Here is a 54,396-nt window from a genome sequence, read left to right on the forward strand (position 1 = left end):
AATGCTCATGTCATGTTCGATGACGATGACCAGACCACCGGTCTGCGCCTGATAGTCTCGTACCAGGTCGGTCATCAGCGCGGTTTCATCCGGCGACAGGCCCGCGCAGGGCTCATCAAGCAGCAGGACAGGCGGTTCGGCCGCGATGGTCATCGCGTATTCCAGGAACTGGCGATGGCCCTGCGGCAGTTGGCTGACCGGCTTGCCGGTTTCGGTGCCAAGCGGCACCGAGGGGGTCGCAAGCAGTCTGGACAGGGCGTCCGAACGCCATCGAAAGGTGGCGGGGTGCAACAGGTCTCGCAGGCGCGCGCGATTGGCCATCATCGCGATCGACAGGTTTTCGGCGACGCTCATGGAAAAGAACACCGACGGCACCTGCAACTTGCGCCCGATGCCGCTGCGCAGCGCCTTGTACGGCGGGCGCGAGGCGATGTCATGCGCCCCCAGCAGGATGCGCCCGCCGGTGATCGGCAGATTGCCGGTGAGCGTGTTGAGCGTGCTGGTCTTGCCCGCTCCATTCGGCCCGATCACGCTGACGATGCCCTTGCGCGGCAGTTCGAAGGTGACGCCGTTCAGGATACGGACGACGCCGATCCGCAGGTGCACATCGTCAAAGCGCAGCGGCCCCGCCAGATCGGCCACCCGCGCGGGCGGCGCGGCAAGCGGCGCTGGTGGGGTACCTGCCTGCCTGGGCCCGATGCGCCGCAGGGCGCTGTCCAGCAATTCGGCTATGCCACCCGGCGCCCGCAACACCACGAGGATGAAGACAACGGCCATCAACAATTCCCAATAAGGTAAGCTGTCGCGCAGCTCGGCCGAGGCCCAGCCCACGCAGACCGCCCCGATCAGGGGGCCGAACACATGGAACCGCCCGCCGACGGCGGTCAGGATCACCAGCTCGGCCGACAGGCCAAACCCGGTCGCGGTGGGTGTCACGATACCCTGATGCGAGGCGAAGAGCCCCCCGGCCAGCGCCGCGATCACGGCGGAAACGGCAAAGGCCGCCCCCTTGAGCGCATGTGTCGGAAAGCCCAGCAACTGCAATCGCGGCTCGTTATCGGCCACCGCCCGCATGATCAGGTTGACGGGCAGCCGGTTCAGCAGCAACAACAGCAGGCTGACCGAAACCGCGACCGCAACGATGACGTAATAGAACCCGCCGAACGGGTCCAGATTGCCAAGGCTCTGGTACCCGCTCATCCCGTTGAACCCGCCCGTCAGCCCGGTCGCGGTCCCCGCAATCTGTTCGGCGATCATCACCAGCGCCAGCGTGATCAGCGAGAAATAGGGGCCGCTCTCGTTCCGGCCGCGAAAGATCAGCGCGGCAAGGACAAAGGCGCACAGGGCGATGGCCAGCAACACGCCAAGCGCCAGAGACAGCTCCGCGATCAGCCCCGGATCGGCGCGCAGGGTGATGGCGGTGGCATAGGCGGCGATACCAAAGAACAGCGCCTGTCCCAGCGGCAGCACCCCGGTCTTGCCCCAGAGAAAGCCGATCCCCTGCGCGGCGATGCCATAGATCAGGTATAGCCCGATCTGATAGGCCGCGAAATCGCCGAACAGCTCCGGGATCAGCAGCAGGGCCGCCAAGAGCAGGCTAGCGGGAAGAAGAACGGAGACCATCGGGTTTCAGCCACAGAAAGAGAATGGAAAGGACGAGGACGGCCAGATAGCCATGGGTCTGACTGGCCACCGCCCCAAGCACGGATTGGGTTCCGGCGATGACGCCTGCGCCGATGGCCAGCCCCTCCAGGCTGCCAAGCCCGCCAACGACAAGGGCAAAGAAGGAGCGGATCAGGTAGTCGAGGCCCATCATCGGCTCGATCCGGATGGTCGGGGCCAGGATCAGCCCGGCCAGCCCGGCGGTGGTGCAGCCAAAGACGAAGGCGCCCGCCGACAGGCGCGCGGTGTCGATGCCGATGGCCTGGGCCAGGTCAGGATTGCCGACCATCGCCTTGATCCGGGTCGCCACGCGCGACCGCGCGTTCCACCAGTACAGCACCGCGAACCCCGCCAGGATACCGGTGATGACCGCGATCCGGTAAGCGGGATACTCGGCGCCGAACAGGCTGAGCGTGCCGGCGATGGGCGGGTTGACCGATTGATATCCGCGGCCAAAGATCAGCTCCACCGCTTCGCGCAGCAGGATGGCAATGCCCCATGTGGCCAGCAGGCTGTCGAACATCCGACCATAGAGATGGCGGATGATGGTGCGTTCCAGCACAAGGGCAACCGCTGCCACCGTCAGCAGGCAGACCGGCAGTTGCAGCCAGCCCGGCAGCCCCAACGAGGCGGTGATGACCGGGGCATAGGCCCCGATCATCACGAATTCGCCATGCGCCATGTTCATGATCCCGAGCTTGCCGAACACGATGGCAAGTCCCAGGGCAACCAGCGCCAGCGTGCTGATCTGCCAGGCGAGGTTGAGCAGCAGGACAGAAGACATCGGCCCGGTCAGTCCGCGCAGGCTTCGGACGAGGCGACATTCTCGAACGCAGCGACGATCTCGAAGGCACCGCCGCTGCCATCGGCCAGATAGACCGTCTGCGCCATGTGCCGCCCGGTCAGGGTGTTGGTGCCCCGTGGCGTGGTCCATGTGGTGCCCTCGGCGGCGGCATCCATCGCGGCCACGTCGAGACTGCCGGCCTTGTCTGCCAGCGCGGCCAGCAGCATCAGACCCTCATAGGCCGATTGCCCCAGACCGTTGAGCGCCGGCGCCCCGTCCCCAAAGGCCGCCGCATATTCCGCCGCAAAGGTGGCGGCGGCCTCGGTCTCGATCGCGGCGAAATAGCCCGCGCTGGAATAGAGCCGGTCGGCATTTGCGGCGCCGATCCCGGCCAGCGTGTTTTCTTCGATCAGCGTCCCCAGCCGGATCGCCTGATCGTCCAGACCGAACCCCGCAAAGCTGACATTGAACCCGACCGAGCCGCCGCCGACCAGCGTGATCAGCACCGCGTCGGCGCCGCTCTCGCGGATGCGTTGCAGCGACGAGTCGAATTCGCTGACGGTGAAGGGCACGTATTCCTCGCCGACGACCTCGCCGCCCGCCTCGGCGATGTAACCCTTTGCAAGCGCGTTGGTATCGCGGGGCCAGTTATAGTCGTGGCCGATCAGATACCATTTCGACACCCCCTCGCGCTCGGCCAGATAGGGGATCACCGGTGCCAGCTGCTGGCTGGGCGTCTCGCCGGTGACATAGAGCCCGTCGGCGCAGGAATTGCCCTCGTAGACCGGCGTATAGACATAGGGGACCTGTCCGTTGAACCGCCCGATCAGTGCCTCGCGCACAGCCGAATCGTGCATGCCGACAAAGGCCTGCGCGCCCTGCCCCTTCCACAGGCGCAGCGCCGCCTGTGCCGCCTCTGCCGGGGGCACACCGACATCGGCAAAGAGCAGTTCGATCCGCTCGCCATTGATGCCGCCACCGGCATTGATTGCCTCGGCCGCCAGCATGGCCGAATTGCGGGTCGACGGGCCGAACAGGCCCGCCGGGCCGCTGTCGGGCACCAGCATGCCGACCTTGATATCGGCGGCGGCGACCCCAGCCCCAAGAGCCAGCGCCATGGCCGCGCCCGAACAGAGCTTTGTCATAGTTTTCAACATGGTGGATCTCCCTTTGGTAAGTTCGGCGTCTATTGCGCCAGTACGTGTTCCGCCGCCCGTGCCAGCGCGAGCAGCGACAGGTCCCCACCCGGCAGGGCATCGAGCTCGATGCCGACGGGCAGCCCCGAAGACACCGGACAAGGGAGCGAGATCCCGGGCGCGCCGATATTCGGCGCCAGATCGGTGTTTCGGATATAGGTCGCGAAGGTCGGCACCCGCGCGCCGTTCAGCTCGACGGTTTCGTCCTCGCCGATCGGGCGGGCGGTCAGGGGCGTGGTGGGAAAGACGATGGCGTCCAGCGCATTGTCCGCGAACACCCGGTTGTAGATGCGCAGCATCGCCGGGCGATGCACCATCATCGCCTCGTCATAGGCCTGAAACGGGATCGCGCCCCCACCCAGCTGACTGGCGATGAATCCCTTGACGTCGGGTGATCCGATCCCCTCGACCAGCGCGTCAAAGCTGATGCCCGGCGCGTGTTCGGCAAGGTATCCGGGCAGGTCGCGCACGACCTCGAACAGCCCGACCGGAATGCTGAACGCCTCGGCATGGGCCCAGATATCCTGCAAGGAAATATCGACAAGCGTGGCGCCCGCGGCCTCCAGTCGAGCCAGCGCCGCCTGGGTGGCGGTTTCGACGGCCGGATCGAGGTTGTCGTAGAACCGGGATTTCGGCAGTCCCAGCCGAACGCCGCTCAGGCTGTGCCGCGGCTCCGCCGCCTGACCGGTCACGACCCGGTCCAACAGGGCGATATCGGCCACGCTTCGTGCAAAGGATCCCACCGTGTCCAGCGTGTGCGAGATCGGCACCACCCCGTCGCCCGGATAACGTCCGGTGCTGGGCCTGAACCCGACCGTGCCGCATAACGCGGCCGGGATGCGACAGGACCCGCCTGTATCGGTGCCCAGGCCCAGCGGAAAGATGCCCGCGGCAATGGCGGCAGCGGTACCGCCCGAGGAGCCGCCGGGGATCAGGGCCGGGTCATGCGGATTGCGCACCGGTCCGGTGACCGCATTGTTCGAGGTGATCCCGAAGGCCAGTTCGTGCATCCCGGACTTGGCGCCGACAAACCCGCCCGCCGCGCGGATGCGCCGGACGATGCCGGCCTCGGTGGCGGGCCTGTGCCCCAACAGCGCGCCGGTTCCGCCCGAGGTCGGATAGGTCGTGGTGTTGATGTTGTCCTTGACCACGATCGGCAGCCCGGCCAGCGCCCCGTCCGGCGTGGCGGCAACGGCCTCTTCGGCCTCGCGGATGCATTGGGCCGCGTCAAAGCCTTGCAGCGCGTTCAGCCCGGCGTGCCGTGCGGCCCGTTCCGCCAGCGCCGCCGCATAGTCGCCCGCCGAGACCACCCCTTCGCGGATCGCGGCAACCGCCCCCACCGCATCCAGACGTTCCAAATCCAGCGCCATTCCTGCCTCCCTGATGACTGGAGGACAGGATAGAAAGCGGCGCGGTCAGCTGCCTATCATCACAAATGATGATTTTTCTCGGCCAGAAACTGGGCCAGCTGGGTGCGCCGGTTCAGCCCCGATTTGCGAAAGATCGCGGCGATATGCGACCGCAGCGTCGGCTTGGAAAACCCCAGCTTGCCGCAAATCTCGTCATCGGTCAGACCGGTCACCAGAAGATCGGCCACCTCGGCCTCGCGCACAGTGAACCCCAGATCGCCCGCGATCTGGGCAAAGCGCAGCGACGGCATCTGCACCTGGGCGGTTCGCGCCCGGATCAGGGCATTGACCAGGCTCGGCCCCACCGCATCGACAATCTGGGCATCGCGCGGGGTGAAATCCTCGCGATTTGAGCCGCGCCAGATCCTGAGGTCACCGATATTGTCGCCCCGGTCATAGGCAAAGAAATTCAGCCCATAGCACAGACCGTCCTGTTTGAGAAAATCGTTGAAGAACTCGGTCCTGACCAGACGGTCATGCCGCATCACCTCGCTGACCGGCGTCGCCTTCTTGCGCTTTTGCAAGGTGGGCGTGATCGGGTCGTGAAACTGGAAATAGCCTTCGTAACGGCGCAGGTTGTCATCGGTCATGTTGATCTGGACACATGAGACGAATTGCTGCCGGTCGTCGTCCCAGACATAAGAGGCAAAATAGTCGGCCTTGAGCAGGTCGAGCATCTTTTGTCCCACGCGGCGGCGCACCTCGGAATGGTCGAATTCGCCACTCAGATCTCGCATGATCGAAAAGATCAGGTCCGCTTCTTCATCGGTGAGTTTCACGGTTTCCGGCCCCTCGGGATAGCCGCTACATTGTTTCAACACCCCCTGCTCTGGGCAAGTGGGTTCGCACAGCTGGCGGATGTCCCGGACCGGCGGACTATTCGTCCGGGGTGGCGTGTACCGCCAGCAGGTCCAGTTCCGCCTCTTGCGGCTGGATGGTGCGATAGGCCTCGCGCACGCCCGCCTCGGTCAGCTCGCGCGCCACGGTCAACAGGGTGTTGGGGTCATGACCGTCACACAGATCGGCCATCTGCGCGATCTCGCCCCGCGCCACCTCCAGCGCCGCCTCGACCGACGGCGCGCCGTAATGGCTTACGAAATGGCGGGCCAGGTTCTCGGCCAGCGCCGCCACCTCGCCCTCCTCGATCCGGGTCACCGCCACGAAGGTGACCCGCCCGAAGGTCTCCAGCCCCAACCAGCCATTGGCAAAGGCCTGCCGCGCCTTGCCTTCCAGATCGGCCTCGGACCAGTTCGAAAACTCGAACCCGCCCGAGACGCACCACTCGCCGGTGCGCGCCGGGCTGTGAAAGACCCTCAGGTCGCTTTCGTCGAAATGAATGGCCCGGGCCAGGTTCATGAGCGGTCCTCCAACAGATCGGTCAGCGGGATCAGCCGGGTTTCGGCGCCGATACGGATCAGCATGCCGAACCGTTCGTCGACACCCAGAAAGGTTCCGGTGCAGTCCGCGCGCGTGATCTCTTCGCCGACGCCGCGCGCCAGGCCCAGCCATTCGGCATGCAGCGGCGCGTTGCCCTCGTCCTCCCACCGGTGGATCCAGGTCATCACATGGCGGGCCCAGCTTTCCAGCAGGGTGGTGGCCGCCACATCGGCGCAGCCTTCCTCGTACAGCGCGGTCTCGTCGGGATGCGCGCCGGGCATGTCCGAGGTGGGCAGCAGCGCCAGATCGAGCCCGATCACCAGCCAATCGGGCTGCGCCTGCGGGTCGCGGGTCGAGGCCGCCATGCAAAGCCGTCCGCAGCGACCGCCATTGACATGGATGTCGCCCGCCCAGCCCAGATGCACCGCCACCTCGGGCGGGGCCAGCGCCCCCAGCGCGTTCTGAAATCCCACCGCACATAGCGGCAGCATCGCCATCGCCTCGGCCAGCGCCACCTCGGGCGCCAGCACCAACGCCGCGCGCAGCCGGTCGGCCTGCACGCTGTGCACCACCGTCCCGCCGTCACAGCCAAGCGCCGCCATGGCCTGCGCCCGCTCGAAAGGGTCGTCGCCCCCCTGGGCGGCGACGCCCTGCATCAGCGGCGGAAAGGTGGGCGCAGTCATGCCTGGCCCTTGGCGATCAGGTCGCGGGCGATCCTGCGGAACGCCTCGGCCTGCGGGCTGTCGGGCTTGCTGACAACGATCGGCGCACCGCCGTCGGCGGCGACCCGGATGTCGAGGTGCAGCGGGACCTCACCCAAAAGCGGCACGCCCAGCTTCTCGGCCTCGGCCGCGACGCCGCCATGGCCGAACACATGTTCCTCATGCCCGCAATTGGAACAGATATGGGTCGACATGTTCTCGATCATGCCCAGAATCGGGGTCTTGAGCTGGCGGAACATGTCGATCCCCTTGCGGGCATCGATCAGCGCCACGTCCTGCGGGGTCGAGACCACGATGGCGCCGTCAACCGCGAATTTCTGGCTCAGCGTCAGTTGCACGTCGCCGGTGCCCGGCGGCAGATCGACGATCAGCACATCCAGCCCGCCCCATTGCACCTGGTTCATCATCTGTTGCAGCGCGCCCATCAGCATCGGACCGCGCCAGACCACCGCCTGACCCTCGTTGGTCATCAGTCCCATCGACATCATGGTCACGCCATGATTGCGGAGCGGCAGGATGGTCTTGCCATCCGGGCTGGCCGGTCGGCCCGAAACGCCCAGCATGCGCGGCTGCGAGGGGCCATAGACATCGGCGTCCAAGAGGCCCACGCGCCGCCCTTCGGCGGCCAGCGCACAGGCGAGGTTGGCCGAAACGGTGGACTTGCCCACGCCACCCTTGCCCGAGGCGACCGCCACGATGCGATCGACACCGGCGACCGGCTGCGGCCCCTGCGGTGCCGCCTTGGGGCGCGGCTTCAGATCGGGCGGCGCCTTGTCGGAATGCGCCGTCATCATGGCCGAGACCTTGGCCACACCCTCGACCATCTGGGCGGCCTTCTCGGCGGCGGCGCGCACCGGCTCCATCCGCTCGGCCAGCTTGGGGTCGATCTCGATGACAAAGCGCACGGTATCGTCCTCGACATTCAGCGCGCGCACGATGCCGGCGCTGACGATGTCCTGCCCGGACACCGGGTCGGTGATCTTCTTGAGATTGGCCAGAACGGCCTCGCGCAGGCTCATGCGTCACCATCCTTGATCAGGCCGGTGACCTCGTGGCTGACATCCAGCCCCTCGATCGTCAGCACCACACGGGCGCGAAAGGCGCCGCCCTCGGGGCTGCCCGCCTTGCGCAACCCCTCTTCGATCGCCTGCTGGCCGGTCACGCCCACCTGCTTGAGGAACTTGCGCATCGACATGTTGTAATCGCCGCTCATGGCCCGGTCTCTCCTGTATCCCACGCGTCATTTGACGCAGTGCCCGCGCCGCCGTTAGGCTGCGGGACATGCGACATGCCCTCTTGTGCCTCAGCCTGCTCGCCTTCGCCACCCCCTGCATCGCGCAGGAGGAGATTGGTCTGGCCAGCCCCGAGGCCGTGACACGGTCGGGTCTTCTGCAACATATTCTGCCGCGCTTCTCGCTCAAGACCGGAATCCGCGTTGTCGCGGATCCGGCAGGACCCATGCGGCTGGTTGTCGAGGGTGACGGCGCCCGGGTGTTCCGACAGGGCGATACGGTCTATCTGCTCCAGATCGGCGCCGAGCCACGACAGGAGCGGTTCCGCGACTGGATGCAATCGGAGATCGGTCAGCGCACGATCGAGAGTTTTACCCCCGCCGACGGACCCGCATTCGTCGCGCTGCGGGACGAAGCGGCGACGGAAGAGACCGTCGATTTCGAGGGCGACGCGGCGCTTGGGGCCAAGCTGGCCCAGGGTAAATGCGGTCGCTGCCACGTGACAGGTACCGAGAACCGGATGAAGGGGATCGGGTCGACCCCCTCTTTCGCGGTGCTGCGCAGCCTGCCCGACTGGGACGCGCGGTTTCAGCAATTCTATGTGTTGCGCCCGCATCCGGCCTTTACCCAGATTCCGGGCGTCACCGCGCCATTTGACGCCGAACGTCCGCCGCCGATCCACCCGGTGACGGTGACGATCGAGGAACTGGAGGCGATCCTGGCCTTCGTCGCGGCCACCGGCGCCGCCGATCTGGGCGCGCCGCTGATCGTGAAGTGACAGGCGACAAGCGCTGCGGTTGCGACCGGGCGCCCAGCAGATTTTTCGACGAAAAATCTGCGCCTCCGGCGGGAGTATTTTGGGGCGAAATGAAGACAAGGGCGCCTATCAGTGATCCTTGCGTTTGGTGAAATAGTCCTCGGTCGTGACGGTTCTTGGTTTGGGCTTGGATGCGAAGGGATTGTTTTCCTGCTCGAAATGAGCGCCCACCCGACAATTGTCGCACATCTGGATCATGCGGGCCTGGGCACTTTCAGCAAACATCGGATGCGTACCCGCCAGCTTCTCCATGATCCGCTCGACGGTGGAGCGGACCCCGAAGAGCGTCCCGCATTCGATACAGGCAAAGGGTTCTTCCTCGTTCAGCACCTGCTGCCCCAGCGCCGCATCCGACAGGTCGAGCCGGGGAACCAGCGTGATCGCCCGTTCCGGACAGATGGTCCGACAGATGCCGCATTGCAGGCAGGCGTCCTCCTGAAAGTTCAGCTGTGGCAGGTCGGGATTGTCGATCAGCGCCCCCGACGGGCAAAGCGACACGCAGCTGAGGCAGAGCGTGCAGGCATCTGTATCAACGGCCACCGCGCCATAGGGCGCGCCTTGCGGCAGATCCAGCACCGGCCCGCCGGGATTGAGGGCCTGCGCCGCCAGCCGGGTGATCTGGCGCCGGTTGCCAAGCGGCAGGACCGGGTCCGCAAGCGGTTCCGGCACCGGCGCGGCGTAAAGGTGATCCGAGAGCGCATCGGGATCGGCAATATCGAGCAGTTCCAGCCGGCCCGCCCCGGCAATCGCATCTGCCAGCGTGCGCTCGCGGGTCAGCGCGTCCTGCTCGGTGCGTGGACCCATCAGCACGGACAGGCTGGCAAACCCATGTGCCAGCGCCGCCAGCATCTCGGCATGGCCCAGGCCCGAGACGGTGCCCAGCTCCAGCGGGATCACATCGGCGGGCAAGCCGCGCCCGAACCGGGCCGCGAGGCGGATCATCTCGGCCCCATGGGCATCATGCACCAGCAAGCGCGGCGCCACCCCGCCTGCCCCGCGATAGGCCCGTGCCAGCCGCTGCATCCGCGCCAAGAGCGCCGCCACGGTCGGTGCCTCGTAGGTGATCGCGGTCGAGGGGCACAGCGCCGCGCAGGCGCCACAGCCGGCACAGACCATCGGGTCGATCGCCACATGGTCCCCCGCCGGGGTGATCGCACCGGTCGGGCAGATATCGAGGCAATTGGAACACCCCCGCTGTCCGGCGCGCGAATGGGCGCAGAGACTGTCATCGAGCCGCACATAGAGCGGTTTCTCGAATGTGCCGGTCAGTTGCACTGCCTCGAGCGCCAGCCGCGCCACCGCCAGCGGATCGCGCGGGTCGGCGCGCAGATAGCCTTCGCGCTTGTCGGGGGCCGGGACAAGGGGCATTCCTCCGGTCAGGTCGATCACGATATCGCAGGCCGACTGCGCGCCATCGCGCGCCGGGCCAAAGGCAAATCCGCCCCGCCCGCCCGGCATCAACTGACGGAACCCGTCGATCCGGACGCGAAAACCACCCAGCGCCCCCTCGATCCGCGTCAGCCGTCCCGCCACCACGTCATAGGCCCGGCTGAGTGGCGGTTCTTCGTCACTCAGCAGCACCGTGACCGCCAGCGTTCCGGTCAGCCGCTCTGCCAGATCGCAGGCCACATCCGCCGGTCCGGCAATCAGGCAGGTGCCCTCGCTGATCACGTCGACCGCGGGTGGGGCTGCAACGGGCATCAGCGCCTCGGCGGCCAGCGCCGCCATCTTGGGCGTGGCCTGTGCGCCCTGATCCGACCAGCCCGCGCGGTCGCGCAGATCGACAAAGCCGGGCGTTTCGACCCCAAGTTCAGCGGCCAGATCGGTGAACACCGCCTGTTCCTGGCCACAGGCGATCACCACATCGCCCGCCTGCATCAGCTCTGCCGCCTTGCCGATCTCGTCGGTGCAGAGCGCGCGAAAGACGCGCGAACAGGCAGCCCCGCAACCGCTGGCGATCCGTTCGCGGTCCAGGCTCTGGCTGCCGCCGCAATCGCACAAAATCAACGTCTCGGTCATGTCGCTCCCCTTTCGCCCGGGGCCGAGCTTGGCCCAGCCCGGCCCGCCGGTAAAGCCCCCGATCGCGCCATCCAACCGGCATCGCCTGTGCGGCACGAGCCATACTAAAGTCCTATTGCGCCTTGGCCCGATTTCACTCTGCGCATGAAACTGGTCAACTCTTCAGGCCAATCCGGGAAAAAGACTTGGCAGACCGGATATTCCGTCCCATAGTTTCCGGTACGGAAAGAAGGGGAGAGCTTTCCGGGGAGGAGCATGTGGCCCAGGCCGCCGGAATTCACATCGAGATGCCGCTGGGCGTTGTCGTCCGCAAAACACCGGGGGTGACCCGCTGGGCCCGGTGGTCGTGGCGCGCGGTTGCGGTGCTGCCCGGCGCGGGGCCCGCCGATTGGGCCGAGCTCCGGCGCGAGGGCGAGGCGGTCGAATATCACGCCGCCACCCTGACGCTGACCCTCTGGGCCGCCGATGCCGAGGCCTACCGGATCAATCTGGCCGATGGCGTGCCCTCGATCTATCTGGTCCTGCGCGAAACCGACCAGGACGACCGTCCGCTCGACGCGGTGCTGGTCACCGCCTCGCCCTATGAGGGGCAGGACTATGCCGATACGGCGGACGATATCGTGGAAAAGATCCCGATGACGCCGGGCCTGGTGGCCTGGGTGCGCGATTTCACCTTGCAGCACCATCATGCCGAACCCTTTGTCAAACGGCGGCGCGACCGCAAGCGGGTGGACCTGGTCGAGGATGGACGCGGCGACGCGCGTATCCGGCAACAGGCCGATGTCTATCGTGCGCCCAGGCGGAAGGCGGTGCAATGAGCGCAAGGAGCGATTTCTGGAGCCGTCGCCGCGCAGGTGTCGCGGCCGAGGAACGCGCCGAGGCGGCAGCACTCGAACTGCGCGCCCGGGCCGAGGCGCAGGCCGCGCTGGAACAACAGGACGATGCCGAGATCCTGGAGCGCCTCGACCTGCCCGATCCCGACCTGCTGCAACCGGGCGACGATGTCAGCCGCTTCATGAGCGAACTGGTGCCCGACCGTCTGCGCCGCCGGGCGCTGCGCCGTCTCTGGCGGCTGAACCCGGTGCTGGCCAATGTGGACGGGCTGGTGGATTACGGTGAGGATTTCACCGATGCGACCCGGGTGATCGAGGGGTTGCAGACCGCCTATCAGGTCGGCCGGGGCATGTTGCACCATGTCGAGGCGCTGGCGGCACAGGCCGAGGCCGAGACCACACCCGAAACCGATACCCCCGACCTGCCCGCAGACGAGCCGCTGGCAATGGTCGCAACCGAGGCTGCACCCGCAGCCGAGGCGGGCAACGAGGCGGTCCCCTTGCGGGACCCCGAGGCGCCCGCGCCCCCTGCCCCGGTCCTTGACGATGCCGACGACATCGCCCCACCCGCGCCCCGGCGCATGCGTTTCACCTTCGAAGGATAGGGAATGACCCGGACCGAGACAGCCCCATCACCGATCAGCGACGAGGACCGCCTGCGCGCGGATTTCTACAACTTCCTCGGCTTGCTTCTGTCGGCCCCGCCCGACCAGTTGCTGCTCGACCAGATCGCGGGCCTCTCGGGGGACGAGACCGATCTGGGCCAGGCCATCGGGGCGCTGGCCCGGGTGGCGCGGGTGACCAAACCCGCCGCTGCCGAACGCGAGTTCAACGCGCTCTTCATCGGGCTCGGACGGGGCGAGCTGCTGCCCTATGCCAGCTATTACCTGACCGGCTTTCTGAACGAAAAGCCGCTGGCCCAGCTGCGCCAGGACATGGCCGCCCGCGCCATCACCCGCGCCCCGAACGTCTTCGAACCCGAGGACAATATCGCCTCGCTGATGGAGATGATGGCGGGCATGATCGTGGGCCGGTTCTCGGCCCCCGCCCCGCTGGCCGACCAGCGCCTGTTCTGGTCGCGCCATATCGGCCCATGGGCAGGGCATTTCTATTCGGATTTGGAAGGCGCCGAAGCGTCGGTCCTCTATGCCTCGGTCGGCTCCGCCGGCCGGGTGTTCATGGAGATCGAGCGCGAAGCCTTCCGGATGTCGGCGGCCTGAGCCGCCTTTCGCCGGCATCCCCCGCCGGGGGGTGCCAGACCCGCAAATGGAACAGGAGGTTTCCATGAGCAAGACCACCAGAGAAGACGGCGCCAGCCGCCGGGACTTCCTGAAACTGGCCGGAACGGCGGCTCCTGCGGCGGTGGCCGCGGCGGCCCTGGGCCGTACGGCCGAGGCGGCCGCGCTGCCCACCGACGAAACCCGCCTTCAGGACACCGCGCATACCCGCGCCTATCTGGACAGCGCCCGTTTCTGACGAATGGACGCCGTCATCCCCCGGCAGACGGTTGCGTGAGGCCCTGACGCCGGTTCCAACAGGTACCAAGCCAGCCACATGATGTGGCCAGCACGGGAGGTAGAAAATGCTAAGGAAAAAGACCAACGGGGTTGCGCGACGCCCCCAGCGGAACTCGATCCTGTCCCAGGTCGGCGATAGCCATGTCGACCGCCGCGCATTCCTGCGCGGTTCGGGTCTGGCGATCGGCGGCCTGGCCGCGATCAGCGCCACGGGCGGAACCGTGACGCAGGCCAGCGCCCAGACAGCCGCCGGATCGGCGGTTGAGACCGTGAAATCCGTCTGCACCCATTGTTCGGTGGGCTGCACCGTCGTCGCCGAAGTCAAGAACGGCGTCTGGATCGGGCAGGAGCCCGGCTGGGACAGCCCGTTCAACCTGGGCGCCCATTGCGCCAAGGGGGCCTCGGTCCGCGAGCACGCCCATGGCGAACGCCGCCTGAAATACCCGATGAAGAAAGAGGGCGGCGAGTGGAAGCAGATCAGCTGGGAACAGGCCATCGACGAGATCGGCGACGGCATGATGAAGATCCGCGCCGAAAGCGGCCCGGACAGCGTCTATTGGCTGGGCTCGGCCAAGCATAATAACGAACAGGCCTATCTGTTCCGCAAATTCGCCGCCTATTGGGGCACGAACAACGTGGATCACCAGGCCCGTATCTGTCACTCGACGACCGTTGCAGGTGTTGCCAACACCTGGGGCTATGGCGCGATGACGAACAGCTATAACGACATCCACAATTCCAAGGCCATCTTCATCATCGGCGGCAACCCGGCCGAGGCGCATCCCGTCTCGCTATTGCATGTGCTGAAGGCCAAGGAACAGAACAACGCGCCGCTCATCGTCTGCGATCCGCGCTTTACCCGCACGGCGGCCCATGCCGATGAATATGTGCGCTTCCGTCCCGGCACGGACGTGGCCCTGATCTGGGGCATCCTGTGGCACATCTTCGAGAACGGCTGGGAGGACAAGGAGTTCATCCGCACCCGTGTCTGGGGCATGGACCAGATCAAGGCCGAAGTGGCCAACTGGACACCCGAAGAGACCGAGCGCGTGACAGGCGTGCCCGGCAGCCAGTTGAAACGCGTGGCCCGTACCATGGCCAACAACCGCCCCGGCACCGTGATCTGGTGCATGGGCGGCACCCAGCACACCAATGGCAACAACAACACCCGCGCCTATTGCGTGCTCCAGCTGGCGCTGGGCAACATGGGCACCTCGGGTGGCGGCACCAACATCTTCCGCGGCCATGACAACGTGCAGGGTGCAACCGATCTGGGCGTGCTCAGCCACACCCTGCCCGGCTATTACGGCCTGACCGCCGGCGCCTGGGCCCATTGGGCGCGTGTCTGGGGCGAGGATCTGGACTGGCTCAAGGGACAGTTCGCCTCGATCAAGGACAAGGATGGCAAGGACAAGCCGCTGATGAACGAAAGCGGCATCCCGGTCAGCCGCTGGATCGACGGCGTGCTGGAAGACCCCGCCAACATGGATCAGGACAACAATGTCCGTGCCATGGTGCTGTGGGGCCACGCGCCCAACAGCCAGACGCGCGGGCCGGAAATGAAGACGGCGATGGAAAAGCTCGACATGCTTGTCGTGATCGACCCCTATCCCACCGTCTCGGCCGTGATGCATGACCGCACCGACGGGGTCTATCTGCTGCCCGCGTGCACGCAGTTCGAAACCCGTGGCTCGGTCACCGCGTCCAACCGCTCGCTGCAATGGCGCGACAAGGTGGTCGATCCGCTGTTCGAAAGCCTGCCGGACGAGGTCATCATGGCCAAGTTCGCCAACAAGTTCGGCTGGGCCGACCGGCTGTTCCGCAATATCGAGATGGACGACCCGGAAACGCCCAATGTCGAGAGCATCACTCGCGAGTTCAACGCGGGGCTTTGGACGATCGGCTATACCGGCCAGTCGCCCGAGCGGATCAAGAGCCACATGGCCAATCAGCACACCTTCGACCGCACGACATTGCAGGCGATAGGCGGACCCAACGATGGCGAATACTATGGTCTGCCATGGCCCTGCTGGGGCACGGCAGAGATGGGCCATCCCGGTACGCCGAACCTCTATGACATGTCCAAACCGGTGGCCGAGGGCGGGCTGTGCTTCCGCGCCCGGTTCGGGGTGGAACGCGACGGCGACAACCTGCTGGCCGAGGGCGTGTCGAATCCGGGCGCCGAAATTCAGGACGGATACCCTGAATTCACCATGCAGATGCTGATGGATCTGGGATGGGACGGCGATCTGACCGCCGAGGAACGTGCCGCCATCGACGCGGTGGCCGGACCCAAGACCAACTGGAAGACCGACCTTTCGGGCGGTATCCAGCGGGTGGCGATCAAGCATGGCTGCGCGCCCTTCGGCAATGCCAAGGCCCGGGCCGTGGTCTGGACCTTCCCCGACCCGATCCCGCTGCATCGCGAGCCGCTCTATACCAACCGGCGCGACCTTGTGGCGGATTATCCCACCTATGAGGACCGGCATGCCTATCGCCTGCCGACCCTCTATGCCTCGATCCAGAAGAACGACTTTTCAAAGGATTATCCGATAATCCTCACGTCGGGACGTCTGGTCGAATACGAGGGTGGCGGGGAAGAGACCCGGTCGAACCCCTGGCTGGCCGAATTGCAGCAGGACATGTTCGTCGAGATCAACCCGCGCGATGCCAACAATCTGGGCATTCGTGACGGGCAACAGGTCTGGGTCGAGGGCCCCGAGGGCGGCAAGGTCAAGGTGATGGCGATGCTGACCGAACGGGTCGGCGCCGGCGTGGCCTTCATGCCGTTCCATTTCGGCGGTCACTTCCAGGGTGCCGATCTGCGCGAGAAATATCCAAAGGGCGCCGATCCCTATGTGTTGGGCGAGGCCTCGAACACCGCGCAGACCTATGGCTATGACTCTGTGACCCAGATGCAGGAGACCAAGGCCACTCTCTGCAAGATCTCGGCAGCGTAAGGAGGACTGAAAATGGCAAGAGCAAAGTTTCTCTGTGACGCCGAGCGCTGCATCGAGTGCAACGCCTGCGTGACCGCCTGCAAGAACGAGCACGAAGTGCCCTGGGGCATCAACCGCCGCAGGGTGGTGACGATCAATGACGGCAAACCGGGCGAACGCTCGATCTCGGTGGCCTGCATGCATTGTTCGGATGCCCCCTGTATGGCGGTCTGCCCGGTGGACTGCTTCTATCAGACCGAAGACGGTGTGGTGCTGCATTCCAAGGATCTGTGCATCGGCTGCGGCTATTGCTTCTACGCGTGCCCGTTTGGCGCGCCGCAATATCCGCAGGCGGGCAATTTCGGATCGCGCGGCAAGATGGACAAGTGCACTTTCTGCGCCGGTGGCCCGGAAGAGACCCATTCGACGGCCGAATTCGCCAAATACGGGCGCAACCGGATCGCCGAGGGCAAGCTGCCCATCTGCGCCGAGATGTGTTCCACCAAGGCGCTTCTGGCCGGTGACGGCGACGTGGTCTCGGCCATCTACCGCGAACGCGTTGTGGCGCGCGGTTTCGGCACCGGCGCCTGGGGCTGGGGCACGGCCTATGACCAGAAAGGCGGCTGACACCGTCAGACCCTGCGGCGCATGAACTTTGCGCCGCAGGACCAAGAATTTTCTGCGAAAATTCTCGCGCCGCCGCGCTGTTTCGCGGTTTTCCGGCGGCGCGGTTTACACATGAGGTTCCGATGCCGGTTCTGCGACTTCTGATCTGTCTGCTCTGTCTGGCCCTGCCCGCCGTGGCGCAGGAGGCCACGCCGGATCGCTCCGCCACCGGCGGCGCCACCACGCTTGAGGACATTCTGGCCCGGCAACGTGGCGAGGTGGTTGACGATGCCTATCGCTCCACCAATACCGGCAGCCAGACAGCACCGCTCGAGGCGCAGTTGGGCGTACGCGGCGGCGCCTCGGACAGCGAGATTTACCGCGCCCTGCGCTATGGCGCGGCGGATGTCACCGTCTCGGCGCGCGGCCCCGCCGCCGATGTGATCATCCAGGACGATGGCATGTGGTGGCTGACCCTGCGCGAGGGCGCGCTGCGCGATTATGGCACCTATGCGCTGGGGGGCATGATCGTCGTGCTGGCCCTGTTCTATCTGCTGCGTGGCCGCATCCGCATCGACGGTGCCAAGACCGGGCGCAGCGTGACCCGCTTTGCCGCCTTTGAACGGTTCGGGCACTGGCTGTTTGCCGGGTCGTTCCTGGTGTTGGCAGCGTCGGGCCTGATCACGCTTTATGGCCGCGACGTCCTGATCCCGCTCTTGGGCAAGGAGGCCTTTGCCAGCCTCGCGCTGGCCTGCAAATGGGTACACAACAACATCGCCTGGGCCTTCATGCTGGGACTGGCCATCGTGACGGTGAACTGGATCGCGCATAACATTCCCAACCGGCATGATCTGAAATGGCTGGCTGTGGGCGGTGGCCTGTTCAGCAAGGGGATGCATCCGCCCGCGAAGAAATTCAACGCGGGACAAAAGATCATCTTCTGGCTGTGTATCCTGCTCGGCCTGTCGATCTCGCTGTCCGGACTGTCGCTGCTGTTTCCCTTTGAAATGCCGATGTTTGCCAAGACCTTTGCGCTGGCCAATGCCACCGGCCTGCCACAGGCCATGGGGCTGGCCCTGCCCGAGGTGATGACCCCGCATCAGGAAATGCAGTACGCTCAGCTCTGGCACCTGATCGTGGCCTTTGCGTTCATCACCATCATCATCGCCCATATCTATCTGGGCTCGCTGGGGATGGAGGGCGCGTTCGATGCCATGGGATCGGGCGAGGTCGAGGAGCAATGGGCCCGCGAACACCATTCGCTGTGGCTGGACGAGGTGAAATCGGCCGAGGCCAGCAAGGCCAGGCCCAGCCCGGCGGAATGATGCGGGCGCTGGCGCTCGTGCTGCTGCTCTGGCCCGCCTGCGCGGCGGCAGATTTCTTTACCCTGAAGGGTCACGGTGGGCCGATCATGGGCATCGCCGTCGGCCCAGACGGGCAGATCGCCACCGCCAGTTTTGACAATTCCGTGGGGCTGTGGACCGGGCGGGCGCCGCATTGGTTCGAAGGGCACGAGGCCGCCGTCAACACGGTCGCGTTTCATGGCGGCGTGCTCTACTCGGCGGGCGACGATTTCACCCTGCGCCGCTGGCCCGAGGGCACCGTGCTGGGCCGCCACAAGGGCAAGATCACCGGTCTTGCCCTGTCGGACACCCATGCCGCCACCGCCAGCTGGGACGGCACCATCGGCCTCTGGTCGCTGGACAGCGCGGCGCCGCGCAGCCTCGATGCCGACAGCGGCGTGAATGCGGTCGCCTTCTCTCCCGATGGCGCGCAGCTTTATTCCGCTGGCATGGATGGCCTGCTGCGGCTTTGGGATGTTGCGAGCGGCAGCGAGCTGCGCCAGATCACCCGCCACGGGTTCGGCATCAACGAGATCGTTCTGAATGCGCCCGATGGCTGGCTGGCCTATGGCGCGGTCGATGGGGTGACGCGGGTCATCGACCTTGCCACCGGGGCCGAGCGCGACTTTACCCTCGACCGCCGCCCGGTTCTGGCGCTGGCACTCAGCCCCGACCGCAGCCAGCTCGCTGTGGGCGATGGCGAGGGCTATATCATGGTGATCGACACGGACAGCTGGCGCATCGCCCGCGATTTCCGCGCCACCCTGCGCGGCCCGGTCTGGGCACTGGCCTTTTCGCCCGATGGCGCGAATATCCACGCCGGTGGGATCGACGACACGATGTACAGCTGGCCGGTGGCCTCGCTTTCGGAACATGGCAAGATGGCAAGCGGCGAGCGCAGCTTTCTGAAATCCCCCGAGGACATGGACAATGGCGAGCGGCAGTTTGCCCGCAAATGCTCGATCTGCCACGCGCTGACATCGGATGGCGGACGCCGGGCCGGTCCCACTCTCTACCAGATATTCGGCCGCCGCGCGGGCACCCAGCCCGGCTATCTCTATTCCGACACTCTGGCGGGGTCGGAGATCGTCTGGACCGAAGACAGCATCAATTCGCTTTTCGATCTGGGCCCGGACCATTACATTCCGGGATCTAAGATGCCCATGCAACGGATCACCGGCGCCCAGGACCGCGCCGACCTGATCGCCTATCTGCGCCGGGCCACCCTGGCAAAGGAGCAGCCATGAAAGCCTTTCTCAGCGCCGTTGTCCTGATGGCCATCATCACCGTCGCCGCACCGCAGATTCTGAACCGTGCGGGCTTTTCCGCCGCTGAACGCGGCACCGGCGCGGATGTGCGTCTCGACTGAATGGCCGAGTTCCTGACCACCCGCGAGCTGGCCGACCTGCTCAGGATCGGCGAGCGCAAGGCCTATGACCTCGCCGCCTCGGGCGAGGTGCCGCATGTGCGCGCGATGGGCAAGCTGCTGTTTCCACGGGCCGAGGTACTGGCCTGGCTCAACGCCTCGCGCGCGGGGCCGCAGGTGGCCGAGCCGCCCCTGCCCCCGATCCTGGCGGGCAGCCATGACCCGCTGCTCGACTGGGCGCTAAGGGAAAGCGGCGCCGGGCTGGCCACCTACTATGACGGCTCCTTCGACGGGCTGATCCGGCTGAAAGAGCGCAGCGCCCAGGCCGCGGCGCTGCATATCCGCGAGGCAGACGGGTTTAACACCACATCCCTGAGGGACGCCGTCGGAGAGGCGCCGGTGGTGCTGATCGAGATCGCGCGGCGCCAGCGCGGATTGCTGCTGGCACCCGGGATCACCGGCATCAGAGGGATCGCCGATCTGCGCGGACGCAAGGTTGCAATGCGCCAGGCCAGCGCCGCCAGCCAGCACCTTTTCCTTGCCGAGCTGGAGAAACTGGGCCTCTCCCCCGCCGATCTCGCGCCAGACCCCACCTGCGCCCGCACCGAAGAGGACCTCGCCCAGCTTCTGCAATCGGGCAAGGCCGAGGCGGGATTTGGTCTGGGCGCCCTTGCGTCGCCCCACGGTCTTGGCTTCATCCCCACCCATGAAGAGCGGTTCGACCTGGCGATCTGGCGCCGCGCCGTTTTCGATCCGCCGATGACCCGGCTGATGGCCTTCCTGCAAAGCCCCGCCTTTGCCGCCCGCGCAGCCGAAATGGGGGGCTATGACCTCAGCGGCCTTGGCACCGTCCATCACAACGGCGCCAGCGGCTGACTGCATAGTCCCCCTTCATTCCGCCCAAAATACTCCCGCCGGAGGCGAGATTTTTCGTCGAAAATTCTCTCCCTGCCGCAGCCGTGCCGGACTATTTCGCGTTGGGAAAGAACAGCTGCTGACCGTCCAGCGTATAGCCCTCGATCGCCGCCTGCCCGTCCGCGCCGGTCAGCCAGTCGACGAACCGCTGCCCGGCTTCGGCCTTGACGCCGGGATGCTTCTCGGGGTTGACCAGGATCACCCCATACTGGTTGAACAGCCGCGCGTCGCCCTCGACCGCGATCACAAGGTCACCCTTGTTGGCAAAGGCGATCCAGGTGGCGCGATCGGTCAGCGCATAGGCGCCCATGCCGGCCGCCAGGTTCAGCGTCGCCCCCATGCCCGAACCGGTCTCTCGATACCAGCCGCCCGAGGCAGCAGACACGTCGATACCCGCGCTCTGCCAGTGGCGCAGCTCGGCCTTATGGGTGCCGCTGTCATCCCCGCGCGAGGCAAAGGGCGCCTCAACCTCTGCAATCGCGCTCAGCGCCGCCACGATATCGCTGCCACCGCGCACGCCCGCCGGGTCCGAGGCCGGGCCGACCAGCACGAAATCGTTGTACATCACATCGAGGCGTTCGACACCCCAGCCCTCGGCCACGAATTTCTCCTCGGCCGCCCTGGCATGCACCAGCAGCACATCGCCATCACCATTGGCGGCGTTCTTGATCGCCTGGCCGGTGCCCACCGCGACCACCCGCACCTCGATCCCGGTCTCGGCCTCGAACGCGGGCAGAATATGGTCCAGCAGGCCCGAATTCTGGGTAGAGGTGGTGGATTGCACCACGATGAACTCTCCCGCCTGCGCCAGAGTGCCTGCCATCAGGCCAAGCGCAAGCGCGCTCGCGCGGAAAACACTTCCGATCATGTCCAGTCTCCGTAAAGGTTCAGAAAATCAGCTCTCCGGCCAGGAAACGACGCACCGCTCCGCTGGCCGGGTCATCCAGCACCTGAGCGGCAGGTCCGTGTTCCACCACCTGCCCGCCCATCATCACCACCACATCCGCCGCCAGCCGCCGGGCCTGGCCGATGTCATGGGTTACCATCACGATCCGCACGCCACGGGCGCTGGCGCGCAGCACCAGCGATTCGACCGCCTGGGTCGCGCCCGGGTCCAGCGCGCTGGTGGGTTCGTCGAGGAACAGCACCTCGGGTTCGGTGGCCAGCGCACGCAGGATCGCCAACCGCTGCGCCTCGCCCACAGACAGCGAGCGGGCCCCCTGGCGTGCGCGCGACGGCAATCCGCCCTCGGCCAGCAACGCCGCGATCCGGGCCTGACGCTGCGCCCGGTTCAGACCCCGGCGGCGCAGGACGAAATCGAGATTGCCCGCCACCGAGCGGCGCAGCATCACGGGCCGCTGGAAGACCATGGCCTGGCTGGCCCGCTCCTCGGCGTCAAGCGCGCGCCCATTCTGCCGCACTGTCCCGGCATCGGCCTGGATCAACCCATGCAGGCAGCGCAACAGCAGGCTCTTGCCCGCTCCGTTCGGTCCCAGGATCACCGTAGGCCCCGGCCCGCCCAGCCTCAGATACGGCACATCCAGCAGGCTCTGGCCACGACGCGAGATGCGCAAGCCCTGCGTCTCGATCACCAGCCCGCTTTCCTCGACCAGATCACGCATGGGCCAGCGCCTCGGCACGGCTGCGCGCGCCCAGCAGGCTGACCAGCGCATTGACCGCGACGGCAATCCCGATCAGGACCGCCCCAAGCGCCAACGCCAGCGCCAGATTGCCCTTGGAGGTCTCAAGCGCGATCGCGGTGGTCATCACACGGGTCACGTGGTTGATATTGCCGCCAACGATGATCACCGCGCCCACCTCGGCAATGGCACGGCCAAAACCAGCCAGCAGCGCGGTCAGCAACGCCACCCGCCCGTCCCACAACAGCACCGGCACCGTGGCCAGCCGCGAGAGGCCCAGGCTGCGCATCTGTTCGGCATATTCGGCATCCAGCATCTCGACCACCTGACGGGTCAAGGCGGCGATGATCGGGGTAACCAGAACCACCTGCGCGATGATCATGGCTGTTGGCGTATAAAGCAGTTGCAGCACGCCAAGCGGGCCCGAGCGCGACAGCATCAGATAGACAATCAGCCCGACCACAACCGGTGGCAGCCCCATCAGCGCATTGACCAGCACCACCATCGCGCGGCGACCGGGAAACCGCCCGACGGCCAGCGCAGCCCCCAGCGGCATCCCGATCAGAGCCGCGCAGAGGACCGCAAAAAGCGACACGCGCAGCGACAGGCCCACGATCCCGAGCAACTCGGAATCACCAGCCAGGACCAGGGTAAACGCAGCCTGCATTTCTTGCGCAAAATTTTGCATTTTATTCCAACCTGGATGGACCTGCGATCATTGAGGTACATTTTGCAACTCAATGCATATCACGCCCTCGTATCCCGTCCCAACCAAAACCGACATCCGCGCACAAAAAAGCGCGGCCCCAAACGGGACCGCGCCTGCCGAGGTCGCCTCGGCGTAGCTTTCCAGACGTTACTTCAGTGCCGCGTCGGTGATCTCGTGGGTCCAGGCGCCCTCGGGCGTCTTGGTGATCACAGGGTCCGAGCCGCCTGCCAGCAGCGTGGCAACCGTGCGGTCGAAGTCGGCTGGATCCAGCGCGCCGTTCGACCCGGCGGTCAGCTTGGCGATCTCACCCATCATGCGAACCTGATGCGCCTCGGTCTGGGCACCGGTGGCGTCATTGTCCAGAACGATGCCCGCGGCCTCGTCCGGGTTGGCCTCGGCATATTTCCAGCCTTTCATCGAGGCACGCACAAAGCGGGTCATCTTGTCCTTGAACGCGTCGTCCTTGAGGTTGTCCTCGAGCACATAGATGCCGTCCTCCAGCGTGGCGACACCCATGTCCTCGTATTTGAAGGTCACCAGTTCGTCCTCGCTGACACCGGCATCCAGCACCTGACCATATTCGTTATAGGTCATGGTCGAGATGCAATCGGCCTGACGTTGCAGAAGCGGGTCGACGTTGAAGCCCTGCTTCAGCACGGTCACACCGTCGGCGCCGCCATCGGTGCTGATCCCCTCCTGGCTCATCCAGCTCAGGAACGGGTATTCATTGCCAAAGAACCAGACGCCGATGGTCTTGCCCTTGAAATCCTGCGGCCCGGTGATGCCGGTATCCTTCCAGCAGGTCAGCATCAGGCCCGAGGATTTGAAGGGCTGCGCGATATTCACCACCGGCAGGCCCTTTTCCCGCGCAGCCAGCGCCGAGGGCATCCAGTTCAGCATCGCATCGGCGCCGCCACCGGCCAGCACCTGCGGCGGGGCGATGTCGGGGCCGCCGGGCAGGATGGTGACATCCAGACCCTCTTCGTCGTAATAGCCCTTGTCCAGCGCCACGTAATAGCCGGCGAACTGCGCCTGGGTGACCCATTGCAGTTGCAGCTTGACCTCGTCCGCGGCCAGGGCCGGACCAGCCGCCAGGGCCAGGGCAAGCGCCGCGCCATTCAACAGTTTCTTCATGATTTCACTCCTTGTTGGTTGTTCAATTCTGTGCCCCGGTTCGGTCCGGGATCTTGTCGCATATCTGTCAGCCTAGCGTCTCTGCGAGGGGTGCCAAAAGGTGACATGATGTTCGATCAGCGCCACCAGCCCATAGAACAGCGTTCCCGCCAGCGCCGCCACCACGATTTCGGCCCAGACCATGTCCAGCGCCAGTTGTCCGACACTGGTCGAGATACGGAACCCCATGCCCAATGTCGGCGAGCCGAAGAACTCGGCCACGATCGCCCCGATCAGGGCCAGCGTGGTCGAGATCTTGAGCCCGTTGAAGATGAAGGGCATCGCCGCCGGCAGCCGCAGCTTGAAGAAGCTCTGCCAATAGCTGGCGGCATAGGTCTCCATCAGGTCGCGCTGCATCGCCGTGGTTTCACGCAGGCCCGCCACGGTGTTGACCAGCATCGGAAAGAACACCATCACCACGACGACAGCGGCCTTGCTCTGCCAGTCGAAGCCGAACCACATCACCAGGATCGGTGCAGTGCCAACGATGGGCAGGGCCGCCACGAAATTGCCCACCGGCAACAGGCCCAGCCGCAGGAACTCGGACCGGTCCACCGCAACCGCCATCAGGAACGCGGCACCGCAGCCGATCAGATAGCCGCTCAGCGCCCCCTTGACGAAGGTCTGCACGAAATCCGCCCAGAGGATCGGCAGGCTGCCCGCGAACCGTGCCGCGATCAGCGAAGGCGCGGGCAAGATCACCAGCGGCACCTCCAGGCCCCGTACCACCAGCTCCCACACGATCAGGATCGTCGCGCCAAAAATCAGCGGCACCGCCAGTTGCACCGAACGGGTCTCGGCCTGCGGCCCCTCGGCCAGCCGCGTGTTCAGCCACCAGGCCGCGCCCCAGACGAGCAAAGCCACCAGAACCAGCATCATCCGCGCATCCCCCCAATCTTCTTCTGTTCCAAAATACCTCGGGGGAGTCGCGCCCGCGCGACGGGGGCAGCGCCCCCCCTATGCCGTGCCATCCTCATGCCATCCCCATCCGCTTTAGAACCAGCCGCTCGATCACCCCCAGCAGCCCCACCAGACAGGCCGCCAGGATCGCTGCCCCGAACAGGGCCGACCAAATCTGTACGGTCTGGCCATAATAGCTGCCCGCCAGCAGCCGCGCACCCAGACCTGAAACCGCTCCGGTCGGCAACTCACCCACGATGGCCCCGACCAGCGAGGCCGCGATCCCGATCTTGAGCGAGGCAAAGAGATAAGGCATCGAGGCCGGCAGCCGCAGTTTCCAAAAGGTCTCGCCCTTCGAGGCATTGTACGTTCTCAGCAGGTCAAGCTGCATCGCATCGGGGCTGCGCAGCCCCTTGACCATACCGACCACGACCGGGAAAAAGCTCAGATAGGCCGAGATCACCGCCTTGGGGATGATCCCCTGAACACCCACCGAATAAAGCACCACGATGATCATCGGCGCCAGCGCGATGATCGGAATGGTCTGGCTGACGATGGCCCAGGGCATCACCGACATGTCCATGACACGGGAATGCACGATCCCCACCGCCAGCAACACACCCAGAACGGTGCCGATGCCGAACCCCAGCAATGTAGCACTCAGCGTTACCCAGCCATGATAGACAAGGCTGCGTTTCGAGGTGATCTTCTTCATCACCGTGGTGTCCCACAGTTCGATCGCCACCTGATGGGGCGCCGGCAGGCGCGGACGCTCCTGCGCCCAGGTCTCGGGCACGGCAAACCCGTTCTTCAGCGCCAGCGAGACACCGCTCATCTCGCGCCGGGCGGCACCATCGGACGGCTCCACCACCGCCCCGCCGCGTTCCGCCGTCACCAGCACACCGTGAATGTTCATCGGCACGCAGGCCGCATACCAGAGCCCAACGATCGCAGCGAGGACGGTCAGAACCGCAAGCAGAGATTTCATGCCGTCCCTCCCCGCGCGCGCAACTCCGATTTCCTGCAAGGAAATCGGGCCGGAATTCGTGCCGAATTCCGGTTCCGCCCGGCCTCGTCGCCGCGCATCCAGAAACCCAGCTCAGTCATCGGCATGCCCCGCCCTGAGACCCTCGCGCACCCGATGTGCCACCTCGATGAATTCCTTGCTGTCTCGAATATCCAGCGGCCGCTCCCTGGGCAGCGGGCTTTCGATCACATCGGTGATCCGGCCCGGGCGCGGGCTCATCACCACGATCTTGGTCGAGAGATAAACCGCCTCGGGAATCGAATGGGTGACGAACCCGATGGTCTTGCCGGTCCGCGCCCAAAGCGCCAGCAACTGCTCGTTCAGGTGATCGCGCACGATCTCGTCCAGCGCCCCGAACGGCTCGTCCATCAGCAGGATATCGGCGTCGAAGGCCAGTGCGCGGGCGATGCTGGCGCGCTGCTGCATCCCGCCCGACAGCTGCCAGGGGAATTTGCCACCAAACCCAGCCAGATCAACGAGTTCCAGAACTTTTCTCACCCGTTCTTCCTGCTCTTGCCGGGAAAACCCCATGATCTCGAGCGGCAGTTTGATATTCTTGGCGATGGTCCGCCACGGGTACAAGCCCGCCGCCTGAAACACATAGCCATAGGCGCGCTTGCGCCGCGCCTCGTCGGGTGTCATCCCGTTCACCGTCAGGCTGCCACCCGTCGGTGTTTCCAGCGCCGCGATACAGCGCAGGAATGTCGTCTTGCCACAGCCCGACGGCCCGATGAAACTGACGAAATCGCCCTTGTTGATTTCCAGGTTCACGTCCTTGAGCGCGTGAACCGGGCCGTCATTGGTCTGAAACGTCAGATCCAGCCCCTTGGCCGAAACCACGCTTGACAACTCCTGCTGCTGCCCCGTCCCATTCATAGTGTCATTATCCTGTTGGAGACCCCCGAGCGATGCCCGATCAGATGCCAGATACCTGCCAAAAACTCCGCCTTGGCGAAACCTATGCCGGCAAGCAGGGGTTCAATTATTTTCAAGGGATCGCACGCGAGACGACCGGAGCCCGATCCATTTGCATGCACATGCTGCGCATTCCACCGGGTGGCAGGGCCAAGGCCCATCTGCACGCCGACCACGAGACCGCGATCTACGTGATCGAGGGCTCGGCAATCATGTACTGGGGCCCTGCGCTGGAACACCGGATGGAGACCAATGCGGGCGATCTGATCTATATCCCCGCCGGTGTCCCGCACCTGCCGATCAACACCGGCCAGACCGAGGCCGTCGCCATCCTGGCCCGCACCGATCCGCACGAGCAGGAGAGTGTCGTTCTCCTGCCCGAACTGGATGCGCTTGTGCCCGAATAGGCGCATCAGACCCCCGTCGCTGGAATGCCCGACCGTTCCACCGGACGCGGTGCGGTCAGTTCTTTCCAGCTGCTCAGCGCCCGGTTCACCGGCGTGTTCGCCTCGCGCGCCACGAACTTGCCATGGCCCTCCTGGGTGCGGATTTCGCCATCATGGACCGCCACCTGGCCGCGCGTCAGGGTAAAGCGCGGCAGGCCCTTGACCTCCTTGCCTTCGAACACGTTATAGTCGATGGCCGATTGCTGGCTGCCTGCGCTGATCGTCTTGGATTTCTCCGGGTCCCAGACCACCAGATCGGCGTCGGCACCGACCAGAACGGCACCTTTTTTCGGATAGCAATTCAATATCTTGGCGATATTCGTTGATGTAACCGCCACAAATTCGTTCGGCGTCAGGCGACCGGTTGCCACCCCATGAGTCCACAGCATCGGCATCCGGTCCTCCAGCCCGCCGGTGCCATTGGGGATCTTCGAGAAATCGCCCACGCCATAGCGTTTCTGTTCGGTGGTAAAGGCGCAGTGATCGGTGGCCACCACGCTCAGCGAGCCAGATTGCAGGCCCGCCCACAGGCTGTCCTGATGCTGCTTGTTGCGGAAGGGCGGTGACATCACGCGCCGTGCCGCATGATCCCAGTCCGGGTGGAAATACTCGCTCTCGTCCAATGTCAGATGCTGGATCAGCGGCTCGCCCCAAACCCGCTTGCCTTGCATGCGGGCGCGCCGGATCGCCTCGTGTGACTCCTCGCACGAGGTATGCACCACATAAAGCGGCACACCCGCCATGTCGGCGATCATGATGGCGCGATTGGTGGCCTCGCCCTCGACCTGGGACGGGCGCGAATAGGCATGCGCCTCGGGGCCGGTATTGCCCTCGGCCAAGAGGCGCGCGGTCATCTCGGCCACCACATCGCCGTTTTCGGCATGGACCATGGCAATGCCACCCAGTTCGGCCAGGCGGTTGAACGAGGCAAACAGCTCGTCATCGTTCACCATCAGCGCGCCCTTGTAGGCGAGGAAATGCTTGAACGTGTTGATCCCGCGCGTCTCGATCACGGTCTTCATGTCGTTGAAGACCTGCTCGCCCCACCAGGTCACCGCCATGTGGAAGGAATAGTCGCAATTGGCCCGGGTCGATTTGTTGTCCCAGCGCTTGATCGCGTCCAGCAGGCTCTCGCCCTGATTGGGCAGGCAGAAATCCACCACCATCGTGGTGCCGCCCGCCAGCCCGGCGCGGGTGCCGCTCTCGAAATCGTCGCTGGAATAGGTGCCCATAAAGGGCATCTCCAGATGCACATGGGGATCGATGCCGCCGGGCATCACGTAACAGCCGGTGGCGTCCAACTCCTTGTCACCGCTCAGCCCCGGGCCGATTTCGGTGATCACGCCGTTCTCGATCCGCACATCCGCCTTATAGGTCAGATCGGCGGTGACAACGGTGCCGTTCCTGATGACTGTGCTCATTTGCTTGAACTCCCTGTTTTCTTGTCAGACCGACCCGAAACAGCCGATCGCATTGCCATGCACCCCGATATCCAGCGGCCCGAACGGCCCCTCGACACAGAGCGAGAAACATCCCGCCTGCGGCAGGTAGACGACCAGATAGGGGCCATTCGGCCGCGTGACCGCCCAACCCTGCCCCATCACGCCGCCGCTGAACTGCACTTCCACAACCTCCGGCTCTTGCCGCAAAGCCGCGAAATCGCGCAGCGTGGCCCGACCCACCGCATCCAATGGCGCGTTCGAAAGATCGGCCTCAACTGCCGCCCTCACCCGTTTGCGCATTATGGCCGTGTCCGGCACCATCCCCTGTCCTTCATTTCGCCGAAAATACTCCGGGGGGTTCGGGGGGCAGCGCCCCCCGCTGGTCCGGGGGCATTGCCCCCGGATCACTCCACGATTTCCGCCGTCTCCACCACCGCATGGAACAGCACATCCGTACCAGCGGCGGCCCAGTCCTTCGATATCTCCTCGGCCTCGTTATGGCTCAGCCCGTCGACGCAGGGACACATCACCATAGCCGTCGGCGCCACCCGGTTGATCCAGCAGGCATCATGGCCCGCGCCCGAGATGATGTTCATATGGCTGTATCCCAGCCGCTCGGCCGCGTTGCGAATGGCCGAGACACAGCCTTCGTCAAAGGCCACCGGGTCGAAGCCGCCCACCTTCTCAAAGGCGATCTCCAGCCCCATCGCATCGGCGATCCTCTGGCCCTCGACGCGCAGCCGCGCCTCCATATCCTCGATCACCGACAATTCGGGGCTGCGGAAATCGACCGTGAACACCACCTTTCCCGGGATCACGTTGCGCGAGTTCGGGTAGACGTCGATGTGACCCGCCGCCCCAACCGCATGAGGCGCATGGCTGAGCGCGATCTCGTCCACCTTTTCCAGCACCCGCGCCATGCCCAGCCCGGCATTGCGCCGCATCGGCATGGGCGTCGAGCCGGTATGGGCATCCTTGCCGGTGATCGTGACCTGTGTCCAGCTCAGCCCCTGGCCATGGGTGACAACGCCGATATCCTTGCCCTCGGCCTCCAGGATCGGCCCCTGTTCGATATGCAGCTCGAAAAACGCATGCATCTTGCGCGCGCCCACCTCTTCCTCGCCACGCCAGCCGATCCGCGACAGCTCGTCGCCAAAGCTCTTTCCTTCGGCATCGGTGCGCGCATAGGCCCAGTCCTGCGTATGCATACCGGCAAACACCCCCGAACTCAGCATCGCGGGGGCAAAGCGCGTACCCTCCTCGTTGGTCCAGTTGGTGGCGACGATGGGGTGTTTGGTGCGGATGCCCAGGTCGTTCAGGGTGCGGATCACCTCTAGTCCCGCCAGAACCCCCAGCACCCCGTCATATTTGCCGCCCGTGGGCTGGGTATCCAGATGCGAGCCCACATAGACCGGCAGCGCATCCGGGTCGGTTCCCGCCCGCATGCCGAACATGTTGCCCATCTGGTCCAGCCCCATGGAACATCCCGCCGCCTCGCACCATTGCTGAAACAGCGCGCGCCCTTCGCCATCTTCGTCAGTCAGGGTCTGGCGGTTGTTGCCGCCCGCCACGCCGGGGCCGATCTTGGCCATCTCCATCAGACTGTCCCACAACCTGTCGCCGTTGATTCTGAGATTCTGTGCCGGAGCCGCCATACCTGTTCCCCTGTTGCTTGCTTTGCGTTCTTGCTGGCCTAGCTATTTGACCAACTGGTCAAACTCACGCTATCACGGGTTTGACACCAGTCAAGAAATAGCCGAGTTCCCCTGCAAGATTCCGTCACTTCGACGGGCAAGCGAAGGAAAAATCAGCAGATCATGCCTCAGGACCGTGCGCCGACCCGTATCCAGAAGAAAAACCGCGCCGCCATCCTGGACGCCGCGTTGAACGTATTCTCGGCGCATGGGTTCCGAGGCGCGACGGTGGATCAGATCGCCGCCGAGGCAGGGTTGAGCAAACCCAACCTGCTCTACTATTTCCCATCGAAAGAGGCGATGCACGAGGCTCTTCTGGCCGAGTTGCTCGATACCTGGCTGGATCCGCTGCGCGCGCTCGACGATCAGGGCGAGCCGCTGACCGAGCTTCTGGCCTATGTCCACCGCAAACTGGAGATGAGCCGCGATTACCCCCGCGAAAGCCGCCTGTTCGCCAACGAGATCGTACAAGGCGCCCCGCGCATTTATCAGGCCCTGAGCGAAGACCTGAAGGCGCTGGTCGATGACAAGGTGGCGTTGCTCGAAGCCTGGATGGCAACGGGCCGGATCGCCCGCGTTCATCCCTATCACCTGCTGTTCTCGATCTGGTCGCTGACCCAGCATTACGCGGATTTCGACGTGCAGGTGCGTGCGGTTCTGGGCAACGAGGATCCCTTCGACGGCGCCGATGTGTTTCTCGATACACTCTACCGGCGACTGCTCAGCCCGCGTCCGGAGTAATCTCTGTTTTCTCAGTCTCGACCTCATCGGACTCACCGCTTGCCAGCGCCGCGGTTTCAGGCGTGGTGGCGCGGGCGGCGGGCGCGGGCACAAAGCTCGATTTGTCGGCCTCGTCCACTGGCGCACGCAACAGGATCCGCAGGCCAGAGAACAGGATCAGCAGCACATGCGCCGCCGCCGAGGTCATGAACAGACCGGTTCCGCCCAGGGTCTCCATTCCGACCCCTGCCAGCAAGGGCCCCAGGATCGATCCAACCCCGTAAAGCATCAGCAGCCCGCCGCTGACCTGAATAGCCTGATCGGCGGCGGCGTGATCGTTGGCATGGGCAATGATGATCGGATACATGGCATAGATCGCCGCGCCGAACAGCGAGGCCAGCACGAGGTTCAGCATCCGGGTTTCCGGCGACAGCGCGATAAAGACCATATCGACCGCCAGCGCCAGGGCCGCGACACCGATCAGCACCGCGCGCCGGTCCAACCGGTCCGACAGCCAGCCGATGGGGATCTGCGACACCGCGCCCGCCAGCACAGGCAGACTGGCAAACAGCGCCACCGTCGTAAGCGCCAGCCCGATCCCATCGGCATAGACCGCCGACAACGTGCCAAAGGCGCTGTTCGACACGCCGACACACAGCACCCCGATCACCGCCACGGGAGAGTTGCGCCAGAGCGCCATCAGGTCGAGACGGACACTGACCAGCGGTTTTGGCACCGCCTTGGAGGACATCGCCGTCGGCATCAGCGCCAGACAGTAAAAGATCGCGGGCAGGACAAAGAACAGAAAGCCCGACGTATCACCCATCGTCAGCACCAGTTGCCCGGCGGTCGAGGCACCGAGGTTCACCATCGTATAGAGTCCGAAGATGCGACCGCGCGTGCTCGGCTCGGCCCGTTCGCTCAGCCAGCTTTCGACGATCATCGCCGCCCCGGCAAAGCAGAAACCAGACATGGCGCGCAGTGGAATCCAGGTCCAGGGCGTCAGAAGCAACAAAGACATCAGCACGGCGACCGCGGCAAATCCGGACATTACGCTGAAGGCGCGCACATGGCCGACCTTCCCCACCAGCCGCGGCGTATAGAAACATCCCGCGACATAGCCAAATGCCCACCCCGTCCCCAGAAGACCCAGCGCCGAGGCACTGAACCCTTCCTGCGCGCCCCGGATCGGCAGAATCAGGCTGTTCATGCCCCCCGCGAAAAGCAGCAAGGCAGAGCCAAGCAACAAGGCACTTACGGGAAGAAGCTGACGTACCATGGGGACCTGCCGACTGAACACACCCTTGTCCCGAAGTATCCGCGCGACGGCCTGGAGACAAGACAAGGCCTTGGGGTCAATTCAGCCTTTCTTTACCATAACCTGCTGAGGTGAGGCATGCAGAGTCCGCCTCACCCCGATCAGGCCCGCCGCTGGCTGGAACAGATTTTTGCCACACGCGCTGTTCAACGCGGCGCGGTCGTCCGCAGATCCATCGCCTGGGTTGACCGCGAAGTCGGCAAGGAGCGCTTCCTGACCGAAATGCGCCGCAGGAACTTCCACGTGATCGAAACGGCGGATCAGTTCGTCGTGGTCTGCCACAACGGACCGATCCGCCTTCTGTTCTGAGAAAATTCGACGAATTTTCTCAAGCAGAGATTTTTCGTCGAAAAATCTCGGTCCTCACTCTGCCGCGCGTGCCATCGGGTTGTTGGGATGCGTGGTCCAGTTGGCATAATCGGCCTTCACCACCTTGCCGGTGCGCGGGTCGGTTTCGCCCGGCTGCATCGGCACCATCGAGATGCACCCCTCGATCGGGCAGACATCGACGCAGAGGTTGCAGGCGACGCATTCGTCATCCATCACCTCGAACACCCGGTCCTCGGACATGGAAATCGCCTGATGCGAGGTATCCTCGCAGGCGGCATAGCAGCGGCCACATTTGATGCACTGATCCTGATCGATTTTCGCCTTGGCGATGTAGTTCAGGTTCAGATACTGCCAATCGGTCACATTGGGCACCGCGCGCCCGACGAAATCGCTGACGCTGGTGTATCCCTTCTCATCCATCCACTGGCTGAGGCCGGATTTCATCTCTTCCACCACGCGGAAGCCATAGGTCATCGCCGCGGTGCAGACCTGTACGGTGCCGCAGCCGAGGCTCATGAACTCGGCCGCGTCACGCCAAGTGGTCACCCCGCCGATGCCGCTGATCGGCAATCCCTGCGTTTCCGGGTCGCGCGAGATCTCTGCCACCATATTCATCGCAATCGGTTTCACCGCCGGGCCGCAATAACCGCCATGGCTGCCCTTGCCGTCGATCGAGGGTTCGGGGCTGAAATTATCCAGGTTCACCGACGTGATGGAACTGATTGTATTGATGAGAGAAACCGCATCCGCACCGCCGTTTTTCGCGGCCCGTGCCGGATAGCGGATATCGGTGATATTGGGTGTCAGCTTCACGATCACCGGCTTGTCGTAATGGGTCTTGCACCAGCGCGTGACCATCTCGATATATTCGGGAACCTGGCCCACCGCAGCACCCATGCCACGCTCGCTCATCCCATGCGGGCAGCCGAAATTGAGCTCGATTCCATCGGCCCCGGTTTCAGCCACCCGCGGGAGGATCGCTTTCCACGCCGCTTCCTCGCAGGGCACCATGATCGACACGATCACCGCCCTGTCGGGGTAATCCGCCTTGACCCGCGCGATCTCTTCCAGGTTGGTTTCCAGCGGGCGGTCGGTGATCAGCTCGATGTTGTTGAGGCCCAACAGCCGCCGGTCGGCACCATAAATGGCGCCGTAGCGCGGGCCGTTGACGTTCACCACCGGCGGCCCTTCGGAGCCAAGCGTCTTCCACACGACGCCGCCCCATCCGGCCTCAAAGGCGCGGCGGACGTTATATTCCTTGTCGGTCGGTGGCGCCGAGGCCAGCCAGAACGGGTTCGGGCTTTCGATACCCAGAAAGTTTGTCTTCAAATCAGCCATTTATACGGCCTCCCTGATGTGCTTTCGCATCCTTGTTCGGTGTCACGCGCTTAGTTGTGCGTGGATGTCCATGGCGGCATCGCGGCCTTCAGCCACGGCGGTCACGGTCAGGTCCTCACCGCCGCTGGCACAGTCGCCGCCGGCCCAGACCCCGGGCACCGAAGTGCGACCCGCACCTTCGACCTTGATTTTGCGGCCATCCAGTTCCAGCCCCTCTGGCGCGCCTTCCAGCGTCTGGCCGATGGCCTTGAACACCTGATCGGCAGCCAGACGGATGGTCTCGCCCGTTCCGGTCACCGAACCGCCCGCGCTGGTGGTGTACTCCAGTTCGATCTCGACCGCCGCGCCATTTCCGTGCACCGCCACCGGCATCACGTTGAACATCAGCCTGACGCCTTTGGACGCGGCCAGATCCTGTTCGAACCCGCTGGCCCCCATCTCGGCGCGCGAACGGCGATAAGCAACGGTCACGTTCTCGGCGCCCAACAGTTTCGACTGCACGGCGGCGTCTATCGCGGTCATGCCGCCGCCAATCACCACCACGTTGCGCCCCACCGGCAGCGCCGACAGGTCGCCCGCCTGGCGCAGTTCGGCGATGAAATCGACCGCGTCGCGGACGCCCTCCTTGTCCTCGCCCGCCGCGCGCAGGGCGTTCACCCCGGCAAGGCCAATGGACAGGAATACCGCGTCATAGTCGGCGCGCAGCGCATCGAGCGTGAGGCCCTGCCCCAGGGCCGAGCCCTGCTCAACCGTGATGCCGCCGATTTGCAGCAGCCAGTCCACCTCGGCCCCGGCAAAGCCACCGGTCGCCTTGTAGGCCGCGATACCGAATTCGTTCAGCCCGCCGGCCTTGGGCCGCGCCTCGTGGATGACCACGTCATGGCCCAGCATCGCCAGACGATGCGCGCAGGCCAGCCCCGCAGGCCCTGCGCCAACAACCGCCACGCGCTTGCCGGTGGACGCCGCGCGGGTAAAGGGATGCACGCCGCGCGCCATCAGCGTGTCGGTGGCATAGCGTTGCAGCCGCCCGATCTCGACCGGCTTGCCCTCGGCCGCCTCGCGCACACAGGCCTCTTCGCAGAGCGTCTCGGTGGGGCAGACGCGGGCGCACATGCCGCCCAGGATATTCTGCTCCAGAATGGTGCGTGCCGCTGCCTCGGGGTGGCCGGTCTGGATCTGCCGGATGAACAGCGGAATGTCGATCTCGGTCGGACAGGCCGTCTGACACGGCGCGTCGTAGCAGAAATAGCAGCGATCCGCAGCCACCGCCGCCTCATGCGGCGCATAGGCCGGATGCAGATCGTCGAAATTCGCGGCAAGTTCGTCGCTGGAAAGCCGCCCGGCGACAATGCCGGGAGCCATCTGGCCCTGTGCCATCGTTCTTCTCCCTGAAGATATGTTCGTTATTGGGGTCAGCTTGCCACATCCAGAAATTTTATCAACTGGTAAAATTTATCTTTCGGTCAAAAATGAAGAACCCGGACGAATTCGCCCGGGTCCGCAAGGCTGGGTGCAAGAATTTTCGGCGAAAATTCTTGCCGCCTGCCGCAAGGATGTCAGACCATTCCGGCGAGGTGGCCGGATTTAACCCAGACACGCGCCCCCTCGGCGCCCACGGTCAGTTCCAGCCGCGCGCCCGGTGGCAGGCGCAGCCAGTCCCAGCGCGAAAAGGAGTCCCCACCCTCCTGAAACCCGCCCTCCAGCACGAAGACTTCGATCCCGCCGGGCAGATCGCGCGTCACCTGCGCACCCGCCGCCCAGCTTTCCAGCCGCACCTCTTCATGCGCATCGGCAAATAGCGTCTCCTCGCTCTTTCCGGTGATCGAACGGCGCACCTCGGTGCGGTCGGCTGGGTCAAACTGATGCAGCTTGACCAGGATGGTCGCCCCCGGTTCGGTCGCGGGCGTATGGGACGAGGTCGGCGGGTTGCGTACATAAGAGCCGGTCGGAAAGTCGCCCAGCTCATCTTGGAACACACCGTCCAGAACCAGGTATTCCTCGCCCCCGTCATGGGTATGGGCGGCAAAGGCGCTGCCCGGCGCAAAGCGGACGATGGTGGTGGCCCGTGCCACCTCGGCCCCGATCCGGTCCAGCATCTTGCGTTCGACCCCGGGCGCAGGCGACGGCACCCAGTCCGTCTGGTCGAAATGCACCGCCGCGCGCTGGCTGAAATCCGCATTGATCCGCATGGGTTGTCTCCTGCTTGCTCTGTCGCCCTTCGATCTGGCGCGCTGCGGGGGCCAAGAAAGCACGTTCACGCAGAGGTGATCAACCGCCCTGACCCTCGACCGCGGCCAAGACTACTTGACAGAAACCATTCCTTTAACCTTAAAATTTCATGCATGAAGGAAGTTCGCCAGCACCCCACGGTTCGCAAGGCCGGTTCCCGCGCTGCTATCGCGATTTTCGATAGCGGCATTCGGACAAATTCCTTGTCTTGCAGCCCCGCCCGGCCCGACGCTGAAACAAGCCCTCAATGGCAAGCACCGGTAAGGAGGAACACGTGATGGCACGGCTGAGCGCCTTCAATTTCCAGAAATGGATCGACGAACACAAGCATCTGCTGAAACCGCCTGTCGGCAACCAGCAGGTCTGGGAGGATGCGGATCTGATGGTGACCGTGGTCGGCGGTCCCAACAAGCGCACCGATTATCATGACGACCCGGTCGAGGAGTTCTTCTACCAGCTCAAGGGCGACATGGTGCTGAAACTCTACGATGGAGGCGAGTTCTATGACGTGCCGATCCGCGAGGGCGACATTTTCCTGTTGCCGCCGCATGTGCGCCATTCGCCCCAGCGCCCGCAAGAGGGCTCGATCGGTCTCGTGATCGAACCCAAACGCCCCGAAGGCGCCCATGACGCCATCGAATGGTATTGTTTCGGCTGCGGCAGCCTGGTGCACCGGGCCGAGCTGTTGCTGGAAAGCATCGTGCGCGATCTGCCTCCCGTCTATCAGGCCTTTTATGCCGACGAACAGGCCCGCACCTGCCCCAATTGCGGCGAGGTACATCCGGGCAAGGAACCACCAGAGGGTTGGGTGAAACTGTAAACCGCGTTTAGACTGACAAAAAACAACGAATCCAACAGGGAGAGAACCACATGACAATCAGCTTCAAGGGACTGGCCCGGGGGGTTGCCTGTGCCGCGCTGGTGCTGGCGGCGCTGCCGGCGGCGGCCAAGGAATTTCGCCTGGGCCTGATCACCCCGCCACCGCATACCTGGACCAAGGCCGCCGAGGCCTTTGGCGCCGAACTGTCCGAGAAATCGGGCGGCGCGCATTCGGTCTCGGTCTTTCCCGCGCGGCAGCTGGGCAACGAGGCGCAGATGCTGCAACAGTTGCAGACCGGGGCGCTGGACATGGCCTTTATGACCGTGGCCGAAGTGTCGAACCGGGTGCCCAACATGGGGGCGTTCTATGCGCCCTATCTGGCCAAGGACATCAACCACGCCTCGGCCATCCTGCGCTCGGACACCGCGCGCGGCATGCTGGCGGTGCTGCCGCAAGAGGCGGGCGTGGTCGGCGTCGGCTATGGTAGCGCAGGCATGCGCCAGATCCTGAGCCGGGGCGCGGTGAATTCCGCCGCCGATCTGTCCGGCCTCAAGCTGCGGATCACGCCGTTCGATCCGATCCTCGATTTCTACAACGCGCTGGGGGCCGCACCCACGCCGATGCCGCTTCCGGCGGTCTATGACGCGCTGGCCAATGGCCAGGTGGATGCGATCGACATGGATGTCGAGCTGATCAACGTGTTGAAATATCACGAACATGCCGACACGCTCCTGATCTCGAACCACATGATGTTCCCGATGGTCGGGCTGATCTCGGCCCGCGTTTATGCCGGGCTGAGCGATGCGGACAAGGCGATGATTTCCGAGCTGATGGCCAAGCATGTGGACAGCACATTGGACGTTTACATGGCCAAAGAGCCGGAATGGACCGATGCGCTGACCAAGGTGGGCAAGACCTTCAAGCGGGTCGATCAGGACTTCTTCGGCGATGCCATCACGCAGTGGGAGACGATCTGGGCGGACAAGGCCCCGTCCCTGCCCGAGCTGCGCAAGACCGCGGCGGACCTGCAATAACCCTGGAAAACCCCGCGTCGGGCCGGCCCTGTGCCGGCCTGTTTCGCGACATTTGAAGGCAGGCACATGCTGTATCGGGCATCGCATCTCTGGGCCAGGGTCGAACTGGTCTGCGCCGCTGCGCTGGCGGCCTCGGTCACCGGGCTCATACTTCTCAACGTGGTGACCCGCGCGGCGGGCAACGCCATCTATTGGGTGGACGAGGCGGCAATCTATGCCATGGTCTGGATGACCTTTCTGGCCGCATCCGCCGCGATCCATTTCCGCAGCGCCATTGCCGTCACCCTGATGAACGAGATGCTGGACGGGCACGGCGCGCGCATGCTTGAACGGGTGGTCGATCTGGTTCTTTTCATCTTTGCCTGCCTGATGGTCTGGATTTGCCTGCGCTGGTTCATGCCGCTGGAACTGATGCGGGCGGGCTGGGACGTGAAGGCGTTTCAGGGCCAGACCTTCAACTTCATCTATGCCGAACCCACCAACACGCTGGGCCTGCCCAAGGTCTGGGTCTGGCTGGTGATGCCACTCTTTACCCTTGGGGCGCTGCTGCATTCGGCGGCCAATCTGTTCTATCCGGGCCGACACCCCGAGGCGGAGACCGCGCAATGACCCCGATCCTGTTCCTTGTGCTGCTCTTTGCCTCGGTCCCCATCGCGCTGGTGCTGGCGCTGACCGCGCTTTGGTACATCTATGACAGCGGCAATCTGGTGCTGTATGACAGTTTCGCGCAGCAGATGTTCGCCGGGGTCGAAAACTATGGGCTGCTTGCCATTCCCCTGTTCATCCTGACCGGAGAGCTGATGAACGAAGGCGGCATGACCCAGCGCCTGGTGCGCGCCGCGCGGGTCTTTGTCGGCGGGTTCCGGGGCGGGCTGGCCTATATCAACCTGCTTGCCAACATGTTCATGGCTGCGATCATCGGCTCGGCCGCCAGCCAGATCGCGGTGATGAGCCGGGCCATGGTGCCCGCGATGAAGGAAGAGGGTTACGACCCCGGTTTCGCCGCCGCCACCACCGCTGCTGGCGGGTTGCTGGCACCGGTCATTCCGCCTTCGATGCTGTTCGTGATCTATGGCGTGCTGGCGCAATTGCCCATCGGCGATCTGTTCATCGCGGGCATCATCCCCGGCCTGATCATGGCGGGTTCGTTCTTTATCGTCGTGGCGCTGATCGGGCTCAGCCAGCAGTTTCCCAAGGGCGACTGGATGACCATGCCGCAGGCGCTGCGCGCCCTGCGCGACGCCCTGCCTGCCTTTCTGATCCCGCTGGCCATTGTCGGCGGCATCCTTTTCGGCATCGCCACCCCCACCGAAAGCGCCGCCGTCGCCTCGCTGATCGCCTTTGGCGTCGGCTGGCTGGTCTATCGCGAGATCCATATCCGCGATCTGGGCGCCATGTTCGCGCGCACCGCCACCAATTCCTCGCTGGTGATCTTCATGATCGCGGCGGCCAATGTGTTCGGCTGGGTGGTGATCTATGAGGAGCTGCCGCAGAAACTGGCGGCGTTTCTGTCCACCGTCACCTCGGATCCGTTCACCTTCCTGCTGATCGTCAACCTGTGCCTTCTGTTCGTGGGTATGCTGATCGACGGCATCGCGGCGCTGATCCTGATCACGCCGATCCTGCTGCCGATCGCGATGAACAGCTATGGCATCAGCCCCTATCAGTTCGGCGTGGTGATCAGCCTGAACCTGGTGCTGGGCCTGCTGACGCCGCCGGTGGGGGTGGGTCTCTACATTGCCTCGGCCATGTCAGGGGTGCGCCCCTTTACCATCTTCACCGCCCTCTGGCCGTTCCTGCTGGCGGTGGCGGTGGTGCTGGTGATGCTGAGCTATTTCCCGATCCTGAGCACCGCGTTGATCTGACCCTCCCCGATAGCGACAGCACCCGTCAGGGCATCAGCACCTGCGCGCGCGCGAAACTGGCACTGTCGGCGCTCAAATCGTCATAGATCAACTCGACATCAATCTGCGACACCGAACCCGCAGGGAAACTGCGGAATGGCAGCCCGTCGCTGTCGATGATCGCGTTGGGCGCGGCGGTTTCGGCATGGCAGGGCGGCAGGGGCCAGATCTCGGGCGCGGCCCCGTTGATCGAGACCGACATCTGCGCCAGCCCGCAGCGCCAGGACCACAGATGCGTGACATAGAGCAGGTCCTGCCCGTTATAGTCGCGCAGCGCCACCCAGTTGCCGCGCGTGGCATTCAGGATCGGCTTCACTTCGGTCGCGGTCGTGAACTTGCCGCTGGGCACCTGCGGCTCGGCGACCAGTTGGGGCGCGGGCGTCAGAAAGGCCGGGGTCGCGGGGGCCTCGGCCTTGGGTTCGGGCGTCAGGAAGGCAGGGGCTGCCGGCGCCTCGGCCGGGGCCGTGACAGCGGCGCTTTCGGTTGGCGTCGGCGCCTTGCCCTCGCCCTGCGACGACTGCGCCGCGCCGGCGATGAGGAACAGCAGAATATCGAGCATCTGGAACGGGCCTTTCAAAATCAGTTGGCGGGAAATCCGGGCTTTTGGCGCCCGGCCCCTGCCCCTATACTACGTCAAAACAGGGGCGCCGCATCACCAAATCCGGCGGCGGGCAGAGATGGCAAAACAACAGGTCGCGAAAACGACGGGGCGCAGACCCTTCAATATCGTGGTGGTGGGTCAGAACAACCGCCTGCAATACGAGGCGGTGCTGTTTGCCGCCTCGCTGCGCCATTCGACACCCGACTTTGACGGCCGCCTGTTCGTCGCACACCCGCAGCCCGGCCCCAAATGGGACGAGGACCCAAGCATTCAGAGCGACGAGCTGCGCGCCGCGCTCGACATGCTGGGGGCCGAGCTTTTGCCGTTTGACAACAAGGTGTTCGGCCAGACCTATCCGCATGGCAACAAGATCGAGGCGCTGCTGGCCCTGCCCGAGGGTGAACCCTTTGTGTTCTTCGACACCGATACGCTGATCACCGGCGACCTGATGTCGGTGCCCTTCGACTTCAGCCGCCCCACCGCCTCTCTGAAACGCGAGGGCACGTGGCCCCAGCCCACTCTCTATGGTCCCGGTTATACCGAGATCTGGCGGGCGCTCTACACCCGGTTCGGGTTGGATTTCGAAAGCTCGCTGGATTTCGATCAGCCGGACGAATACTGGCAGCGCTATCTCTATTTCAACGCCGGTTTCTTCTATTACGAATGCCCCAACAAGTTCGGGCACCGGTTTCTGACCTATGCCCGCTCGATCCGCGATACACCCCTGCCCGAACTGGTGTGCCAAAGCCTCAATCCCTGGCTCGACCAGGTGGCGCTGCCGCTGGTGATCCACTCGTTTGGCGGCGGGCGCGACAGCCTGCCCGAGGGGCTGCTGGACGGAACCGTCAGCTGCCACTATCGCCTGTTCCCGCTGCTCTACGCACGTGAGGCGGACCACGTGGTCGAGGTGCTGGAAGAGGTCTGCGCGCCCAACAAGATCAAGAAAGTGCTGAAGAATTACGAACCGCTGAAGAAGATGGTCTATCAGGGCAAGGGGGAGAAGATCCGCGAGATGTTCGACCGTGAGAATCTGCCGCACAAGGAACAGGCGATCCGCAACCGGATCAAATCCAAGGGACTGTGGCTGCGCTAGAATGCGGCCCCTGGCGGCGGATGGCGCGATGTCATGGTGCTGGGGAACCTGTTATGGTACCGCCTCCCTGGCTTGAACAGGGGACCTCTGGATCCACAATCCAGCGCTCTAACCAACTGAGCTAAGGCGGCACCGTGAGGGGCGATGTACCCAACCGGGTTGCGGATTGCAAGAGGGTCAGAGTGTAATTTTCCAGCTTTGTTCGACCAGGTCGACGCCAAAGGAATGGACCGGTTTGCTGTCGACCAACTGCCAACCGGTGGCCGCGTAAAGGGCACAGGCGGCACGGTGGCTTTCATGCGTCCAGAGTTGCATTTGTACATAGCCCTTGCTGCGCGCAAAGCCCATGCAGGTATCGATCAGACGCCGGCCAAGGCCTCGCCCCCGTGCCTCTGGCACCAGCAGGAACAGACGCAGCTTGGCGGTGGTATCGTCCAGCCCGACGCAGAAGATGCTGCCCAGCCGCTGACCATCCGCCTCGGCGATCCAGCCTTGTTCGCGATCGGGGTCGTGATTGGCGATGAAATCGTCGAGGATACGCGCCACCAGCGGCGCGAAACTGTCGTCAAACCCCTCGTCCTGCGCATAGAGCGTGCCATGCCGCTCGACCAGCCAAGGGGCGTCTTCGGGACGAAAGGGGCGCAGGGTGATCGTGTCCATGGGGTATCAGACCCCGGAACCGGCTTGATTCTCAACCCGGCCCGGTCTAGTCCGGCAGCAGTTTTCCCGGAGGACGAGATGGGCATCAATACCGAACGCGATATCGAGGCGAATCTTCAGATCGGCCCGACCGATGCCGGGATGGTGCGGCTCTTTGTCGAGGCGCACGGGGTCGAGGTGCCGATGGATTTCGATCCCGAAGAGGCCGAGGAAATCGCGGACGAAATCCGCGCCGCCGCGCAGGCCGCCCGGCTGATGTCCAAACGCTGAGGCGGCGCCGGAAAACGGCGCTTGCCGCGCTCGATACGCTTCATTCGAAAATGCCGTGACCCTCGGGGTCGCGCAGCGCCTGCAGGCGCCGCGCTGCGTGGGTGGCGAATTTCTGGATCAATACCTTGCGTCGGGCCGGGGCCAACTTTTGCTCCGGCGCCATGCGCACGATCTCGGCGTCATAGGCATCCGCGATCAGCAATCCGCTTTCTGACGGCAGCAATTCGGCCGGAAACTCCACATCCACCGCCCAGAAATACCGGTCACACCACTCCAGATACCCCTGCCATTTCGAATCCGCCTGAAAATCGGCGCGGCTCGACTTGCATTCGACCACCCAGATCTCGCCCTTGGGGCCCAGCCCCATCACATCGACACGCAGCCCGCGGGCGGGCACGAACTCTTCGACCGAGACGAATCCATGCGCCCTGAGGTGTCGTGAAACGCCACGCGCCAGCCGCTGTCCGGGTTGCAAATCCAGTATCATGGCAACATGGTGAACAATAGGTGAACAAAATTCAAGCCCGTTCCCGTCATCTGCCCCCTTGCGGGCAGTAGCGGTGCGCCCTACCTATGGGGACGGCGGGTTCTGCCCTTCTCGTGACAGGTAGCATTCCGGTGGCCTTAAACATTTCCGAGGGGGCTGGCTCTGTTCAGGTCCTGGCCTGATTACCTGGCGCCCACCTGTATATACAGGTCCTCGGGAATCGAACCGCACGGTCGACACTTGGTGGTTCCCGCCGCATACCACCCGATGACCCGGGATCAGCCCCGCTGTGCGGGCGCTTCCTGCCGGACCGGCACCGGGCGCAGGTCGGACACCTTGCTGCCACCGCGCGGCGGCGTGTCGTCCTCGGCCAGGTTCATGATCTTCCAGGCGAATTGCACCCCGGCAAAGACGATCCCGTTCATGAACCACAACATGAACACGGCAAGCAGCGCCGAATCGGACCGGGCGATCAACCCCCGCAGTCCGGCGATATCGAGCCACAGGAGACCCGCGATGAACACCGCCGATATCGCGAAACCAACCAGGACCTGGGTGACGTAGAGACGGATCAGACGGGGCATGGTCTTACTCCTTGTTGTTTCTTCTCATCTTAGCGCAGAATGATCTGAAAGGCAGGGTATCCCAGCGGATCTGCGACAATATATGCCGGAGACGGAATGCGAAATCTCACCGAGTTTGCGCTCGATCTTTTGGAAAGCCTCTCGCACATCTTCGACGACGACGCCCGCTGGGAGCACACGGTTGCCCGCCTGAACGCCTTTGGTTTCAAGGCGCTCAACATGGGGCAGTTTACTCCCAAGACCGGGATCCTGCACTGGGCGCACAGCTCGATGGCGCCGGACTGGCTGAAAACCTATGCCGAGGGCGGCTATTCGGATGCCGACCTGGTGCTGGCCCAGACCGTCCAGGGGCCCGAAAGTCTCTATATCGATTCGGGCCGCCGCTTGCAGGAAAGCAACTCGACCACCGCCACGGCGCTCTATTCGGGGTTGGTCGAACATGGGTACCGACATGTCTTTAGCCTGGTGGCGCCCTGCCCCGGCAATCTGGCCATGCTTGTGGCGCTGTTTACCGATCACCCCGAAGCCGGGGCCTGGATGACCGAACAGGCCACGGGAATGCGTATCCTGGCCACCGTGATCGGCACCAATCTGGGTCCGGGCACCGACCGGGGCTTGCGCCCCGGACAGGACCTGACCCCGATTCTGGGCACGACCGCGCCCCTGTCGCGCCGTGAAAGCGAGGTGCTGCACCTGCTGGCCGACGGCCTGCGCAACGAACAGATCGCCGACGCGATGAAGATCAGCGAGATCACCGTGCGCATGCACCTGAAATCGGCCCGCGACAAGCTGCGCGCACCCACGCGGGAGGCGGCGCTGGTCCGTGCGGTGCAGATGGGACTGCTGAACAATCGCCCCTATCGGAACAGATAGGTTTCCCGCGCTGGACCCTTGCGCTAGCTTTCCGGGGCCGGGTATCAGTCGTGAGTGGTGGTTCCGGTGATTTTATCCAAATATTTCAATATGCGGCGGCGGTGTAGTCCCTCGGACAACCCGCCGCCGGTTTGCCTGCTCTTCGCGCTGCCAACACAAGGCGACAGGGCGCGTCAGAACGCCTCGGGACGTGCTTCGCGCGCCATGTGATCCAGCACCGCGTTCACGAAACTGGTCTCACGCCCCTCTGGAAAAAACGCGCGCGCGATATCGACGAATTCGGTGATCACCACCTTGGGCGGGGTGTCGTTCTGGCTCAACTCGGCCCCAGCGGCGCGAAACAATGCACGCAACGTCGGGTCGATCCGTGCGATCGGCCATTTCGCCACCAGCGCGCGGTCGGTCATCTGGTCGATCAACGCCTGATTGTTGACGGCTTCGCCCACCAGCGCGCGAAACAGCTTCGTATCCCCTTCGGCCAGTTCGTCACCCTCGTAGACGGCGCCGAAACGGTGGTCGAGAAACTCGGACACGACGGATTCGACCGTCTGGCCCGAATGCTCCATCTGGAACAGCGCCTGCACGGCATATAGCCGCGCGGCGGATTTCATCTGGCGTTTCCGGTTGACCGGTTTGGGGGTGTCGCTCTGGCTCATGCGGTGCGGGATCCGTTCTTGTCCTCGGCGAGAAGAATGTCCTCCGCCTTGGGGCGGAAACCCACATCCTTTCTCGAAGCGCCCCACTTACGTCCGAGCGCGATCAGATGCAAGGCCGCAGCAGCCGCGCCGCCACCCTTGTTCATCGCGGCCGGATCGGCACGCACCTCGGCCTGGGGGCGGTTCTCGACCGTGAGGATGCCGTTGCCGATGCACAGGCCCTGAAGCCCCATCAGCTGGATCGCGCGGCTGCTGTCATTGCAGACGGTGTCGTAATGGGTGGTCTCGCCCCGGATCACGCAGCCAAGCGCCACGTAACCGTCGAAATTGCTCTGCCGGTCGGCCATGGCGATGGCGGTGGGCACCTCAAGCGCGCCGGGCACCTCGACAAGGTCCCAGCTGCCGCCGACGGCCTCGATCTCGGCCTTGGCACCGGCGACCAGGTTGTCGGCGATGTCCTTGTAATAGGGCGCCACCACGATCAGCAGTTTCACCGGCTTGTCGAATTCGGCGCGCGGCAGGGTGTAATGGGTCTCGTGTCCGGCCATGTCAGACGTCCTTCATGATGGGGCGGGTGCCGACGATGGAGAGGCCATAGGCATCGAGCCCGAGATACTTGGTTTGCGGCGAGTCGGTGAGCAGGATCAGCTCGTGCAGGCCCATCTTGGACAGGATCTGGGCGCCCAGACCGGTCTGCTTGATGGTGCGCACGCCGTCCTCGTCGCTGGCATAAAGCGCGTTGCGCGGCTGGCGGAACAGGCAGACGACGCCGCGCCCTTCGGCGGCGATCTTCTCCATCGCGCGGGGCAGTTCCTGTGTCGGCTTGGGGCCAAGGCCCAGCACATCGGACGCCTCGTGCAGCGCATGGGTGCGGGTCAGCACCGGTTCGGGGGTCGAGATGTCGCCTTTGACCAGCACCACATGTTCGATGCCGTGGGTCTGGTCGGTAAAGATGCGCATCTCCCACGCGCCACCATATTCCGAGGTGACGGTGCTGCGGGATGTTTCGTCCACCAGATTGTCGTTGCGGGCACGATAGGAGATCAGGTCGCTGATGGTGCCGATCTTCATCCCGTGATGCTCGGCGAAATCGACCAGGTCCGGCAGGCGGGCCATGGTCCCGTCTTCCTTCATGATCTCGCAAATCACGCCCGAGGGGTTCAGCCCGGCCAGACGCGAGATATCGACCGCCGCCTCGGTATGACCGGCGCGCACCAGCACCCCGCCCCGCTTGGCGCGCAGCGGAAAGATATGGCCGGGGGTGGCCAGGCTTGCCATGGTGTTCTGTTCGTTGATCGCGGTGGCAACCGTCAGCGCCCGGTCGGCGGCGGAAATGCCGGTCGACACCCCCTCGCGCGCCTCGATCGAGACGGTGAAGGCGGTTTCGTGCCGCGAAGAGTTGTTGACTGCCATCATCGGCAGGCCCAGACGGTCGATCCGGTCGGCGGTCATCGGCAGGCAGATCAGCCCGCGCCCATGGGTCGCCATGAAATTGATCGCGGCGGCATCGGCAAACTCGGCGGCGATGCACAGGTCGCCCTCGTTCTCGCGGTCCTCGTGATCGACCAGGATATACATCCGGCCCTTGCGCGCCTCGTCGATGATCTCCTCGATCGGACTGATCGCGTCGCGCAGGCGGGCCTCGACGGGTCCGGGCGTCTCAAAGCTCATGGGGCGGCCTTTCAGCTGTCTTGTCTGCCTGCGCAGATAGACCACCGCGCGCGCGAATGCCAGTGCACAAACGGCAGGCAAGGTGCGGGACGCGGCGTTCAGGCCCGGCTGCGGGGGGCGGACTGGGGGCGCTGCCCCCGGCGCCTGCGGCGCCTCCCCCGGAGTATTTTTGGCGAAATGAAGGGGCGAAGGTCGGCGCTAACCCAGCTGATGGGTGAAATACTCGGCCGAAGGCAGGTATCCGGCCGCGCGCCCGGCGGCGGCCCAGTCGGCCTCGAGCGGGGCGTCACCGATGATCAGCACGCCCGAGGCGGGCAGGCGCTGACTGTGGATCAGACCCTGCACCCGGTCGCGCATCTGCGCCCAGCTGTCGGAAAGATGCGGTGCCCGGTCGGCGGCGGCTAGTAACTGGTTGACCGCCAGCACCGCCTGTGGCGTGGCGGGCGGATGCACCAGGGTCAGGCGCGTGGCGCTTTTCACCTGTTCGATCTGACGCGCTTCGGGCGCGGCAATCTCGCCGCCCGAGCCAAAGATACGCAGCGCGTTGGACGAGAACAGCAGGCCCAGGATATCCTGTCCCGAATACTGCCGTACCTTTGCATAGGTGCGGTAGGTCATGCCCAGCTCGGCGGCTCGGCGCATGCGCATCCGCAAAACCAGCATCGGGATCGCCTCGGGCATCAGCGCCTTTTGCGCCTGCCGCCAGGCATGGGTGCGCCAGAGACGCCCGCTCTCCATCGACGGACCGCCATTATGCCCGATCCCGGCCATGGCTCAGAGCGCCTCGGCCAGCCGCGCCACGTAGCGCGCCAACATGTCGATTTCCAGGTTGACCCGGTCACCTACCGCCACGCTGCCCCAGGTGGTCGCCTCTTTGGTATGAGGGATGAAGTTGATGCCGAATTCGGCCCCCTCAACCGCATTCACGGTCAGCGAGGTTCCGTTCAGCGCCACAGAGCCCTTGGGCGCGATGAAGCGGGCCAGTTCAGCAGGCGCACGCAGGGTAACGCGGGTGCTGTCGCCCTCGTCGGCGATGGCCACAACTTCGGCCACCCCGTCCACATGGCCCGACACGATATGGCCGCCCAGCTCGTCGCCCACCTTGAGCGCGCGTTCGAGATTCAGCCGTTTGCCGACCGACCAATCGCCCAGATTGGTCTTGGACACGGTTTCGGCGCTGATCTCGACATCGTACCAGTCCTCTCCCAGCGCGATCACGGTCAGGCAGACCCCGTCGCTGGCGATCGAAGCGCCGATGTCGATACCCCCGGTATCGTATCCGGTGCGGATGCGCGCGCGCAGGTCGCCGCGCTGTTCCAGCTCGACCACGGTGCCGATATCGGTGACGATGCCCGTAAACATGGTTCTTACCCTTGCTATGCCATTCCTGAACCGGGGTAGCGCCCCGCCGGGCGCACGGCAAGCCCCCGCTTGCCCCGCTGCCCCGCCCCGGTCATAGTTTCGCCCGATTGGCCGGTCAGGATGTCGGCCATGCCCAACAACCGGGCGGCGTTAACCAGGAAAGGCGCAGGTATGCCCGCACCGACCCAGACCAGACGGGTCTTTCTGTTCCTTCAGGGGCCGCATGGCCCCTTCTTCCACGCGCTTGGCCGCATGCTGCGCGCGGCAGGGGCCGAAGTCTGGCGCGTGGGTTTCAACGCGGGCGACCGGGCGTTCTGGTTCCATCCGCCAAGCTTCATTCCCTACAAGGGCGCGCATGAGGACTGGCCGCAAGCGTTCGAGGAGTTGCTGGAGCGCAAGGGTGTCACCGATATCGTGCTTTACGGCGACACAAGGCCTATCCACGCCAACGCGGTCGCGGCGGCCCGGGCGCGCGGTCTGGGCATACATGTGTTCGAGGAAGGCTATCTGCGGCCCTATTGGGTCACGTATGAGCGCGAGGGCTCGAACGGCAATTCACGCCTGATGGAGATGACGCTGGAGGATATGCGCGCGGCATTGGCGCTGTCGGATCTGGAAACACCGCTGCCGCCGTCCCATTGGGGCGACATGCGCCAGCATATCTTCTATGGCGCGCTATATCACTGGTTCGTCATGTTCACCAATCAGGGGTATCGCCGGTTCAAGCCGCATCGCGACCTGCCGGTGACCAAGGAATTCCAGCTATACCTGCAACGGCTGCTGCTGATGCCTGTGCTGGCGGTCGAACGGATGCTGGCCACCGCGCGGATCCGCAATGGCGGTTTCCCCTATCACCTTGCCTTGTTGCAGTTGGAACATGACAGCTCGTTCCAGCAACACTCGCCCTTTTCCACGATGACCGATTTCCTGGAAGAGATCTTTGACGGGTTTGCCCGCGGCGCCCCGCAGCACCATCATCTGGTGGTCAAGGCGCATCCGCTGGAAAACGGCCGTGTGCCGCTCAGGCGCGAGGTGCGTCGGCTGGCCCGCCAGCACGGTCTGGCCGGTCGGGTCCATTACGTGCGTGGCGGCAAGCTGGCGCAATTGCTCAACGATGCGCGCAGCGCGGTGACCGTCAACTCCACCGCTGGGCAGCAGGTGTTGTGGCGCGGTATCCCGCTCAAGGTGTTCGGCCGCGCGGTCTATGACAAGCCCGAATTCGTCTCGACCCAGCCCGCGACCGAGTTCTTTGCCGCTGCCAACCGGCCCGATGCCCGCGCCTACAAGGAATATCGCCGCTATCTGCTGGAAACCAGCCAGTTGCCGGGCGGCTTCTATTCGCGCAAGGGTCGGCGCCAGTTGCTGCGCCAGGTGGTCGACATGATGCTGTCACCGGAAGACCCCTATGACGCGCTGAAATCCGGCAAAGCGGCACCACGGCAACAGTTGCGTCTGGTGAACTGAAACCAGATGCAGCCAGGACTGGATTTTTCATCCGGATTCCGATAGTTTGACAAAAAAACTGAGGCAGAAACAAATAAGGTCGAGGAGACCGAGCAGTGAAACTGATCCCCGTCCGCTGGGCGAAGCCCGTTCTTGTGCTGGCTGCGATGTCTGTCGCGGCCTCGTGTTCGTTGCCGAAAGTCGGCCCCAACAAGCGGGAAATCTTCGCCGGATCCGTTCAGAAAGAGGGCGACGCCTTTATCGTCGCTGTCAACGATCGCGTCACCCGTGCCACCGCGGTCGTCCCGGCGCTGGGCTTTTCGGAGGCATTCAAGAATGCATCCCCCCTCACCTCGGACACGATCCGACCCGGTGACGTGCTGGGCCTGACGGTCTGGGAAAACGTCGATGACGGCCTTCTGGCCAGCGAGGCCACCAATGCCACGATCCTCGAAGAGGTACAGGTGGACAGCGCGGGCTTTATCTTCGTGCCCTATGCCGGGCGTCTGCGCGCCTCGGGCAACACCCCCGACCAGTTGCGCGAAGTGATCACCGCCAAGCTCGAAGAACAGACCCCCGACCCGCAGGTGCAGGTGCGCCGCGTGGCCGGTGACGGCTCGACCGTGTCCTTGACCGGCGCGGTGGGCGGCCAGGGCATCTATCCGATCGAACGCCCCACCCGGACACTCTCGACCATGCTGGCCCAGGCCGGCGGCGTGACCATCCAGCCCGATATCGCCGAGGTGACCGTGATCCGCGGCAACCAACAGGGCAAGGTCTGGTATCAGGATCTGTTCAATCACCCCGAACTGGACATCGCCCTGCGCGGCGGCGACCGTATCCTGGTCGAAGAGGATACCCGCTCGTTCACCGCGTTGGGGGCTACCAACACCCAGGCGCGCGTCCCGTTCGAAACACAGGACCTGTCGGCGCTTGAGGCGATCGCCCAGGTCGGCGGCCTGATCTCGGCGGCATCGGACCCGACCGGCGTCTTCGTCTTCCGCAACGAACCGGCCGAGATCGCCGGCCAGGTGTTGGGCCGTGACGACCTGCAAGGCGCGCAGCGCATGGTCTATGTGTTGAACCTGACCGAGCCGAATGGCCTGTTCACCGCCCGTGATTTCGTGATCCGGGACGAGGATACGCTCTATGTCACCGAGGCGCCTTATGCCCAGTGGACCAAGACCATCTCGCTCATCTCCGGCGGCCTGACCCCGCTGGCCAACCTGCAGACGATCGCTGGCGGCTGACGCATGTCGCCCAATGGCAAGAACCGGGCAGCCGGGGGCGAGCGCTCCCGGCTGTTTGTTTATAACGGCGGCTTTCTGACCCAGCGCCGCCTGCGCCGGATCCTGTCGCTGGCCGGATATGACATCCGGCTCGGCCTGCCGGGCGACGGCGATCTGGTGGGCATCTGGGGCAACAGCCCGACCGCCCATCGCGGGCTTGCCGTGGCCGCGCGCCGCTCTGCCCCGCTGCTCCGGGTCGAAGACGCCTTCCTGCGCTCCCTCTTTCCCGGCCGCGCGGGTGAGCCCCCCATGGGCTTGCTGCTCGACCGGGCGGGCGTGCATTTCGACCCCGCCACGCCCAGCGATCTGGAAAAGATGCTGGCAACCCACCCGCTGGACGATACCGCGCTGCTCAACCGGGCGCGTGACGCCATGGCGCGCATCCGCGAAAGCCATCTGAGCAAGTATTCCGCCACCGATCCCGACCTGACGCCCCCCGAACCGGGCTATGTTCTGGTGGTCGACCAGACGCGCGGCGACGCCTCGGTCACCGCCAGCCGCGGCACTGATGCGCTGTTCCGCGAAATGCTGGTGTTTGCGCAAGAGGAGCATCCCGGCGCAAGAGTGCTGATCAAGACACACCCCGAAACCGCCGCCGGGTTCCGCACCGGCTATTACGGCGACACGGATGTCAGCACGCGGGTCAGCCTCTACGACGCCCCGATCAGCCCTTGGACCCTGCTCGATGGCGCCGTGGGGGTCTATACGCTGTCTTCGCAACTGGGGTTCGAGGCGATCCTGGCCGGGCACAAACCGCGCGTCTTTGGCCAGCCTTTTTACGCGGGCTGGGGATTGAGCCTGGACGAACACCCGGTGCCCCGCCGCGAGCGCCGCCTGACGCGGGCACAGATTTTTGCTGCCGCGATGATCCTCTATCCCACCTGGTACGATCCGTTTCGCGACCGGCTGTGCGAGCTTGAAACCGTGCTCGACACGCTCGAGGCGCAGACCCGGGCCTGGCGGCAGGACCGCTCCGGCTGGACCGCCGGCGGCATGCGACTGTGGAAGCGCAAGCCGCTGAAACAAATGTTCGGGCAATACGGCAAGGTCAGTTTCACCGACAGCCCTGCCCCAAGCGACCCCCGCCCGCATATGGTCTGGGCCGCCCGCGCCTCGGGTGCCAACGAGACCACTCGGGTCGAGGACGGGTTCCTCCGCTCACGCGGGCTAGGCGCAGAGCTGGTCCCCCCACTGTCACTGGTCACGGATGAAAGCGGCATCTACTACGATCCGACCCGGGCCAGCGATCTGGAAACGCTGATCGCCCGCCGCGCCACCCTGCGCAATGATCAATGCCAAAGGGCCGAGAAGCTGATCCGCACGCTGACCACGGCGCGCATCAGCAAATACAATCTCGGCGGCACCCTGCCTGATCTGCCCCCCGGCCACCGTATCCTGGTGCCCGGCCAGGTCGAGGATGACGCCTCGATCCTGACCGGCACCGGCGAGATACGCAGCAATCTGGACTTGTTGCGCAGCGTCCGCGCCGCCCATCCGCAGGCGGTGATCGTCTACAAGCCACACCCGGATGTCGAGGCGGGGCTGCGTGTCGGTGACATAGATCCCGGCACGCTGGCCGATGTGATCGCAACCCAGGCCGACCCGATGCAGCTTCTGGATCAGGTGAACGAGGTCTGGACGCTGACCTCGCTCCTGGGGTTCGAAGCGCTTCTGCGCGGCCTGCCGGTGACCACGCTGGGGGCGCCGTTCTACGCCGGCTGGGGCCTCACGCGCGACCTGGGTCCCGTGCCCGCCCGGCGGCAGGCCCGCCCCGATCTGGCGGGCCTTGTTCATGCCACGCTGATCGACTACCCGCGCTATTGGGATCCGCAAAGCGGCCGCCCCTGTCCGGTCGAGGTTGCCGCCTTGCGCCTTGAGTCGGGCCACATTCCCCATCCCGGTCCTGCCAATCGGTTGCTTGCCAAGTTTCAAGGCATGCTGGCCACTCATGCTCATCTGTGGCGCTGACCCCTTTGTACCTGCGTCCGTGATGCCGTTGGATTTGAGTATTTGTAACCAGAAAGAAGCAACACCCCCTTCATTTCGCAACAAATACTCCCGACGGAGGCATCCATCGGATCAGGAAGGTGCGGCGCTTGGGACCTGATATTGCCGAGCCAGGCAGCCCGGAATCGAGCGCGCCGAAGGCGCTCAACGGGATCAAGGCCCGACTATTGGCGTTGCCAGCGGTGCAGGATGTCGGCGCCGATGGAGCGGGCCTCGATCAGGTCGAACCGGGCCGCCTCTGACAACTGCTCCAACCCCAGCACGCCCACGGCGGGCAACCCCTCTGCCCCGATCGCGAGACCTGCGGTAAAGCCCACCAGTTCATCGACCAGATCGGCCGCCAACAGAGAGGCGGCAAGCGAAGCGCCGCCTTCGCAGAACACACGCGTGAGCCCCTGCCCTCCCAGTTGCCGCAGCAGGTCGGTCGCGCTGATCTGGCCAGCCTCAACCGCGCAGGGGATCAGCCGTGCGCCGGTACCTTCCCAGGCGCGGGCGCGGTCGCCATCCACGCCGGGCCCATGGCAGAGCCAGACCGGCACCTGCCGCGCGGTCCGGGCCAGCTGGCTCATCAGCGGCAGGTCGAGATAGCGCGACACCACCACCCGCACCGGCTGTTGTGCCACGCCCATGTCGCGCACTGTCAGCGAGGGGTCGTCGGTCCGCGCCGTCCCGGCCCCCACCAGCACGGCATCGTGGCGCGCGCGCATGGCGTGCACCACGCGCCGCGCCTCGGGTCCGGTGATCCATTGGCTTTCGCCCGAGGCCGTGGCGATGCGGCCGTCAAAACTGCTGGCCAGTTTCAGAGTGACCCAGGGCCGGCCCAGCTCGGTCTTGAGGAAGAAGCCCGCCAGATCACGGGCCGCCGCATCCTCGCCCGTGCCGACCGACACCTCGATCCCGGCGCGGCGCAGCATCTCAAACCCGTTGCCCGCCACGCGCGGATCGCTGTCCTCGACCGCCGCGACCACCCGCGCCACGCCAGCGGCGATCAGTGCCTCGGCGCAGGGCGGCGTCTTGCCGTGAT

General features: G+C 64.8%; 58 protein-coding genes and 1 tRNA gene (2 of these 59 running past the window's edge). 24 read left to right on the forward strand and 35 right to left on the reverse strand.

The genetic code is table 11. From position 1 onward, the window contains the following. From AC2FLM_RS12235 to AC2FLM_RS12275, 9 genes are all read right to left on the reverse strand, one after another. On the reverse strand, positions 1-1,623 hold the 5' portion of the coding sequence (locus tag AC2FLM_RS12235) for a branched-chain amino acid ABC transporter ATP-binding protein/permease (RefSeq protein ID WP_496858227.1). The gene continues 123 nt to the left of window position 1, outside the view; 1,623 of the gene's 1,746 nt are visible here — the first part of the coding sequence; its start codon is at positions 1,621-1,623; the stop codon falls past the left edge of the window. Continuing rightward, positions 1,598-2,446 (reverse strand): branched-chain amino acid ABC transporter permease, encoded by an 849-nt coding sequence (locus AC2FLM_RS12240; RefSeq protein WP_496858229.1) that lies wholly within the window; start codon positions 2,444-2,446, stop codon positions 1,598-1,600. Before AC2FLM_RS12240 ends, AC2FLM_RS12235 begins: the two co-directional genes overlap by 26 nt. A gap of 8 nt (positions 2,447-2,454) precedes the next feature. Beyond that, the gene (locus tag AC2FLM_RS12245) at positions 2,455-3,603 is read right to left on the reverse strand and encodes a substrate-binding domain-containing protein (protein WP_496858231.1); all 1,149 of its coding nucleotides are present in this window, start codon (positions 3,601-3,603) and stop codon (positions 2,455-2,457) included. Between the two features lie 29 nt (positions 3,604-3,632). Next, positions 3,633-5,012, reverse strand: coding sequence for an indoleacetamide hydrolase (iaaH, locus tag AC2FLM_RS12250; protein ID WP_496858233.1), 1,380 nt, complete (start codon positions 5,010-5,012; stop codon positions 3,633-3,635). A 59-nt stretch (positions 5,013-5,071) separates the two neighbouring features. Then, positions 5,072-5,830: a LuxR C-terminal-related transcriptional regulator gene (locus AC2FLM_RS12255; protein ID WP_234183648.1), complete on the reverse strand. Its 759-nt coding sequence runs from the start codon at positions 5,828-5,830 to the stop codon at positions 5,072-5,074. A 97-nt stretch (positions 5,831-5,927) separates the two neighbouring features. Then, positions 5,928-6,407 carry a DUF6505 family protein gene (locus AC2FLM_RS12260; protein WP_234145118.1) on the reverse strand — a complete coding sequence of 160 codons (480 nt, stop codon included), beginning with the start codon at positions 6,405-6,407 and terminating at the stop codon, positions 5,928-5,930. After that, on the reverse strand, positions 6,404-7,111 hold the full coding sequence (locus tag AC2FLM_RS12265) for a biotin/lipoate--protein ligase family protein (protein WP_496858235.1): 708 nt from the start codon (positions 7,109-7,111) through the stop codon (positions 6,404-6,406). The genes AC2FLM_RS12260 and AC2FLM_RS12265 overlap by 4 nt, the downstream gene beginning before the upstream one ends. Then, a complete protein-coding gene (gene apbC, locus AC2FLM_RS12270; RefSeq protein ID WP_496858237.1) occupies positions 7,108-8,169 on the reverse strand; it encodes an iron-sulfur cluster carrier protein ApbC in 1,062 nt (353 codons plus the stop codon). The genes AC2FLM_RS12265 and apbC overlap by 4 nt, the downstream gene beginning before the upstream one ends. Then, positions 8,166-8,363 carry a DUF6494 family protein gene (locus tag AC2FLM_RS12275; protein WP_234162463.1) on the reverse strand — a complete coding sequence of 66 codons (198 nt, stop codon included), beginning with the start codon at positions 8,361-8,363 and terminating at the stop codon, positions 8,166-8,168. The genes apbC and AC2FLM_RS12275 overlap by 4 nt, the downstream gene beginning before the upstream one ends. Positions 8,364-8,431: 68 nt before the next feature. Between AC2FLM_RS12275 and AC2FLM_RS12280 the strand changes: the two genes are divergently transcribed. Next, positions 8,432-9,160 carry a cytochrome c family protein gene (locus tag AC2FLM_RS12280; protein WP_234220076.1) on the forward strand — a complete coding sequence of 243 codons (729 nt, stop codon included), beginning with the start codon at positions 8,432-8,434 and terminating at the stop codon, positions 9,158-9,160. 108 nt (positions 9,161-9,268) lie between these two features. Here the strand turns inward: AC2FLM_RS12280 and AC2FLM_RS12285 are convergent, their stop codons facing one another. Next, on the reverse strand, positions 9,269-11,218 hold the full coding sequence (locus tag AC2FLM_RS12285) for a 4Fe-4S binding protein (RefSeq protein WP_496858240.1): 1,950 nt from the start codon (positions 11,216-11,218) through the stop codon (positions 9,269-9,271). A gap of 257 nt (positions 11,219-11,475) precedes the next feature. Between AC2FLM_RS12285 and AC2FLM_RS12290 the strand changes: the two genes are divergently transcribed. The 10 genes from AC2FLM_RS12290 (at position 11,476) to AC2FLM_RS12335 (ending at position 20,698) form a co-directional block, all read left to right on the forward strand. Beyond that, the gene (locus AC2FLM_RS12290) at positions 11,476-12,036 is read left to right on the forward strand and encodes a DUF3305 domain-containing protein (RefSeq protein ID WP_496858242.1); all 561 of its coding nucleotides are present in this window, start codon (positions 11,476-11,478) and stop codon (positions 12,034-12,036) included. Beyond that, a complete protein-coding gene (locus AC2FLM_RS12295; protein WP_496858244.1) occupies positions 12,033-12,656 on the forward strand; it encodes a DUF3306 domain-containing protein in 624 nt (207 codons plus the stop codon). The genes AC2FLM_RS12290 and AC2FLM_RS12295 overlap by 4 nt, the downstream gene beginning before the upstream one ends. 3 nt (positions 12,657-12,659) lie before the next feature. Next, the gene (locus tag AC2FLM_RS12300; RefSeq protein WP_234220072.1) at positions 12,660-13,271 is read left to right on the forward strand and encodes a TorD/DmsD family molecular chaperone; all 612 of its coding nucleotides are present in this window, start codon (positions 12,660-12,662) and stop codon (positions 13,269-13,271) included. A 64-nt stretch (positions 13,272-13,335) separates the two neighbouring features. Further along, entirely contained in the window at positions 13,336-13,527 is a 192-nt protein-coding gene (locus AC2FLM_RS12305; protein ID WP_496858246.1) for a twin-arginine translocation signal domain-containing protein, read from the forward strand. A gap of 106 nt (positions 13,528-13,633) precedes the next feature. After that, positions 13,634-16,528, forward strand: a complete 2,895-nt coding sequence (locus AC2FLM_RS12310; protein ID WP_496858248.1) for a formate dehydrogenase subunit alpha — start codon at positions 13,634-13,636, stop codon at positions 16,526-16,528. Positions 16,529-16,540: 12 nt separating this feature from the next. After that, positions 16,541-17,134, forward strand: a complete 594-nt coding sequence (gene fdh3B / locus AC2FLM_RS12315) for a formate dehydrogenase FDH3 subunit beta (RefSeq protein ID WP_011047528.1) — start codon at positions 16,541-16,543, stop codon at positions 17,132-17,134. Between the two features lie 122 nt (positions 17,135-17,256). Then, positions 17,257-18,438 (forward strand): formate dehydrogenase subunit gamma, encoded by a 1,182-nt coding sequence (locus AC2FLM_RS12320; RefSeq protein WP_234220069.1) that lies wholly within the window; start codon positions 17,257-17,259, stop codon positions 18,436-18,438. Continuing rightward, complete coding sequence (locus AC2FLM_RS12325; RefSeq protein ID WP_496858347.1) at positions 18,438-19,703, forward strand: c-type cytochrome; 1,266 nt, start codon at positions 18,438-18,440, stop codon at positions 19,701-19,703. Before AC2FLM_RS12320 ends, AC2FLM_RS12325 begins: the two co-directional genes overlap by 1 nt. Further along, complete coding sequence (locus AC2FLM_RS12330) at positions 19,700-19,825, forward strand: hypothetical protein (RefSeq protein WP_255699818.1); 126 nt, start codon at positions 19,700-19,702, stop codon at positions 19,823-19,825. Before AC2FLM_RS12325 ends, AC2FLM_RS12330 begins: the two co-directional genes overlap by 4 nt. Next, a complete protein-coding gene (locus AC2FLM_RS12335; RefSeq protein WP_234220068.1) occupies positions 19,826-20,698 on the forward strand; it encodes a substrate-binding domain-containing protein in 873 nt (290 codons plus the stop codon). Between the two features lie 91 nt (positions 20,699-20,789). Here the strand turns inward: AC2FLM_RS12335 and AC2FLM_RS12340 are convergent, their stop codons facing one another. The 7 genes from AC2FLM_RS12340 to AC2FLM_RS12370 all read right to left on the reverse strand — a co-directional run bounded on the left by AC2FLM_RS12340 (position 20,790) and on the right by AC2FLM_RS12370 (position 27,062). Further along, positions 20,790-21,605: an ABC transporter substrate-binding protein gene (locus tag AC2FLM_RS12340; RefSeq protein ID WP_496858250.1), complete on the reverse strand. Its 816-nt coding sequence runs from the start codon at positions 21,603-21,605 to the stop codon at positions 20,790-20,792. A gap of 19 nt (positions 21,606-21,624) precedes the next feature. Continuing rightward, a complete protein-coding gene (locus AC2FLM_RS12345) occupies positions 21,625-22,359 on the reverse strand; it encodes an ATP-binding cassette domain-containing protein (RefSeq protein WP_234162456.1) in 735 nt (244 codons plus the stop codon). Then, positions 22,352-23,065, reverse strand: coding sequence for an ABC transporter permease (locus AC2FLM_RS12350; RefSeq protein ID WP_234136538.1), 714 nt, complete (start codon positions 23,063-23,065; stop codon positions 22,352-22,354). Before AC2FLM_RS12350 ends, AC2FLM_RS12345 begins: the two co-directional genes overlap by 8 nt. A gap of 168 nt (positions 23,066-23,233) precedes the next feature. Then, positions 23,234-24,220 (reverse strand): ABC transporter substrate-binding protein, encoded by a 987-nt coding sequence (locus AC2FLM_RS12355; RefSeq protein WP_234136537.1) that lies wholly within the window; start codon positions 24,218-24,220, stop codon positions 23,234-23,236. 72 nt (positions 24,221-24,292) lie between these two features. Further along, on the reverse strand, positions 24,293-25,138 hold the full coding sequence (locus AC2FLM_RS12360) for an ABC transporter permease (protein ID WP_234220066.1): 846 nt from the start codon (positions 25,136-25,138) through the stop codon (positions 24,293-24,295). A 94-nt stretch (positions 25,139-25,232) separates the two neighbouring features. Beyond that, the gene (locus tag AC2FLM_RS12365; protein ID WP_234166707.1) at positions 25,233-26,147 is read right to left on the reverse strand and encodes an ABC transporter permease; all 915 of its coding nucleotides are present in this window, start codon (positions 26,145-26,147) and stop codon (positions 25,233-25,235) included. Between the two features lie 111 nt (positions 26,148-26,258). Further along, positions 26,259-27,062, reverse strand: a complete 804-nt coding sequence (locus AC2FLM_RS12370; RefSeq protein ID WP_496858254.1) for an ABC transporter ATP-binding protein — start codon at positions 27,060-27,062, stop codon at positions 26,259-26,261. A gap of 155 nt (positions 27,063-27,217) precedes the next feature. Here AC2FLM_RS12370 and AC2FLM_RS12375 point away from each other — a divergent pair, with 155 nt between their 5' ends. Further along, a complete protein-coding gene (locus tag AC2FLM_RS12375; protein ID WP_234136533.1) occupies positions 27,218-27,508 on the forward strand; it encodes a cupin domain-containing protein in 291 nt (96 codons plus the stop codon). 5 nt (positions 27,509-27,513) lie between these two features. Here the strand turns inward: AC2FLM_RS12375 and hydA are convergent, their stop codons facing one another. The 3 genes from hydA to AC2FLM_RS12390 form a co-directional block, all read right to left on the reverse strand. Next, positions 27,514-28,968 carry a dihydropyrimidinase gene (hydA, locus tag AC2FLM_RS12380; protein ID WP_234145105.1) on the reverse strand — a complete coding sequence of 485 codons (1,455 nt, stop codon included), beginning with the start codon at positions 28,966-28,968 and terminating at the stop codon, positions 27,514-27,516. Positions 28,969-28,992: 24 nt separating this feature from the next. Then, positions 28,993-29,310, reverse strand: a complete 318-nt coding sequence (locus AC2FLM_RS12385) for a hypothetical protein (RefSeq protein ID WP_234136531.1) — start codon at positions 29,308-29,310, stop codon at positions 28,993-28,995. An 83-nt stretch (positions 29,311-29,393) separates the two neighbouring features. Then, complete coding sequence (locus AC2FLM_RS12390) at positions 29,394-30,644, reverse strand: Zn-dependent hydrolase (protein ID WP_496858257.1); 1,251 nt, start codon at positions 30,642-30,644, stop codon at positions 29,394-29,396. Between the two features lie 162 nt (positions 30,645-30,806). On the opposite strand from AC2FLM_RS12390, the gene AC2FLM_RS12395 reads away from it, so the two are divergent. Continuing rightward, a complete protein-coding gene (locus AC2FLM_RS12395; RefSeq protein WP_496858259.1) occupies positions 30,807-31,424 on the forward strand; it encodes a TetR/AcrR family transcriptional regulator in 618 nt (205 codons plus the stop codon). On the opposite strand, the gene AC2FLM_RS12400 is transcribed toward AC2FLM_RS12395, so the two are convergent. Next, entirely contained in the window at positions 31,405-32,682 is a 1,278-nt protein-coding gene (locus AC2FLM_RS12400) for an MFS transporter (protein ID WP_234183663.1), read from the reverse strand. The two genes, AC2FLM_RS12395 and AC2FLM_RS12400, sit on opposite strands and share 20 nt — an antisense overlap. Before the next feature lie 117 nt (positions 32,683-32,799). Here AC2FLM_RS12400 and AC2FLM_RS12405 point away from each other — a divergent pair, with 117 nt between their 5' ends. Further along, positions 32,800-33,030 (forward strand): N-(5'-phosphoribosyl)anthranilate isomerase, encoded by a 231-nt coding sequence (locus tag AC2FLM_RS12405; RefSeq protein WP_496858261.1) that lies wholly within the window; start codon positions 32,800-32,802, stop codon positions 33,028-33,030. A 54-nt stretch (positions 33,031-33,084) separates the two neighbouring features. On the opposite strand, the gene preA is transcribed toward AC2FLM_RS12405, so the two are convergent. From preA to AC2FLM_RS12420, 3 genes are all read right to left on the reverse strand, one after another. Further along, on the reverse strand, positions 33,085-34,389 hold the full coding sequence (preA, locus tag AC2FLM_RS12410; RefSeq protein ID WP_496858263.1) for an NAD-dependent dihydropyrimidine dehydrogenase subunit PreA: 1,305 nt from the start codon (positions 34,387-34,389) through the stop codon (positions 33,085-33,087). A 42-nt stretch (positions 34,390-34,431) separates the two neighbouring features. After that, the gene (locus AC2FLM_RS12415; protein ID WP_496858265.1) at positions 34,432-35,766 is read right to left on the reverse strand and encodes an NAD(P)-dependent oxidoreductase; all 1,335 of its coding nucleotides are present in this window, start codon (positions 35,764-35,766) and stop codon (positions 34,432-34,434) included. Positions 35,767-35,945: 179 nt separating this feature from the next. Continuing rightward, positions 35,946-36,578, reverse strand: coding sequence for a cupin domain-containing protein (locus tag AC2FLM_RS12420; protein WP_496858267.1), 633 nt, complete (start codon positions 36,576-36,578; stop codon positions 35,946-35,948). 317 nt (positions 36,579-36,895) lie between these two features. On the opposite strand from AC2FLM_RS12420, the gene nbaC reads away from it, so the two are divergent. The 4 genes from nbaC to AC2FLM_RS12440 all read left to right on the forward strand — a co-directional run bounded on the left by nbaC (position 36,896) and on the right by AC2FLM_RS12440 (position 40,337). Continuing rightward, a complete protein-coding gene (nbaC, locus tag AC2FLM_RS12425) occupies positions 36,896-37,438 on the forward strand; it encodes a 3-hydroxyanthranilate 3,4-dioxygenase (RefSeq protein WP_234136524.1) in 543 nt (180 codons plus the stop codon). A 50-nt stretch (positions 37,439-37,488) separates the two neighbouring features. Then, a complete protein-coding gene (locus tag AC2FLM_RS12430) occupies positions 37,489-38,472 on the forward strand; it encodes a TRAP transporter substrate-binding protein (protein ID WP_496858269.1) in 984 nt (327 codons plus the stop codon). Positions 38,473-38,538: 66 nt separating this feature from the next. Continuing rightward, complete coding sequence (locus AC2FLM_RS12435; protein ID WP_496858271.1) at positions 38,539-39,081, forward strand: TRAP transporter small permease; 543 nt, start codon at positions 38,539-38,541, stop codon at positions 39,079-39,081. Next, the gene (locus AC2FLM_RS12440; protein WP_234145098.1) at positions 39,078-40,337 is read left to right on the forward strand and encodes a TRAP transporter large permease; all 1,260 of its coding nucleotides are present in this window, start codon (positions 39,078-39,080) and stop codon (positions 40,335-40,337) included. Before AC2FLM_RS12435 ends, AC2FLM_RS12440 begins: the two co-directional genes overlap by 4 nt. A gap of 25 nt (positions 40,338-40,362) precedes the next feature. Here the strand turns inward: AC2FLM_RS12440 and AC2FLM_RS12445 are convergent, their stop codons facing one another. Continuing rightward, positions 40,363-40,935 (reverse strand): hypothetical protein, encoded by a 573-nt coding sequence (locus tag AC2FLM_RS12445; protein ID WP_234169927.1) that lies wholly within the window; start codon positions 40,933-40,935, stop codon positions 40,363-40,365. A 118-nt stretch (positions 40,936-41,053) separates the two neighbouring features. Here AC2FLM_RS12445 and AC2FLM_RS12450 point away from each other — a divergent pair, with 118 nt between their 5' ends. Further along, positions 41,054-42,070, forward strand: a complete 1,017-nt coding sequence (locus AC2FLM_RS12450; protein WP_496858274.1) for a GT-B fold glycosyltransferase domain-containing protein — start codon at positions 41,054-41,056, stop codon at positions 42,068-42,070. A 54-nt stretch (positions 42,071-42,124) separates the two neighbouring features. On the opposite strand, the gene AC2FLM_RS12455 is transcribed toward AC2FLM_RS12450, so the two are convergent. Next, positions 42,125-42,201 (reverse strand) — tRNA-His (locus AC2FLM_RS12455). Positions 42,202-42,247: 46 nt separating this feature from the next. Then, positions 42,248-42,730, reverse strand: coding sequence for a GNAT family N-acetyltransferase (locus AC2FLM_RS12460; protein ID WP_496858276.1), 483 nt, complete (start codon positions 42,728-42,730; stop codon positions 42,248-42,250). 78 nt (positions 42,731-42,808) lie between these two features. On the opposite strand from AC2FLM_RS12460, the gene AC2FLM_RS12465 reads away from it, so the two are divergent. Beyond that, complete coding sequence (locus AC2FLM_RS12465) at positions 42,809-43,000, forward strand: DUF6324 family protein (RefSeq protein WP_234136517.1); 192 nt, start codon at positions 42,809-42,811, stop codon at positions 42,998-43,000. Between the two features lie 40 nt (positions 43,001-43,040). On the opposite strand, the gene AC2FLM_RS12470 is transcribed toward AC2FLM_RS12465, so the two are convergent. Both AC2FLM_RS12470 and AC2FLM_RS12475 read right to left on the reverse strand, forming a co-directional pair. Then, positions 43,041-43,487 (reverse strand): MmcB family DNA repair protein, encoded by a 447-nt coding sequence (locus tag AC2FLM_RS12470; RefSeq protein WP_496858278.1) that lies wholly within the window; start codon positions 43,485-43,487, stop codon positions 43,041-43,043. A gap of 278 nt (positions 43,488-43,765) precedes the next feature. Then, positions 43,766-44,071, reverse strand: a complete 306-nt coding sequence (locus tag AC2FLM_RS12475) for a hypothetical protein (RefSeq protein WP_496858280.1) — start codon at positions 44,069-44,071, stop codon at positions 43,766-43,768. 96 nt (positions 44,072-44,167) lie between these two features. Between AC2FLM_RS12475 and AC2FLM_RS12480 the strand changes: the two genes are divergently transcribed. Next, positions 44,168-44,944 carry a response regulator transcription factor gene (locus AC2FLM_RS12480; RefSeq protein WP_496858282.1) on the forward strand — a complete coding sequence of 259 codons (777 nt, stop codon included), beginning with the start codon at positions 44,168-44,170 and terminating at the stop codon, positions 44,942-44,944. A 173-nt stretch (positions 44,945-45,117) separates the two neighbouring features. On the opposite strand, the gene nusB is transcribed toward AC2FLM_RS12480, so the two are convergent. From nusB to AC2FLM_RS12505, 5 genes are all read right to left on the reverse strand, one after another. Next, positions 45,118-45,600, reverse strand: coding sequence for a transcription antitermination factor NusB (gene nusB / locus AC2FLM_RS12485; RefSeq protein ID WP_234220053.1), 483 nt, complete (start codon positions 45,598-45,600; stop codon positions 45,118-45,120). After that, positions 45,597-46,148: a 6,7-dimethyl-8-ribityllumazine synthase gene (locus AC2FLM_RS12490; protein ID WP_234145092.1), complete on the reverse strand. Its 552-nt coding sequence runs from the start codon at positions 46,146-46,148 to the stop codon at positions 45,597-45,599. The genes nusB and AC2FLM_RS12490 overlap by 4 nt, the downstream gene beginning before the upstream one ends. A 1-nt stretch (position 46,149) precedes the next feature. Then, complete coding sequence (gene ribB, locus AC2FLM_RS12495; RefSeq protein ID WP_234145091.1) at positions 46,150-47,271, reverse strand: 3,4-dihydroxy-2-butanone-4-phosphate synthase; 1,122 nt, start codon at positions 47,269-47,271, stop codon at positions 46,150-46,152. Between the two features lie 198 nt (positions 47,272-47,469). Continuing rightward, positions 47,470-48,042, reverse strand: coding sequence for a hypothetical protein (locus AC2FLM_RS12500; protein ID WP_496858285.1), 573 nt, complete (start codon positions 48,040-48,042; stop codon positions 47,470-47,472). Positions 48,043-48,045: 3 nt separating this feature from the next. Next, positions 48,046-48,633 carry a riboflavin synthase gene (locus AC2FLM_RS12505; protein ID WP_234145089.1) on the reverse strand — a complete coding sequence of 196 codons (588 nt, stop codon included), beginning with the start codon at positions 48,631-48,633 and terminating at the stop codon, positions 48,046-48,048. A gap of 171 nt (positions 48,634-48,804) precedes the next feature. Here AC2FLM_RS12505 and AC2FLM_RS12510 point away from each other — a divergent pair, with 171 nt between their 5' ends. From AC2FLM_RS12510 to AC2FLM_RS12520, 3 genes are all read left to right on the forward strand, one after another. Then, positions 48,805-50,097 (forward strand): capsule polysaccharide biogenesis protein, encoded by a 1,293-nt coding sequence (locus AC2FLM_RS12510; protein WP_496858287.1) that lies wholly within the window; start codon positions 48,805-48,807, stop codon positions 50,095-50,097. Between the two features lie 95 nt (positions 50,098-50,192). Further along, positions 50,193-51,326 carry a polysaccharide biosynthesis/export family protein gene (locus tag AC2FLM_RS12515; protein WP_496858289.1) on the forward strand — a complete coding sequence of 378 codons (1,134 nt, stop codon included), beginning with the start codon at positions 50,193-50,195 and terminating at the stop codon, positions 51,324-51,326. A gap of 3 nt (positions 51,327-51,329) precedes the next feature. Further along, positions 51,330-53,333: a capsule polysaccharide biogenesis protein gene (locus tag AC2FLM_RS12520; RefSeq protein ID WP_496858291.1), complete on the forward strand. Its 2,004-nt coding sequence runs from the start codon at positions 51,330-51,332 to the stop codon at positions 53,331-53,333. A 203-nt stretch (positions 53,334-53,536) separates the two neighbouring features. Here AC2FLM_RS12520 and ribD read toward each other — a convergent pair whose 3' ends face one another. Continuing rightward, positions 53,537-54,396 carry the 3' portion of a bifunctional diaminohydroxyphosphoribosylaminopyrimidine deaminase/5-amino-6-(5-phosphoribosylamino)uracil reductase RibD gene (gene ribD, locus AC2FLM_RS12525; RefSeq protein ID WP_496858293.1) on the reverse strand. 229 nt of this gene lie beyond the right edge of the window, so 860 of the gene's 1,089 nt are visible here — the last part of the coding sequence; its start codon lies beyond the right edge, outside the window — the gene reads right to left on this strand; the stop codon is at positions 53,537-53,539.

This window comes from Ruegeria sp. SAZD011, assembly GCF_059612545.1.

Coding starts and splice junctions, on each gene's coding strand:
- AC2FLM_RS12300 (WP_234220072.1), top strand. CDS start 12,660: ATGACCCGGACCGAGACAGCCCCATCACCGATCAGCGACGAGGACCGC.
- apbC (WP_496858237.1), bottom strand. CDS start 8,169: ATGAGCCTGCGCGAGGCCGTTCTGGCCAATCTCAAGAAGATCACCGAC.
- AC2FLM_RS12350 (WP_234136538.1), bottom strand. CDS start 23,065: ATGCAAAATTTTGCGCAAGAAATGCAGGCTGCGTTTACCCTGGTCCTG.
- ribB (WP_234145091.1), bottom strand. CDS start 47,271: ATGAGCTTTGAGACGCCCGGACCCGTCGAGGCCCGCCTGCGCGACGCG.
- AC2FLM_RS12415 (WP_496858265.1), bottom strand. CDS start 35,766: ATGGCACAGGGCCAGATGGCTCCCGGCATTGTCGCCGGGCGGCTTTCC.
- AC2FLM_RS12355 (WP_234136537.1), bottom strand. CDS start 24,220: ATGAAGAAACTGTTGAATGGCGCGGCGCTTGCCCTGGCCCTGGCGGCT.
- AC2FLM_RS12430 (WP_496858269.1), top strand. CDS start 37,489: ATGACAATCAGCTTCAAGGGACTGGCCCGGGGGGTTGCCTGTGCCGCG.
- AC2FLM_RS12505 (WP_234145089.1), bottom strand. CDS start 48,633: ATGTTTACGGGCATCGTCACCGATATCGGCACCGTGGTCGAGCTGGAA.
- AC2FLM_RS12295 (WP_496858244.1), top strand. CDS start 12,033: ATGAGCGCAAGGAGCGATTTCTGGAGCCGTCGCCGCGCAGGTGTCGCG.
- AC2FLM_RS12240 (WP_496858229.1), bottom strand. CDS start 2,446: ATGTCTTCTGTCCTGCTGCTCAACCTCGCCTGGCAGATCAGCACGCTG.
- preA (WP_496858263.1), bottom strand. CDS start 34,389: ATGGCTGATTTGAAGACAAACTTTCTGGGTATCGAAAGCCCGAACCCG.
- AC2FLM_RS12435 (WP_496858271.1), top strand. CDS start 38,539: ATGCTGTATCGGGCATCGCATCTCTGGGCCAGGGTCGAACTGGTCTGC.
- AC2FLM_RS12345 (WP_234162456.1), bottom strand. CDS start 22,359: ATGCGTGATCTGGTCGAGGAAAGCGGGCTGGTGATCGAGACGCAGGGC.
- AC2FLM_RS12245 (WP_496858231.1), bottom strand. CDS start 3,603: ATGTTGAAAACTATGACAAAGCTCTGTTCGGGCGCGGCCATGGCGCTG.
- AC2FLM_RS12325 (WP_496858347.1), top strand. CDS start 18,438: ATGCGGGCGCTGGCGCTCGTGCTGCTGCTCTGGCCCGCCTGCGCGGCG.
- AC2FLM_RS12285 (WP_496858240.1), bottom strand. CDS start 11,218: ATGACCGAGACGTTGATTTTGTGCGATTGCGGCGGCAGCCAGAGCCTG.
- AC2FLM_RS12400 (WP_234183663.1), bottom strand. CDS start 32,682: ATGGTACGTCAGCTTCTTCCCGTAAGTGCCTTGTTGCTTGGCTCTGCC.
- AC2FLM_RS12475 (WP_496858280.1), bottom strand. CDS start 44,071: ATGCCCCGTCTGATCCGTCTCTACGTCACCCAGGTCCTGGTTGGTTTC.
- AC2FLM_RS12275 (WP_234162463.1), bottom strand. CDS start 8,363: ATGAGCGGCGATTACAACATGTCGATGCGCAAGTTCCTCAAGCAGGTG.
- AC2FLM_RS12305 (WP_496858246.1), top strand. CDS start 13,336: ATGAGCAAGACCACCAGAGAAGACGGCGCCAGCCGCCGGGACTTCCTG.
- AC2FLM_RS12330 (WP_255699818.1), top strand. CDS start 19,700: ATGAAAGCCTTTCTCAGCGCCGTTGTCCTGATGGCCATCATCACCGTC.
- AC2FLM_RS12490 (WP_234145092.1), bottom strand. CDS start 46,148: ATGGCCGGACACGAGACCCATTACACCCTGCCGCGCGCCGAATTCGAC.
- AC2FLM_RS12460 (WP_496858276.1), bottom strand. CDS start 42,730: ATGGACACGATCACCCTGCGCCCCTTTCGTCCCGAAGACGCCCCTTGG.
- AC2FLM_RS12265 (WP_496858235.1), bottom strand. CDS start 7,111: ATGACTGCGCCCACCTTTCCGCCGCTGATGCAGGGCGTCGCCGCCCAG.
- AC2FLM_RS12310 (WP_496858248.1), top strand. CDS start 13,634: ATGCTAAGGAAAAAGACCAACGGGGTTGCGCGACGCCCCCAGCGGAAC.
- AC2FLM_RS12420 (WP_496858267.1), bottom strand. CDS start 36,578: ATGCGGATCAATGCGGATTTCAGCCAGCGCGCGGCGGTGCATTTCGAC.
- AC2FLM_RS12395 (WP_496858259.1), top strand. CDS start 30,807: ATGCCTCAGGACCGTGCGCCGACCCGTATCCAGAAGAAAAACCGCGCC.
- hydA (WP_234145105.1), bottom strand. CDS start 28,968: ATGAGCACAGTCATCAGGAACGGCACCGTTGTCACCGCCGATCTGACC.
- AC2FLM_RS12510 (WP_496858287.1), top strand. CDS start 48,805: ATGCCCGCACCGACCCAGACCAGACGGGTCTTTCTGTTCCTTCAGGGG.
- AC2FLM_RS12385 (WP_234136531.1), bottom strand. CDS start 29,310: ATGGTGCCGGACACGGCCATAATGCGCAAACGGGTGAGGGCGGCAGTT.
- AC2FLM_RS12480 (WP_496858282.1), top strand. CDS start 44,168: ATGCGAAATCTCACCGAGTTTGCGCTCGATCTTTTGGAAAGCCTCTCG.
- fdh3B (WP_011047528.1), top strand. CDS start 16,541: ATGGCAAGAGCAAAGTTTCTCTGTGACGCCGAGCGCTGCATCGAGTGC.
- AC2FLM_RS12440 (WP_234145098.1), top strand. CDS start 39,078: ATGACCCCGATCCTGTTCCTTGTGCTGCTCTTTGCCTCGGTCCCCATC.
- AC2FLM_RS12375 (WP_234136533.1), top strand. CDS start 27,218: ATGCACATGCTGCGCATTCCACCGGGTGGCAGGGCCAAGGCCCATCTG.
- nusB (WP_234220053.1), bottom strand. CDS start 45,600: ATGAGCCAGAGCGACACCCCCAAACCGGTCAACCGGAAACGCCAGATG.
- AC2FLM_RS12280 (WP_234220076.1), top strand. CDS start 8,432: ATGCGACATGCCCTCTTGTGCCTCAGCCTGCTCGCCTTCGCCACCCCC.
- AC2FLM_RS12260 (WP_234145118.1), bottom strand. CDS start 6,407: ATGAACCTGGCCCGGGCCATTCATTTCGACGAAAGCGACCTGAGGGTC.
- AC2FLM_RS12335 (WP_234220068.1), top strand. CDS start 19,826: ATGGCCGAGTTCCTGACCACCCGCGAGCTGGCCGACCTGCTCAGGATC.
- AC2FLM_RS12365 (WP_234166707.1), bottom strand. CDS start 26,147: ATGAAATCTCTGCTTGCGGTTCTGACCGTCCTCGCTGCGATCGTTGGG.
- AC2FLM_RS12360 (WP_234220066.1), bottom strand. CDS start 25,138: ATGATGCTGGTTCTGGTGGCTTTGCTCGTCTGGGGCGCGGCCTGGTGG.
- AC2FLM_RS12320 (WP_234220069.1), top strand. CDS start 17,257: ATGCCGGTTCTGCGACTTCTGATCTGTCTGCTCTGTCTGGCCCTGCCC.
- AC2FLM_RS12445 (WP_234169927.1), bottom strand. CDS start 40,935: ATGCTCGATATTCTGCTGTTCCTCATCGCCGGCGCGGCGCAGTCGTCG.
- AC2FLM_RS12405 (WP_496858261.1), top strand. CDS start 32,800: ATGCAGAGTCCGCCTCACCCCGATCAGGCCCGCCGCTGGCTGGAACAG.
- AC2FLM_RS12340 (WP_496858250.1), bottom strand. CDS start 21,605: ATGATCGGAAGTGTTTTCCGCGCGAGCGCGCTTGCGCTTGGCCTGATG.
- AC2FLM_RS12390 (WP_496858257.1), bottom strand. CDS start 30,644: ATGGCGGCTCCGGCACAGAATCTCAGAATCAACGGCGACAGGTTGTGG.
- iaaH (WP_496858233.1), bottom strand. CDS start 5,012: ATGGCGCTGGATTTGGAACGTCTGGATGCGGTGGGGGCGGTTGCCGCG.
- AC2FLM_RS12520 (WP_496858291.1), top strand. CDS start 51,330: ATGTCGCCCAATGGCAAGAACCGGGCAGCCGGGGGCGAGCGCTCCCGG.
- AC2FLM_RS12370 (WP_496858254.1), bottom strand. CDS start 27,062: ATGAATGGGACGGGGCAGCAGCAGGAGTTGTCAAGCGTGGTTTCGGCC.
- AC2FLM_RS12470 (WP_496858278.1), bottom strand. CDS start 43,487: ATGATACTGGATTTGCAACCCGGACAGCGGCTGGCGCGTGGCGTTTCA.
- nbaC (WP_234136524.1), top strand. CDS start 36,896: ATGGCACGGCTGAGCGCCTTCAATTTCCAGAAATGGATCGACGAACAC.
- AC2FLM_RS12450 (WP_496858274.1), top strand. CDS start 41,054: ATGGCAAAACAACAGGTCGCGAAAACGACGGGGCGCAGACCCTTCAAT.
- AC2FLM_RS12465 (WP_234136517.1), top strand. CDS start 42,809: ATGGGCATCAATACCGAACGCGATATCGAGGCGAATCTTCAGATCGGC.
- AC2FLM_RS12500 (WP_496858285.1), bottom strand. CDS start 48,042: ATGGCCGGGATCGGGCATAATGGCGGTCCGTCGATGGAGAGCGGGCGT.